The organism is Staphylococcus sp. FSL W8-0305, assembly GCF_037966415.1.
GTDB classification, from domain to species: domain Bacteria; phylum Bacillota; class Bacilli; order Staphylococcales; family Staphylococcaceae; genus Staphylococcus; species Staphylococcus aureus.
In genome coordinates, this window is record NZ_CP150198.1 from 230,686 (window position 1) to 288,356 (window position 57,671).

Annotated in this window: 45 protein-coding genes and 2 pseudogenes (2 of these 47 only partly in view); 33 read left to right on the plus strand and 14 right to left on the minus strand. The window is 32.8% G+C overall.

Annotation, left to right across the window (positions count from 1 at the left end):
* Nucleotides 1-6,092, plus strand: the 3' portion of a protein-coding gene (gene sasC / locus NST10_RS01370) for an LPXTG-anchored aggregation protein SasC (protein WP_339210719.1). Its footprint begins 457 nt before the window's first position; only the last 6,092 of its 6,549 coding nucleotides appear in the window; its start codon lies beyond the left edge, outside the window; it ends in the stop codon at nucleotides 6,090-6,092.
* A gap of 116 nt (nucleotides 6,093-6,208) precedes the next feature.
* Here the strand turns inward: sasC and NST10_RS01375 are convergent, their stop codons facing one another.
* Nucleotides 6,209-7,477: an NAD(P)/FAD-dependent oxidoreductase gene (locus NST10_RS01375; RefSeq protein WP_000284993.1), complete on the minus strand. Its 1,269-nt coding sequence runs from the start codon at nucleotides 7,475-7,477 to the stop codon at nucleotides 6,209-6,211.
* Between the two features lie 403 nt (nucleotides 7,478-7,880).
* On the opposite strand from NST10_RS01375, the gene NST10_RS01380 reads away from it, so the two are divergent.
* From NST10_RS01380 to NST10_RS01415, 8 genes are all read left to right on the plus strand, one after another.
* Entirely contained in the window at nucleotides 7,881-9,542 is a 1,662-nt protein-coding gene (locus NST10_RS01380; protein WP_000004340.1) for a polysaccharide biosynthesis protein, read from the plus strand.
* Nucleotides 9,539-10,234, plus strand: coding sequence for a pseudouridine synthase (locus NST10_RS01385; protein WP_001217118.1), 696 nt, complete (start codon nucleotides 9,539-9,541; stop codon nucleotides 10,232-10,234). The genes NST10_RS01380 and NST10_RS01385 overlap by 4 nt, the downstream gene beginning before the upstream one ends.
* Nucleotides 10,235-10,250: 16 nt before the next feature.
* Nucleotides 10,251-10,673, plus strand: coding sequence for a YtxH domain-containing protein (locus NST10_RS01390; RefSeq protein WP_001051856.1), 423 nt, complete (start codon nucleotides 10,251-10,253; stop codon nucleotides 10,671-10,673).
* Between the two features lie 205 nt (nucleotides 10,674-10,878).
* The gene (gene sapep / locus NST10_RS01395) at nucleotides 10,879-12,288 is read left to right on the plus strand and encodes an Mn(2+)-dependent dipeptidase Sapep (RefSeq protein ID WP_339210726.1); all 1,410 of its coding nucleotides are present in this window, start codon (nucleotides 10,879-10,881) and stop codon (nucleotides 12,286-12,288) included.
* A gap of 3 nt (nucleotides 12,289-12,291) precedes the next feature.
* Nucleotides 12,292-13,140 (plus strand): D-amino-acid transaminase, encoded by an 849-nt coding sequence (gene dat, locus NST10_RS01400; RefSeq protein ID WP_000411087.1) that lies wholly within the window; start codon nucleotides 12,292-12,294, stop codon nucleotides 13,138-13,140.
* 550 nt (nucleotides 13,141-13,690) lie between these two features.
* Nucleotides 13,691-14,482, plus strand: a complete 792-nt coding sequence (locus NST10_RS01405; protein WP_000434765.1) for a phosphotransferase family protein — start codon at nucleotides 13,691-13,693, stop codon at nucleotides 14,480-14,482.
* Between the two features lie 14 nt (nucleotides 14,483-14,496).
* Nucleotides 14,497-15,141: a tRNA (guanosine(46)-N7)-methyltransferase TrmB gene (gene trmB, locus NST10_RS01410; RefSeq protein WP_001266152.1), complete on the plus strand. Its 645-nt coding sequence runs from the start codon at nucleotides 14,497-14,499 to the stop codon at nucleotides 15,139-15,141.
* A gap of 526 nt (nucleotides 15,142-15,667) precedes the next feature.
* Complete coding sequence (locus NST10_RS01415; protein WP_339212022.1) at nucleotides 15,668-16,510, plus strand: MBL fold metallo-hydrolase; 843 nt, start codon at nucleotides 15,668-15,670, stop codon at nucleotides 16,508-16,510.
* Between the two features lie 123 nt (nucleotides 16,511-16,633).
* Here NST10_RS01415 and NST10_RS01420 read toward each other — a convergent pair whose 3' ends face one another.
* A complete protein-coding gene (locus NST10_RS01420) occupies nucleotides 16,634-16,945 on the minus strand; it encodes a PepSY domain-containing protein (protein ID WP_000163826.1) in 312 nt (103 codons plus the stop codon).
* A gap of 86 nt (nucleotides 16,946-17,031) precedes the next feature.
* Between NST10_RS01420 and NST10_RS01425 the strand changes: the two genes are divergently transcribed.
* The 12 genes from NST10_RS01425 to ccpA all read left to right on the plus strand — a co-directional run bounded on the left by NST10_RS01425 (nucleotide 17,032) and on the right by ccpA (nucleotide 30,433).
* The gene (locus tag NST10_RS01425) at nucleotides 17,032-18,108 is read left to right on the plus strand and encodes a M42 family metallopeptidase (protein ID WP_339210735.1); all 1,077 of its coding nucleotides are present in this window, start codon (nucleotides 17,032-17,034) and stop codon (nucleotides 18,106-18,108) included.
* Nucleotides 18,109-18,172: 64 nt separating this feature from the next.
* Nucleotides 18,173-18,484 carry a thioredoxin family protein gene (locus NST10_RS01430; protein ID WP_000811163.1) on the plus strand — a complete coding sequence of 104 codons (312 nt, stop codon included), beginning with the start codon at nucleotides 18,173-18,175 and terminating at the stop codon, nucleotides 18,482-18,484.
* Between the two features lie 99 nt (nucleotides 18,485-18,583).
* Nucleotides 18,584-19,441, plus strand: coding sequence for a DUF1444 domain-containing protein (locus tag NST10_RS01435; RefSeq protein ID WP_001091387.1), 858 nt, complete (start codon nucleotides 18,584-18,586; stop codon nucleotides 19,439-19,441).
* A gap of 28 nt (nucleotides 19,442-19,469) precedes the next feature.
* Nucleotides 19,470-20,108: a YtpR family tRNA-binding protein gene (ytpR, locus tag NST10_RS01440; RefSeq protein WP_001048374.1), complete on the plus strand. Its 639-nt coding sequence runs from the start codon at nucleotides 19,470-19,472 to the stop codon at nucleotides 20,106-20,108.
* Between the two features lie 20 nt (nucleotides 20,109-20,128).
* Entirely contained in the window at nucleotides 20,129-23,953 is a 3,825-nt protein-coding gene (locus NST10_RS01445; RefSeq protein WP_303661257.1) for a DNA translocase FtsK, read from the plus strand.
* A 23-nt stretch (nucleotides 23,954-23,976) separates the two neighbouring features.
* Nucleotides 23,977-25,290, plus strand: a complete 1,314-nt coding sequence (gene murC / locus NST10_RS01450; protein WP_000150173.1) for a UDP-N-acetylmuramate--L-alanine ligase — start codon at nucleotides 23,977-23,979, stop codon at nucleotides 25,288-25,290.
* A gap of 73 nt (nucleotides 25,291-25,363) precedes the next feature.
* Nucleotides 25,364-25,855: a DUF948 domain-containing protein gene (locus NST10_RS01455; RefSeq protein ID WP_000383814.1), complete on the plus strand. Its 492-nt coding sequence runs from the start codon at nucleotides 25,364-25,366 to the stop codon at nucleotides 25,853-25,855.
* Between the two features lie 73 nt (nucleotides 25,856-25,928).
* Nucleotides 25,929-27,119, plus strand: a complete 1,191-nt coding sequence (locus tag NST10_RS01460) for a hypothetical protein (protein ID WP_000193955.1) — start codon at nucleotides 25,929-25,931, stop codon at nucleotides 27,117-27,119.
* Between the two features lie 155 nt (nucleotides 27,120-27,274).
* Nucleotides 27,275-27,358, plus strand: a complete 84-nt coding sequence (locus tag NST10_RS01465; protein ID WP_016186897.1) for a hypothetical protein — start codon at nucleotides 27,275-27,277, stop codon at nucleotides 27,356-27,358.
* Between the two features lie 454 nt (nucleotides 27,359-27,812).
* Nucleotides 27,813-28,904: a bifunctional 3-deoxy-7-phosphoheptulonate synthase/chorismate mutase gene (locus tag NST10_RS01470; protein ID WP_000066379.1), complete on the plus strand. Its 1,092-nt coding sequence runs from the start codon at nucleotides 27,813-27,815 to the stop codon at nucleotides 28,902-28,904.
* A 353-nt stretch (nucleotides 28,905-29,257) separates the two neighbouring features.
* Entirely contained in the window at nucleotides 29,258-29,371 is a 114-nt protein-coding gene (locus tag NST10_RS01475; protein ID WP_001791226.1) for a hypothetical protein, read from the plus strand.
* Between the two features lie 72 nt (nucleotides 29,372-29,443).
* The gene (gene ccpA / locus NST10_RS01480; RefSeq protein WP_000219068.1) at nucleotides 29,444-30,433 is read left to right on the plus strand and encodes a catabolite control protein A; all 990 of its coding nucleotides are present in this window, start codon (nucleotides 29,444-29,446) and stop codon (nucleotides 30,431-30,433) included.
* A 97-nt stretch (nucleotides 30,434-30,530) separates the two neighbouring features.
* Here ccpA and NST10_RS01485 read toward each other — a convergent pair whose 3' ends face one another.
* Together NST10_RS01485 and NST10_RS01490 are read right to left on the minus strand one after the other, a co-directional pair.
* Complete coding sequence (locus tag NST10_RS01485) at nucleotides 30,531-31,700, minus strand: acetoin utilization protein AcuC (protein WP_001183986.1); 1,170 nt, start codon at nucleotides 31,698-31,700, stop codon at nucleotides 30,531-30,533.
* 24 nt (nucleotides 31,701-31,724) lie between these two features.
* Entirely contained in the window at nucleotides 31,725-32,357 is a 633-nt protein-coding gene (locus NST10_RS01490; protein WP_001015997.1) for a hypothetical protein, read from the minus strand.
* Nucleotides 32,358-32,525: 168 nt separating this feature from the next.
* On the opposite strand from NST10_RS01490, the gene acsA reads away from it, so the two are divergent.
* Together acsA and NST10_RS01500 are read left to right on the plus strand one after the other, a co-directional pair.
* A complete protein-coding gene (acsA, locus tag NST10_RS01495) occupies nucleotides 32,526-34,232 on the plus strand; it encodes an acetate--CoA ligase (RefSeq protein WP_000862084.1) in 1,707 nt (568 codons plus the stop codon).
* 439 nt (nucleotides 34,233-34,671) lie between these two features.
* Nucleotides 34,672-36,339: a formate--tetrahydrofolate ligase gene (locus tag NST10_RS01500; protein ID WP_000149412.1), complete on the plus strand. Its 1,668-nt coding sequence runs from the start codon at nucleotides 34,672-34,674 to the stop codon at nucleotides 36,337-36,339.
* Between the two features lie 245 nt (nucleotides 36,340-36,584).
* Here the strand turns inward: NST10_RS01500 and NST10_RS01505 are convergent, their stop codons facing one another.
* Nucleotides 36,585-36,674 carry a hypothetical protein gene (locus tag NST10_RS01505; RefSeq protein WP_217788790.1) on the minus strand — a complete coding sequence of 30 codons (90 nt, stop codon included), beginning with the start codon at nucleotides 36,672-36,674 and terminating at the stop codon, nucleotides 36,585-36,587.
* Between NST10_RS01505 and harA the strand changes: the two are divergent.
* Nucleotides 36,673-39,345: pseudogene (gene harA, locus NST10_RS01510) on the plus strand (haptoglobin-binding heme uptake protein HarA). The gene NST10_RS01505 and the pseudogene harA overlap by 2 nt on opposite strands.
* Nucleotides 39,346-39,550: 205 nt before the next feature.
* Here harA and NST10_RS01515 read toward each other — a convergent pair.
* Nucleotides 39,551-40,456, minus strand: coding sequence for a transglycosylase domain-containing protein (locus tag NST10_RS01515; protein ID WP_000184377.1), 906 nt, complete (start codon nucleotides 40,454-40,456; stop codon nucleotides 39,551-39,553).
* A gap of 380 nt (nucleotides 40,457-40,836) precedes the next feature.
* On the opposite strand from NST10_RS01515, the gene tyrS reads away from it, so the two are divergent.
* Nucleotides 40,837-42,099, plus strand: a complete 1,263-nt coding sequence (tyrS, locus tag NST10_RS01520; RefSeq protein ID WP_000186029.1) for a tyrosine--tRNA ligase — start codon at nucleotides 40,837-40,839, stop codon at nucleotides 42,097-42,099.
* A gap of 93 nt (nucleotides 42,100-42,192) precedes the next feature.
* Here the strand turns inward: tyrS and NST10_RS01525 are convergent, their stop codons facing one another.
* On the minus strand, nucleotides 42,193-43,467 hold the full coding sequence (locus tag NST10_RS01525; RefSeq protein WP_001279341.1) for a trypsin-like peptidase domain-containing protein: 1,275 nt from the start codon (nucleotides 43,465-43,467) through the stop codon (nucleotides 42,193-42,195).
* 171 nt (nucleotides 43,468-43,638) lie between these two features.
* On the opposite strand from NST10_RS01525, the gene NST10_RS01530 reads away from it, so the two are divergent.
* From NST10_RS01530 to NST10_RS01540, 3 genes are all read left to right on the plus strand, one after another.
* Nucleotides 43,639-44,256, plus strand: a complete 618-nt coding sequence (locus NST10_RS01530; RefSeq protein WP_000287585.1) for a 1-acyl-sn-glycerol-3-phosphate acyltransferase — start codon at nucleotides 43,639-43,641, stop codon at nucleotides 44,254-44,256.
* A 127-nt stretch (nucleotides 44,257-44,383) separates the two neighbouring features.
* Complete coding sequence (gene nagE, locus NST10_RS01535) at nucleotides 44,384-45,850, plus strand: N-acetylglucosamine-specific PTS transporter subunit IIBC (RefSeq protein ID WP_339210762.1); 1,467 nt, start codon at nucleotides 44,384-44,386, stop codon at nucleotides 45,848-45,850.
* 105 nt (nucleotides 45,851-45,955) lie between these two features.
* Nucleotides 45,956-47,086: an HAD family hydrolase gene (locus NST10_RS01540; protein WP_000721720.1), complete on the plus strand. Its 1,131-nt coding sequence runs from the start codon at nucleotides 45,956-45,958 to the stop codon at nucleotides 47,084-47,086.
* On the opposite strand, the gene NST10_RS01545 is transcribed toward NST10_RS01540, so the two are convergent.
* The 4 genes from NST10_RS01545 to NST10_RS01560 form a co-directional block, all read right to left on the minus strand.
* The gene (locus tag NST10_RS01545) at nucleotides 47,047-47,142 is read right to left on the minus strand and encodes a hypothetical protein (protein ID WP_031761395.1); all 96 of its coding nucleotides are present in this window, start codon (nucleotides 47,140-47,142) and stop codon (nucleotides 47,047-47,049) included. The genes NST10_RS01540 and NST10_RS01545 overlap by 40 nt on opposite strands.
* A 93-nt stretch (nucleotides 47,143-47,235) precedes the next feature.
* Complete coding sequence (gene serA / locus NST10_RS01550; RefSeq protein ID WP_000808837.1) at nucleotides 47,236-48,840, minus strand: phosphoglycerate dehydrogenase; 1,605 nt, start codon at nucleotides 48,838-48,840, stop codon at nucleotides 47,236-47,238.
* Nucleotides 48,827-49,987 (minus strand): alanine--glyoxylate aminotransferase family protein, encoded by a 1,161-nt coding sequence (locus NST10_RS01555; RefSeq protein WP_000291426.1) that lies wholly within the window; start codon nucleotides 49,985-49,987, stop codon nucleotides 48,827-48,829. The genes serA and NST10_RS01555 overlap by 14 nt, the downstream gene beginning before the upstream one ends.
* Before the next feature lie 114 nt (nucleotides 49,988-50,101).
* The gene (locus tag NST10_RS01560; protein ID WP_000553919.1) at nucleotides 50,102-50,548 is read right to left on the minus strand and encodes an OsmC family protein; all 447 of its coding nucleotides are present in this window, start codon (nucleotides 50,546-50,548) and stop codon (nucleotides 50,102-50,104) included.
* A 79-nt stretch (nucleotides 50,549-50,627) separates the two neighbouring features.
* Here NST10_RS01560 and NST10_RS01565 point away from each other — a divergent pair, with 79 nt between their 5' ends.
* Entirely contained in the window at nucleotides 50,628-51,371 is a 744-nt protein-coding gene (locus NST10_RS01565) for a glycerophosphodiester phosphodiesterase family protein (RefSeq protein ID WP_339210767.1), read from the plus strand.
* A gap of 215 nt (nucleotides 51,372-51,586) precedes the next feature.
* Here the strand turns inward: NST10_RS01565 and rpsD are convergent, their stop codons facing one another.
* Nucleotides 51,587-52,189 (minus strand): 30S ribosomal protein S4, encoded by a 603-nt coding sequence (rpsD, locus tag NST10_RS01570; protein ID WP_000090514.1) that lies wholly within the window; start codon nucleotides 52,187-52,189, stop codon nucleotides 51,587-51,589.
* 243 nt (nucleotides 52,190-52,432) lie between these two features.
* Nucleotides 52,433-52,897 (minus strand): GAF domain-containing protein, encoded by a 465-nt coding sequence (locus NST10_RS01575; protein WP_000207849.1) that lies wholly within the window; start codon nucleotides 52,895-52,897, stop codon nucleotides 52,433-52,435.
* Between the two features lie 136 nt (nucleotides 52,898-53,033).
* Between NST10_RS01575 and ezrA the strand changes: the two genes are divergently transcribed.
* Nucleotides 53,034-54,728: a septation ring formation regulator EzrA gene (gene ezrA, locus NST10_RS01580; protein ID WP_303661258.1), complete on the plus strand. Its 1,695-nt coding sequence runs from the start codon at nucleotides 53,034-53,036 to the stop codon at nucleotides 54,726-54,728.
* A gap of 73 nt (nucleotides 54,729-54,801) precedes the next feature.
* Here ezrA and NST10_RS01585 read toward each other — a convergent pair.
* Nucleotides 54,802-54,937, minus strand: a pseudogene (locus NST10_RS01585) (hypothetical protein).
* Nucleotides 54,938-55,086: 149 nt separating this feature from the next.
* Here NST10_RS01585 and NST10_RS01590 point away from each other — a divergent pair.
* The 3 genes in view from NST10_RS01590 to NST10_RS01600 are tightly spaced (at most 43 nt apart) and all read left to right on the plus strand, a layout consistent with a single transcriptional unit that may run on beyond the window.
* Nucleotides 55,087-56,235, plus strand: coding sequence for a cysteine desulfurase family protein (locus NST10_RS01590; RefSeq protein WP_001801470.1), 1,149 nt, complete (start codon nucleotides 55,087-55,089; stop codon nucleotides 56,233-56,235).
* Complete coding sequence (thiI, locus tag NST10_RS01595) at nucleotides 56,235-57,458, plus strand: tRNA uracil 4-sulfurtransferase ThiI (protein ID WP_000872645.1); 1,224 nt, start codon at nucleotides 56,235-56,237, stop codon at nucleotides 57,456-57,458. Before NST10_RS01590 ends, thiI begins: the two co-directional genes overlap by 1 nt.
* Nucleotides 57,459-57,501: 43 nt before the next feature.
* Nucleotides 57,502-57,671: the beginning of a TSUP family transporter gene (locus NST10_RS01600; RefSeq protein WP_000365308.1), read on the plus strand. The gene runs 601 nt beyond the window's last position; the window shows 170 of its 771 coding nt (coding positions 1-170); its start codon is at nucleotides 57,502-57,504; its stop codon lies off the right edge, out of view.

A 57,671-nucleotide genomic window follows, 5' to 3' on the forward strand; every position in this document is an offset into this window, starting at 1 on the left:
ATTCAGCGCGTCATCTGACTTTAAAAGAAATTCAAGAAGATGTTCGTCATTCGTCTGATAAGCCAGAGTTAGTTGCGATTGCTGAAGAAGCATCTAATAGACCGAAAAAGAGAAGCAGACGTGCTGCGCCAACAGATCCTAATGCAACACCAGCAGATCCAACGGCAGGAAACGGTAGTGCACCAGTTGCAATTACAGCGCCATACACGCCAACAACTGATCCCAATGCCAATAATATAGGACAAAATGCACCTAACGAAGTGCTTTCATTTGATGATAACAACATTAGACCAAGTACGAACCGTTCTGTGCCTACAGTAACTGTTGTTGATAATTTACCAGGCTACACACTGATTAATGGTGGTAAAGTAGGGGTGTTTAGTCATGCAATGGTAAGAACGAGCATGTTTGATTCAGGAGATGCCAAGAACTATCAAGCGCAAGGCAATGTAATTGCATTGGGTCGTATTAGAGGAAATGATACAAATGATCATGGCGATTTTAATGGTATCGAGAAAACATTAACAGTAAATCCGAATTCTGAATTAATCTTTGAATTTAATACTATGACTACTAAAAACTATCAAGGTATGACAAATTTAATCATTAAAAATGCTGATAACGATACTGTTATTGGTGAAAAAGTAGTTGCTTATGGTCCGATTTGGCGCTTATTAAAAGTACCTGAAAATGTTAGTCATCTAAAAATTCAATTTGTACCTAAAAATGACGCAATAACAGATGCACGTGGTATTTATCAATTACGAGATGGATATAAATACTATGACTTTGTAGACTCAATCGGTCTTCATTCTGGGTCACATGTCTATGTTGAAAGACGTACAATGGAGCCAACAGCAACAAATAATAAAGAATTTACAGTTACAACGTCATTAAAGAATAATGGTAACTTTGGCGCTTCATTCAATACAGATGATTTTGTATATAAAATTCAATTACCTGAAGGTGTTGAATATGTAAATAATTCATTGACTAAAGATTTTCCTAGCGGTAATTCAGGTGTTGATATTAATGATATGAATGTGACGTATGACGCAGCAAATCGAATTATTACAATTAAAAGTACTGGTGGAGGTACAGGGAATTCGCCGGCACGACTAATGCCTGATAAAATATTGGATTTGAAGTATAAGCTACGTGTGAACAATGTGCCAACACCAAGAACAGTAACATTTAACGATACATTAACGTATAAAACATATTCACAAGATTTTATTAATTCACCTGCTGAAAGTCATACTGTAAGTACAAATCCATATACAATTGATATCATCATGAATAAAGACGCATTGCAAGCCGAAGTCGATAGACGAATTCAACAAGCGGATTATACATTTGCATCATTAGATATTTTTAATGATCTTAAAAGACGCGCACAAACAATTTTAGATGAAAACCGTAACAATGTACCTTTAAACAAAAGAGTTTCTCAAGCAGATATCGATTCATTAGCAAATCAGATGCAACATACGTTAATTCGCAGTGTTGACGCTGAAAATGCCGTTAATAGAAAAGTTGATGACATGGAAGATTTAGTTAACCAAAATGATGAACTGACAGATGAAGAAAAACAAGCAGCGATTCAAGTCATCGAGGAACATAAAAATGAAATTATTGGGAATATTGGTGACCAAACGACTGATGATGGCGTTACTAGAATTAAAGATCAAGGTATACAGACTTTAAGTGGAGACACTGCAACACCAGTTGTTAAACCAAATGCTAAACAAGCTATACGTGATAAAGCAGCGAAACAAAGAGAAATTATCAATCACACGCCAGATGCTACTCAAGATGAAATTCAAGATGCATTAAATCAATTAACAACGGATGAAACAGATGCTATTGATAATGTTACGAATGCTACTACCAATGCTGATGTTGAAACAGCTAAAAATAATGGTATTAATACAATTGGTGCAGTTGCGCCACAAGTGACACACAAACAAGCTGCAAGAGATGCAATTAATCAAGCGACAGCAACGAAACGACAACAAATAAATAGCAATAGAGAAGCAACACAAGAAGAGAAAAATGCAGCATTGAATGAATTAACGCAAGCCACGAACCACGCATTAGAACAAATCAATCAAGCGACAACCAATGATGATGTAGATACTGCCAAAGGTGATGGTCTGAATGCCATTAATCCTATTGCGCCTGTAACTGTTGTCAAGCAAGCAGCAAGAGATGCCGTATCACATGATGCACAACAGCATATCGCAGAGATCAATGCAAATCCTGATGCGACTCAAGAAGAAAGACAAGCAGCAATAGAGAAAGTAAATGCTGCTGTAGCTGTTGCGAATACTAATATATTAAATGCTAATACCAATGCTGATGTTGAGCAAGTAAAGACAAATGCAATTCAAGGTATACAAGCCATTGAACCAGCTACAAAGGTTAAAACAGATGCTAAAAACGCTATTGATCAAAGTGCGGAAACGCAACATAATGCGATATTTAATAATAATGATGCGACCTTAGAAGAGCAACAAGCAGCACAACAATTGCTTGATCAAGCTGTAGCCACAGCGAAGCAAAATATTAATGCAGCAGATACGAATCAAGAAGTTGCACAAGCAAAAGATCAGGGCACACAAAATATAGTTGTGATTCAACCGGCAACACAAGTTAAAACGGATGCACGCAATGCTGTAAATGAAAAAGCGCGAGAGGCGATAACAAATATCAATGCTACACCTGGCGCGACTCGAGAAGAGAAACAAGAAGCGATAAATCGTGTCAATACACTTAAAAATAGAGCATTAAATGATATTGGTGTGACGTCTACTACTGCGATGGTCAATAGTATTAGAGACGATGCAGTCAATCAAATCGGTGCAGTTCAACCGCATGTAACGAAGAAACAAACTGCTACAGGTGTATTAACGGACTTAGCAACTGCAAAAAAACAAGAAATTAATCAAAATACAAATGCAACCACTGAAGAAAAGCAAGTAGCATTAAATCAAGTAGACCAAGATTTAGCAACGGCAATTAATAATATAAATCAAGCTGATACTAATGCAGAAGTAGATCAAGCACAACAATTAGGTACAAAAGCAATTAATGCGATTCAGCCAAATATTGTAAAAAAACCTGCAGCATTAGCACAAACCAATCAGCATTATAGTGCTAAATTAGTTGAAATCAATGCTACACCAGATGCAACAGATGATGAGAAAAATGCTGCGATCAATACTTTAAATCAAGACAGACAACAAGCTATTGAAAGTATTAAACAAGCAAATACAAATGCGGAAGTAGACCAAGCTGCGACAGTGGCAGAGAATAATATCGATGCTGTTCAAGTTGACGTTGTAAAAAAACAAGCAGCGCGAGATAAAATCACTGCTGAAGTAGCGAAGCGTATTGAAGCGGTTAAACAAACACCTAATGCAACTGACGAAGAAAAGCAGGCTGCAGTTAATCAAATCAATCAACTTAAAGATCAAGCGTTTAATCAAATTAATCAAAACCAAACAAATGATCAGGTAGACGCAACTACAAATCAAGCGATTAATGCTATAGATAATGTTGAAGCTGAAGTAGTAATTAAACCAAAGGCAATTGCAGATATTGAAAAAGCTGTTAAAGAAAAGCAACAGCAAATTGATAATAGTCTTGATTCAACAGATAATGAGAAAGAAGTTGCTTTACAAGCATTAGCTAAAGAAAAAGAAAAAGCACTTGCAGCTATTGACCAAGCTCAAACGAATAGTCAGGTGAATCAAGCGGCAACAAATGGTGTATCAGCGATTAAAATTATTCAACCTGAAACAAAAATTAAACCAGCAGCACGTGAAAAAATCAATCAAAAAGCGAATGAATTACGTGCGCAAATTAATCAAGATAAAGAAGCGACAGCAGAAGAAAGACAAGCGGCGTTAGATAAAATCAATGATTTAGTTGCTAAAGCTATGACAAATATCACGAATGATAGAACAAATCAGCAAGTTAATGACTCAACAAATCAAGCGCTTGACGACATTGCATTAGTGACGCCTGACCATATTGTTAGAGCAGCTGCTAGAGATGCAGTTAAGCAACAATATGAAGCTAAAAAGCACGAAATTGAGCAAGCGGAACATGCGACTGATGAAGAAAAACAAGTTGCTTTAAATCAATTAGCGAATAATGAAAAACGTGCATTACAAAACATTAATCAAGCAATAGCGAATAATGATGTGAAACGTGTTGAATCAAATGGTATTGCTACGTTAAAAGGCGTAGAACCGCACATTGTGGTTAAACCTGAAGCTCAAGAAGCCATAAAAGCGAGCGCAGATAACCAAGTAGAATCTATAAAAGATACACCACATGCTACGACAGATGAATTAGATGAAGCAAACCAACAAATAAACGACACACTTAAACAAGGTCAACAAGATATAGACAATACGACACAAGATGCAGCTGTCAATGATGTTAGAAACCAAACGATTAAGGCAATCGAACAAATTAAACCGAAAGTTAGACGCAAACGTGCAGCGTTGGATAACATTGATGAAAGTAATAATAATCAACTCGATGCAATACGAAATACGCTAGATACAACGCAAGATGAACGAAATGTTGCTATTGCTGCGTTAAATAAAATTGTTAATGCAATTAAAAATGATATTGCACAAAACAAAACGAATGCAGAAGTGGATCAAACTGAGGCTGATGGTAACAACAACATCAAAGTGATTTTACCTAAAGTTCAAGTTAAACCAGCAGCGCGTCAATCTGTCAGCGCAAAAGCTGAAGCTCAAAATGCACTTATTGATCAAAGTGATTTATCTACCGAAGAAGAAAGATTAGCTGCTAAACATTTAGTAGAACAAGCACTTAATCAAGCTATTGATCAGATCAATCACGCAGATAAGACTGCGCAAGTTAATCAAAATAGTATCGATGCTCAAAATATTATTTCAAAAATTAAACCAGCGACAACAGTTAAAGCAACAGCATTACAACAAATTCAAAATATCGCTACAAATAAAATTAATTTAATTAAAGCAAATAACGAAGCGACAGATGAAGAACAAAATGCTGCAATAGTACAAGTTGAAAAAGAGTTAATTAAAGCTAAACAACAAATTGCTGGTGCAGTGACTAATGCTGATGTGGCATATTTATTGCATGATGGGAAAAACGAAATTCGTGAAATCGAACCTGTTATTAATAAAAAAGCAACTGCGCGAGAACAATTAACAACATTATTCAACGATAAGAAACAAGCAATTGAAGCGAATGTTCAAGCAACAGTAGAAGAAAGAAATAGTATTTTAGCACAGTTACAAAACATTTATGACACTGCTATTGGACAAATTGATCAAGATCGTAGCAATGCACAAGTTGATAAAACAGCAACATTAAATCTACAAACAATACATGATTTAGACGTACATCCTATTAAAAAGCCAGATGCTGAAAAAACGATTAATGATGATCTTGCACGTGTTACACATTTAGTGCAAAATTATCGAAAAGTAAGTGATCGTAATAAGGCTGATGCATTAAAAGCTATAACTGCATTAAAATTACAAATGGATGAAGAATTAAAAACAGCACGCACTAATGCTGATGTTGATGCAGTTTTAAAACGATTTAATGTTGCATTAGGCGATATAGAAGCAGTAATTACTGAAAAAGAAAATAGCTTACTGCGCATTGATAACATTGCTCAACAAACATATGCGAAATTCAAAGCGATCGCAACACCAGAACAATTAGCTAAAGTAAAAGCATTAATTGATCAATATGTTGCAGATGGCAATAGAATGGTTGATGAAGATGCGACATTAAATGACATCAAAAAACATACGCAACTCATTATTGATGAAATTTTAGCAATTAAATTACCTGCTGAAGTGATAAAAGCGTCACCAAAAGTGGGGCAACCTGCTCCAAAAGTTTGTACGCCTATTAAAAAAGAAGATAAACAAGAAGTGCGAAAAGTTGTAAAAGAACTTCCAAATACTGGTTCTGAAGAAATGGATTTACCATTAAAAGAATTAGCACTAATTACAGGCGCAGCATTATTAGCTAGAAGACGTTCTAAAAAAGAAAAAGAATCATAATAAACAAAAAGACCTTAATATAACGACACTTTTTAGTGACTCAGTTATATTAAGGTCATTTTTAATTGAATGAAAAGGTTGATCTACTAGAGAGAATCGAACCCAATTTTATACTATTATTCCATTGATGCATGTGAGTAATGACCGGCATATAATCCAGCGACATGTCCTGTTACGAGTGCACTTGTAATATTATAACCACCAGTATAACCATGTATGTCTAATACTTCACCACATAAAAATAATCCAGGAACTAATTTAGACATCATGGTTTTAGGTTGAATTTCTTTTAGTGACACACCACCACCTGTGACAAATGCCTTATCTATAGGTAATGTCCCGTTTACCTTAAATACAAACCCTTTAAACATATTTACTAAGTCGTTCAATTGTTGATTTGATAAGTGATGTGATGTGGTATTTTCATCGATTTCAGCTTGTTCCAGCATGAACAATAAGTAGCGCTCTTCAATTAGTCCATGCAAGCTGTTTTTAATGATTTTATCTGGTGTGTCCGATAATAATGATGTGATGTGTTGTTTTAATTGTTCATGGTTTAATTCAGGAAATGTATCGATTGCCATTGAAATATGCTGTGTCTTTTGATTTTTTTGTTCTTTATAAACAAACTGACTACATCTTAATGCAGCTGGACCACTGATACCAAAATGAGTAAATAACATATCCATTTGATGACTGATGCGTTTTTTACCATTTTTCTTAAGTACTGACAATTCAACATCTTTTAAACTTAAGCCTTTTAGACGATTGGATTTAATGAAAGGTTCAGCTGATGTAATTGGAACTTCGGTCGGGAATAACTCCGTAATGGTATGACCTAAATCTTGTGCAAACTTATAACCATCACCTGTTGAACCAGTTTGAGGGACACTTGTACCACCTGTAGCAATTACTAGCGAATGGCTTTCATAACTATTATTTTGAGTATGTACAGTGAAAGTTTGGTCTGTATTAACTTCGATTCTACTAACAGCTTCTTCTTCTTTAATCGTTACATGTTGATTTTCTATAGTTGTCACTAAAGTATCAACGACGTCTTGTGCCTTATTGGAAACTGGAAACATACGACCGTGATCTTCTTCTTTTAATTTAACACCCCTAGACTCAAAAAAATCTATGATGGATTCATTATCAATAATTGAAAAGGGACTATATAAAAATTTCCCATTTCCAGGAATGTTCTTAATAATTTCAGCATAGGGTAATCGATTAGTTACGTTACATCTACCGCCACCAGATATTTTGAGTTTACGACCTAGACCTTTCTTTTTTTCGATGAGTAGAACGTTGTCATTTTGTTCGCTTGCAGCTACTGCCGCCATTAAGCCGCTAGGTCCGCCTCCGATAATAATTGTTTGATACATATACGCTTCCTCCAAATTTGTTACTGGACATTCAATTGCTATTTTATAGTACTTTTTTAAACTTTGCTATATCTCTTGTGTTATGAAATGACACTCGCGCTGAATATATTTATAATGTGTGTTTCATAAAAGGATAAGCATTTATTCGAACGCTATTATTATTTTAAGAGTTGTCCGCCATTTATTGGCGTTAGTAGTATAATGACAATATGAAAATTTATGAATTTCAAAGCAACTTTGAGTATTCAGTGACAACACGTTATTATTTTTGTTATGATATTTCATTGAATATACGACAATGAAATAAAGTTTTGTGATATATTCATAATAATGAAAATGATTTTACAGAGAAATAGCTTTTTATTTACAAAACATTAATAAACATGAGATAGGGAGATACGTAATGAGTGAAAGTAAAGAAATGGTGCGTGGGACCTTTTTAATTACAATTAGTATTTTGATTACAAAGGTGTTAGGCGTACTTTTTATCATTCCATTCAACTATTTAATTGGTGGACAAGAAAATATGGCGCCGTTCACATACGCTTATGCACCATATAATATTGCAATTGCAGTTGCGACAGCAGGTGTACCATTAGCTGCTTCTAAATATGTAGCGAAGTATAATGCGATTGGTGCATATAAAGTCAGTCAGAAATTTTATAAATCTAGTTTTATTGTCATGAGTATTACCGGTGTTTTAGGTTTCTTAGTACTTTATTTCCTAGCACCATATATTTCTGAATTAACTTTAGCTAGAAATGTTCACGATAAAAATGGTTGGTCAGTTGATGACATTACATGGATTATTAGAATCATTAGTATGGTAGTCATCTTCATTCCTGTATTAGCAACATGGAGAGGTATATTCCAAGGTTATAAATCTATGGGACCTACTGCGGTATCGGAAGTAACTGAGCAAATTGCACGCGTGATTTTCATATTAATCGGAAGTTATTTAGTACTAAATGTCTTTGATGGTTCTATCTTATTAGCCAATGGTATTGCTACTTTTGCAGCAGCAGTTGGTGCGATTATTGGTATATTCACACTCTGGTATTATTGGAGAAAGCGTAAGCATAATATTGATCGTATGGTCGAATCTGATTACACAGATATAGATGTGTCATATGGCAAGATGTATAAAGAAATTATTGCTTATAGTATTCCGTTCGTTATTGTAAGTTTGAATTATCCATTATTTAACTTAGTAGATCAATTTACACATAACGGTGCTTTATCTTTAGTTGGTATACCTTCACAGTTACAAGATATATTCTTTAATATGCTAAATATGTCAACTAATAAAATTGTAATGATTCCGACATCATTAAGTGCTGGCTTTGCAGTAAGTTTAATTCCTTATATTACAAAAACATTTGCAGAAGGTCGCTTACATGAAATGCATCATCAAATTAGAACATCTATTGGTGTATTAATGTTTATAACTGTTCCAGCTAGTATTGGAATTATGGCCTTGGCACAACCGTTATTCACAGTATTCTATGGTTACGATCCAATTGTTTTAGGTCATGACCCTAACCATGATGGTAGTCGTTTGCTATTCTATTATGCGCCTGTAGCAATATTAATTTCACTATTAAGTGTAACGGCGTCAATGTTACAAGGTATCGATAAGCAGAAGTTAACGGTTTATGTTATTTTAGCTTCTGTTGCAATTAAATTAGCATTAAACTACCCATTAATTATGCTATTCCATACGCCGGGGGCTGTTTTAAGCACAAGTATCGCATTATTATTCGCAATTGGTTGTAACTTCTATATTCTTAAAAAATACGCGAAATTTAAATTTAGCTATAGCTGGATTCATTTCGCAAAAATATTCTTATACTCATTTATTATGATGTTAGGTGTAGAAGCAGTATTCTTCATTGCGAACCTATTCTTAGAGCCAACAAAACTTGGATATTTAATTATTATCATTTTAGGTGTAACAGTTGGTATTCTAATTTACGGTACAATCACAATTAAAACGCGTCTTGCGGACGAATTCTTAGGTGAAATTCCTGAAAAATTAAGACGTAGAGTTAGGTTTTTACGATGAGAATAGATAAATTTTTAGCAAATATGGGCGTCGGAACACGTAATGAGGTCAAACAGTTACTTAAAAAAGGCCTTGTAAATGTCAACGAACAAGTAATTAAATCACCAAAAACACATATAGAACCAGAAAACGATAAGATATCAGTTCGTGGAGAATTAATAGAATACGTTGAAAATGTCTATATTATGTTAAATAAGCCAAAAGGTTATATATCGGCAACTGAAGATCATCATTCAAAAACCGTTATTGATTTAATACCTGAATACCAACATTTAAATATTTTTCCGGTTGGTCGTCTTGATAAAGATACAGAAGGGCTTTTATTGATAACGAATGATGGTGATTTTAATCATGAATTAATGAGTCCAAACAAACATGTTTCTAAAAAATATGAAGTTATTTCAGCAAATCCTATCACTGAAGAAGACATTCAAGCTTTTAAAGAGGGTATAACACTGTCTGATGGCAAGGTTAAGCCTGCAATATTAACTTATATTGATAATCAAACGTCACACGTAACAATTTATGAAGGAAAATATCATCAAGTTAAACGAATGTTTCATAGCATTCAAAATGAGGTATTACATTTAAGACGTATCAAAATTGCTGATTTAGAATTGGATAGCAATTTAGATTCAGGAGAATATCGTTTATTAACTGAAAATGATTTTGACAAATTAAATTATAAATAAAAGGGAGACGATTGATATGGCAAAAGGTAATTTATTTAAAGCGATTTTAGGTATAGGTGGCGCTGTAGCAGCTGTACTTGTTACACGTAAAGATAGTCGTGACAAGCTGAAAGCAGAATATAATAAATACAAACAAGATCCTCAAAGCTATAAAGATAATGCTAAGGATAAAGCGACGCAATTAGGAACAATTGCAAATGAAACAATTAAAGAAGTAAAAACAAATCCGAAAGAATATGCTAATAGATTAAAAAATAATCCAAAAGCATTTTTCGAAGAAGAAAAATCAAAATTTACCGAATATGACAATAAGACTGACGAAAGTATTGAAAAAGGTAAATTTGATGATGAAGGTGGCGCAGCACCAAATAATAATTTACGTATCGTCACTGAAGAAGATTTAAAAAAGAATAAAAATGCATTGTCTGATAAAGAATAAGGCATACAATTAATAAGTTGGTATTGAACTGGCATATTAAATTAAATTAATACAGAAAAGGAACAAAGCAGTTATCATTAATTTTATGTTAAATCGATAGCGTTGTTTTGTTCCTTTTTATTATTTTCTGACATCTTATTGTAGTTTTTATATCATTTCATGTAAAATAGGATTTAACTTATAGAAAAAAGGAAGTCGATTTCGAATGTGGAAAGAAAAAGTTCAACAATACGAAGATCAAATCATTAATGACTTAAAAGGATTATTAGCAATTGAAAGTGTGAGAGATGATGCAAAAGCATCAGAAGACGCACCAGTTGGTCCAGGTCCTCGTAAGGCATTAGACTACATGTATGAAATTGCACATAGAGATGGATTTACAACACATGATGTGGATCATATTGCAGGAAGAATTGAGGCAGGTAAAGGAAATGACGTATTAGGTATCTTATGTCATGTTGACGTTGTTCCTGCTGGTGATGGATGGGATAGTAATCCGTTTGAGCCGGTTGTAACAGAAGATGCTATCATAGCTAGAGGTACACTTGATGACAAAGGTCCAACAATTGCTGCTTATTATGCAATTAAGATATTAGAAGATATGAATGTGGATTGGAAGAAACGTATTCATATGATTATTGGTACGGATGAAGAATCTGATTGGAAATGTACGGATCGCTATTTTAAAACAGAAGAAATGCCAACATTAGGTTTTGCACCAGATGCAGAATTTCCGTGTATTCATGGTGAAAAAGGCATTACAACATTTGACTTAGTTCAAAATAAGCTTGCTGAAGATCAAGATGAACCTGATTATGAATTAATAACTTTTAAATCTGGTGAACGTTACAACATGGTACCTGATCATGCAGAAGCAAGAGTGCTTGTTAAAGAAAATATGACAGATGTTATTCAAGACTTTGAGTATTTTTTAGAACAAAATCATTTACAAGGTGATAGTACTGTTGATAGTGGCATTCTAGTTTTAACAGTTGAAGGTAAAGCGGTTCATGGTATGGACCCATCTATCGGTGTGAATGCGGGTCTTTACTTACTAAAATTCTTAGCATCATTAAATCTTGATAATAATGCAAAAGCGTTTGTAGCATTTAGTAATCACTACTTATTTAATTCAGATTTTGGTGAAAAGATGGGAATGAAATTCCATACAGATGTCATGGGTGATGTGACAACTAACATTGGTGTTATTACATATGATAATGAAAATGCGGGTCTTTTCGGTATCAACTTGCGCTACCCAGAAGGATTTGAATTTGAAAAAGCTATGGATCGTTTTGCAAATGAGATTCAACAATATGGCTTTGAAGTGAAATTAGGTAAAGTCCAACCACCACATTATGTTGATAAAAATGATCCTTTTGTACAAAAGTTAGTTACTGCATATAGAAATCAAACAAATGATATGACTGAACCTTATACTATAGGTGGCGGTACTTATGCGAGAAACTTAGACAAGGGTGTAGCATTTGGCGCAATGTTTAGTGATTCTGAAGATTTAATGCATCAGAAAAATGAATATATCACTAAAAAACAGTTATTTAACGCAACTAGTATTTACTTAGAAGCAATTTATTCATTATGCGTGGAGGAATAATATATGGAAAAAATTTTTTTAAATGGTGAGTTTGTAAGTCCAAGTGAAGCAAAGGTTTCATACAACGACAGAGGATACGTATTTGGCGATGGTATTTATGAATACATTCGAGTATACAATGGTAAGTTATTTACAGTAACAGAACATTATGAAAGATTTTTACGTAGTGCCAATGAGATTGGTTTAGATTTAAATTATTCTGTAGAAGAATTAATTGAACTATCTCGTAAATTAGTTGATATGAATCAAATTGAAACTGGGGCAATTTATATTCAAGCAACGCGAGGTGTAGCTGAAAGAAATCATAGCTTCCCGACACCTGAAGTAGAACCAGCAATTGTTGCTTATACTAAGAGTTATGATCGTCCTTATGATCATTTAGAAAATGGTGTGAATGGTGTTACCGTTGAAGATATCCGATGGTTACGTTGCGACATTAAAAGCTTGAACCTATTAGGAAATGTATTAGCAAAAGAATATGCTGTGAAATATAATGCAGTTGAAGCAATCCAACATCGAGGCGAAACTGTCACTGAAGGATCTTCAAGTAATGCTTATGCAATTAAAGACGGTGTGATTTATACACATCCGATTAACAACTATATTCTTAATGGTATTACCCGAATTGTAATTAAAAAAATTGCCGAAGACTATAACATCCCATTTAAAGAAGAAACGTTTACTGTAGATTTCTTGAGAAACGCAGATGAAGTTATTGTTTCAAGTACTTCAGCTGAGGTTACACCTGTTATTAAATTAGATGGTGAACCAGTTAATGATGGTAAAGTTGGCCCAATTACACGTCAATTACAAGAAGGATTTGAAAAGTATATAGAGTCACACAGTATTTAAAATTCTATCATCATATTTTTAGATTAAATTACTTAAATTTATCAACTTTCGTAAGTGAATTATGTTATAATTTAAAACGAAGCTTAAAAGTGTTGTTTAGAAAACACATATTAGTAAAAAGTGCCATTTTGTTTCTCATTTTCAGTTGAAATATAATGATAAAAATTATAAAATTTTCTATGAGTTACAAATATGATGTGCATCATATTTTACTAAGTACGTAAATGTTACAGTTCATAAATTTATGTTAACCATGAAAATGGGATAGCAATTATTTTGAAAACTAGAGTTTATCGCCTACAAAAGTTACAAAAACATGTAGTTTTAGACACGGTAACATTTTATGTCAAGTAAGTGACTATAGAATGTATGGTGTCAATGACAGACATTACGATTTAAATTTAGTCGTGTAATGTAGGCATTGGTTGAGGATTTAAAATAATTATCTGGACATAAAATTTGTACCAGTATGGTGTTATAAATTAGAATATATGGCTCTTGAAAAACCTATTTCTAGAGCCATTTTCTAATTGAAAGTGAGGTGGACGAGTTGGAGCAGTTTTATCAATTAGGGTGGACACTTGATTCTGCAGGTGGTGCATCTGGTGAAGCATATATGGCTGAACAAGATGGACAAAAGTTGTTTTTAAAACGAAATTCAAATCCATTTATTGCGGCATTATCAGCAGAAGGTATTGTGCCCAAATTAGTATGGACGAAACGCATAGAAACAGGCGAGGTTGTTACAGCGCAACATTGGAAAAATGGCCGTGAACTATCTTCAAATGAAATGAAGCAAACAAGAGTTGCACATTTATTAAAGAAGATACACAATTCTAGACCTTTATTGAGTATGTTAAAGCGTATGGAAATGGAACCTATTACTCCTGAGATTATGCTTAATAAAATTAATGCCTCTTTATCAAGAGAAGTTTTAACACATCATATTGTGAGAAAATCATTAACCTATTTAGAAGAGCATATACCGAGTTTAGATTCGCGTTTTTTCACTGTTGTACATGGTGATGTGAATCATAATAATTGGTTATTATCCGATCGAGATGAACTATTTTTAGTCGATTGGGAAGGTGCAATGATTGCAGACCCGGCAATTGATATCGGAATGCTGCTTTACAACTATGTTCCACAACAACAATGGTCTGAATGGCTTGAAACATATGGAGTTCAAGAGAGCTTGAATTTAAATAAACGTATGAAATGGTATACGGTAATTCAATCTATAGGTCTTGTTCAATGGTATGAAGAGCAAAAAAGATATAAGGATATGAACACTTGGCTTAAATTCCTAAATGAAGTTATGAATAGTAACATGTTTATTTAAGAGGAGAATAAAATATGAGAGTTCGATACAAACCATGGGCTGAAGATTATTTAAAAGATCATCCTGAATTGGTTGACATGGACGGTCAACATGCAGGGGAAATGACTGAATGGTTTGATAAAACGCAACCGATACACATTGAAATTGGTTCGGGTATGGGGCAGTTTATTACAACATTAGCTGCTCAAAATCCTCATATTAACTATATTTCAATGGAACGTGAGAAAAGTATCGTTTATAAAGTATTGGATAAAGTTAAAGAGATGGGTTTAACAAATTTAAAGATTATTTGTAATGATGCCATTGAATTAAATGAATATTTTAAAAACGGCGAAGTTTCGCGTATTTATTTGAACTTTTCAGATCCATGGCCAAAAAATCGTCATGCAAAACGACGTTTAACGTATCATACGTTTTTAGCGTTGTATCAACAAATCTTAAATGATGAAGGAGATTTACACTTTAAAACTGATAACAGAGGACTATTTGCCTACAGTTTAGAAAGTATGTCTCAATTTGGAATGTATTTTACAAAAATAAATCTAAATTTACATCAAGAAGACGATGGCAGTAATATTTTAACAGAATATGAAAAGAAATTTTCGGATAAAGGGTCACGTATTTATCGTATGGAAGCGAAATTCCATTCACAAAAATAGAGCACTTATGAGGGTATGTACACATACAATCATAAGTGTTTTTTCGTACTATAATGGTTCTTTAGATAAAGCATATTGGTTCTGTAATAAACCCGACAGATGGAATTTTTTCACTTTTCATATGTCCGCTTTTTTGATTTTGAATATAAAAAGGTTCTTCACCTTTTATGGTGGAAAGGTGGAACTTTTTGTTTTTTAATACAAAAAAGCGCTATTGCCTCTATAATTTAAAGTGACCAAACCCAAACTAAAGGAGACAATGCGCCTATGAACAATGTTATACTAAATACCTTTGATTTGAAAGAATAAAGCTTGCATTTTACTTGGAAATTTTAATTATTAATTTAAAATTACAGTCCGATGGTTATGATGCATTTACATATAATATGATTGCATTAATTTTTATAAGTAGTTGGAAGTGTATTAGTGTGGGGCGTTTCATTTTTGTTCGCATTTATGAATAGTGATATGATGTAATAAACACATGCTAATTGTAATAACGAATATAGAAAGAATAGGTGATGTTATGAAAATCGGGGATATATCTATTCATTATCTAAATGGTGGCAATACAAAAATGGATGGCGGTGCAATGTTTGGTGTTGTTCCGAAGCCGTTGTGGTCAAAGCAATACAATGCAAATGAACGAAATCAAATCAATTTACCGACACATCCAATTTTGATTCAAACGGCTCAATATAATTTGATTATAGATGCGGGTATTGGTAATGGTAAATTATCTGAAAAGCAATTACGTAATTTTGGTGTAGATGAAGAAAGTCATATAACTGCTGATTTGGCAAATTATAATTTAACGCCAAAGGATATTGATTATGTACTAATGACACATATGCATTTTGATCATGCTGCCGGTTTGACTGATCAAGCGGGACATGCAATTTTTGAAAATGCGATTCATGTTGTGCAACAAGATGAGTGGCATGAGTTTATTGCACCTAATATAAGAAGTAAATCAACTTACTGGGATAAGAATAAATGCGATTATAGTAACAAGTTGATTTTATTCGAAAAACATTTTGAACCGGTTCCGGGTATCAAGATGCAACATAGTGGAGGTCATAGCTTTGGCCACACAATCATTACGATTGAAAGTCAAGGAGATAAAGCAGTTCATATGGGTGATATATTCCCGACTACTGCACATAAAAATCCTCTATGGGTAACAGCATATGATGATTATCCTATGCAATCAATTCGTGAAAAGGAACGCATGATACCATATTTTATCCAGCAACAATATTGGTTCTTGTTTTATCATGATGAAAACTACTTTGCTGTAAAATACAGCGATGATGGCGAAAGTATAGATGCATATATTTTACGTGAAACATTAGTTGATAATAACTAAAAAAAGATGTATTACTAAACAAATTTTCAAGAATAAAAAATTGAGCCACATCCTATCTTACTAATTAGGGTGTGGCTCATTTTTAAGTTTTACGATCCAAATCAAATATGGATAAAATTCGTATTAACGCTCTACAATGTTAATGACTTCACCAGTATATGCATCTGCATAAAAATCATAATGAATATTTTGACCATTTTTAATAGTTGTAATTCCACCTTGATAAACTAAACGGTATTTATCAGTTTCAGGATGAACGAATGGTTCATAAACGATATATGAGCCTTTGACATTCATAAAATATGATTTTACTTCATTAAGTACTTTAACGGGATTATAGCGTTTACGATTAATAAATTGGATGATTGAAATGGTAGAAATAATTACAATGGCTACTGCAATTATTGTTGGAATTATATATTTCAGTTTAGTCATCATTTATGCTCCCTTGATTTCAAATTCATATCATTAGTTTACCATATTGAAGATGATATAATAACTTATAAGGAGTGAGAACTTTTATGAACATAAATAAAAAAGTAACATTACAACGAATTCAAACTTTAACTGAGCTTCATGGGGCACCAGGTTTTGAAGAAGAAGTAAAAAATTATATGACTCAGCAAATGGCGCCGTACGTAGATGAATTTATTGAAAATCGTATGGGTGGTTTTTTTGGTGTTAAAAAATCTAAAAATCCAAATGCAAAACGTGTAATGATTGCAGCACATATGGATGAAATTGGATTCATGATTACAAACATCACTAAAAATGGAATGATTCAATTCACAAATTTAGGTGGTGTTGCAAATGATATTTGGCAAGGACAACGCTTAGTAATTAAAAATAGAAATGGCGATAAAATTATCGGTGTTGTTTCTAATATACCTAAACATTTTCGTACTGGTAGTGAAGGTGCACCGGAAATTAAAGATTTAACATTAGATATAGGTGCTCAAAATGAAGATGAAGTGCGTGAGCGCGGAATAGATATAGGAGATACAATTGTACCTCACACGCCATTCACACAGTTATCTGAACATCGATATAGTGCTAAAGCATGGGATAATCGTTATGGTTGTGTCTTGGCAATTGAAATACTAGAATTATTAAAAGATATAGAATTAGATGTAGACTTGTATGTTGGCGCAAATGTTCAAGAAGAGGTTGGATTACGAGGTGCGAAAGCATCTGCAGAGATGATAGACCCAGACGTTGCATTTGTTGTCGATTGTTCACCTGCCAATGACGTTAAAGGTAATCAACCATTATCCGGTGAACTTGGTAAAGGTACGTTAATTCGCATAAAAGACGGTACAATGATTTTAAAGCCTGCATTTAGAGACTATTTATTAAAGTTAGTAGAAGCACATGACATTGAACATCAATACTATATGTCACCTGGTGGAACAGATGGTGGAGAAATTCATAAAGCTAATATTGGTATTCCAACTGCAGTTATTGGTGTATGTGCACGATATATTCATAGTACAGACTCAGTATTTGATATAAGAGACTATTTTGCTGCTAGATCTATACTTTCAGAAGCCATTTGTAATTTAGATAACAATCAAATAGAAACATTACAATATAAATAATCGGGTAATAACAACTATTATTTCTAAATAGTTATATATAATCATTAATTAAGGAGACATAAAAATGAAACAACTTGAATCAGAACAACAATTTGAATCTTTAAAACAAGGTGCTACAGTATTTGAATTCACTGCAGGCTGGTGTCCAGATTGTAGAGTGATAGAACCAGATTTACCGGAATTAGAAGCGAGATATCCTATGTTTGACTTCGTATCAGTAGACCGTGATAAATTTATGGATATTTGTATTGAAAATGGTATTATGGGGATTCCAAGTTTTCTAGTATATAAAAATGGAGAACTGCTTGGAAGTTATATTGGAAAAGAACGAAAATCAATTGAACAGATAGATGCATTTTTAGCTCAATACGTGTAATTTAGACTAGAGAAAAACGGGGTAATACTCGTTTTTCTCTGTTACTATGTGTTGATTTATTGTAAACTATTATAAGGTGCGAAATTAGGAGTGTTACATATGAATACCTTTCAAATGAGAGATAAATTAAAGGAACGTTTAAGCCATTTAGACGTTGATTTTAAATTTAATCGTGAAGAAGAAACTTTGCGTATTTATCGAACAGATAATAACAAAGGTATCACGATTAAACTTAACGCTATAGTCGCAAAATATGAAGATAAAAAAGAAAAAATTGTAGATGAAATTGTTTATTACGTTGATGAAGCTATTGCACAAATGGCAGATAAAACCCTTGAGAGTATATCATCTAGTCAAATTATGCCTGTCATTAGAGCGACTAGCTTTGATAAAAAAACTAAACAAGGTGTTCCTTTTATCTATGATGAGCATACTGCAGAAACAGCAGTTTATTATGCAGTCGATTTAGGAAAATCATATCGTCTAATTGATGAAAGCATGTTAGAGGATTTGAAGTTAACTGAACAACAAATAAGAGAAATGTCTCTGTTTAATGTTAGAAAATTATCAAATTCATATACGACTGATGAAGTAAAAGGTAATATTTTTTACTTTATTAACTCAAATGACGGGTATGATGCAAGTAGGATTCTAAATACTGCATTTTTAAATGAAATTGAGGCACAATGTCAAGGTGAAATGCTCGTAGCAGTGCCACACCAAGATGTGTTAATTATTGCAGATATACGCAATAAAACAGGATATGATGTGATGGCACATTTAACAATGGAATTTTTCACTAAAGGTCTAGTTCCAATTACATCATTATCCTTTGGATATAAACAGGGTCATCTTGAACCGATATTTATTTTAGGTAAAAATAATAAACAAAAAAGAGATCCAAACGTGATTCAGCGTTTAGAAGCAAATCGTCGTAAATTTAATAAAGATAAATAGAAATAATTGGATAAGGAGTTTTGTCATAATGAATTTATTTTACAATCCTAAATATGTAGGAGATGTCGCATTTTTACAAATTGAACCAGTTGAAGGTGAATTAAACTACAATAAAAAAGGTAACGTTGTTGAAATTACTAATGAAGGTAATGTTGTAGGTTATAATATTTTTGAAATTACTAATGAAGGTAATGTTGTAGGTTATAATATTTTTGAAATTTCAAAAGATATAACAATTGAAGAAACAGGTCATATTAAATTAACTGATGAACTTGTAAATGTATTCCAAAAGCGTATTTCAGAAGCTGGTTTTGATTATAAATTAAATGCTGATCTATCACCGAAATTTGTAGTTGGCTACGTTGAAACTAAAGACAAACATCCTGATGCAGATAAATTAAGTGTACTAAATGTAAATGTTGGAAATGACACATTACAAATTGTATGTGGCGCGCCTAACGTTGAAGCTGGACAGAAAGTTGTTGTTGCTAAAGTAGGTGCAGTGATGCCTAGCGGTATGGTAATTAAAGATGCTGAATTACGTGGTGTTGCCTCAAGCGGTATGATTTGTTCAATGAAAGAATTGAATTTACCTAATGCACCTGAAGAAAAAGGTATTATGGTATTAAATGACAGCTATGAAATTGGACAAGCATTTTTTGAATAATTAAGGAAGGTAGTGAAAATATGAGCTGGTTTGATAAATTATTCGGCGAAGATAATGATTCAAATGATGACTTGATTCATAGAAAGAAAAAAAGACGTCAAGAATCACAAAATATAGATAACGATCATGACTCATTACTGCCTCAAAATAATGATATTTATAGTCGTCCGAGGGGAAAATTCCGTTTTCCTATGAGCGTAGCTTATGAAAATGAAAATGTTGAACAATCTGCAGATACTATTTCAGATGAAAAAGAACAATACCATCGAGACTATCGCAAACAAAGCCACGATTCTCGTTCACAAAAACGACATCGCCGTAGAAGAAATCAAACAACTGAAGAACAAAATTATAGTGAACAACGTGGGAATTCTAAAATATCACAGCAAAGTATAAAATATAAAGATCATTCACATTACCATACGAATAAGCCAGGTACATATGTTTCTGCAATTAATGGTATTGAGAAGGAAACGCACAAGTCAAAAACACACAATATATATTCTAATAATACAAATCATCGTGCTAAAGATTCAACTACAGATTATCACAAAGAAAGTTTCAAGACTTCAGAGGTACCGTCAGCTATTTTTGGCACAATGAAACCTAAAAAGTTAGAAAATGGTCGTATCCCTGTAAGTAAATCTTCAGAAAAAGTTGAGTCAGATAAACAAAAATATGATAAATATGTAGCTAAGACGCAAACGTCTCAAAATAAACATTTAGAACAAGAGAAACAAAAAGATAGTGTTGTCAAGCAAGGAACTGCATCTAAATCATCTGATGAAAATGTATCATCAACAACAAAATCAACACCTAATTATTCAAAAGTTGATAATACTATCAAAATTGAAAACATTTATGCTTCACAAATTGTTGAAGAAATTAGACGTGAACGAGAACGTAAAGTGCTTCAAAAGCGTCGATTTAAAAAAGCGTTGCAACAAAAGCGTGAAGAACATAAAAACGAAGAGCAAGATGCAATACAACGTGCAATTGATGAAATGTATGCTAAACAAGCGGAACGCTATGTTGGTGATAGTTCATTAAATGATGATAGTGACTTAACAGATAATAGTACAGAGGCTAGTCAGCTTCATACAAATGAAATAGAGGATGAAGCTGTATCAAATGATGAAAATAAAAAAGCGTCAATACAAAATGAAGACACTGATGACACTCATGTAGATGAAAGTCCATACAATTATGAGGAAGTTAGTTTGAATCAAGTATCGACAACAAAACAATTGTCAGATGATGAAGTTACGGTTTCGGATGTAACGTCTCAACGTCAATCAGCACTGCAACATAACGTTGAAGTAAATAATCAAGATGAACTAAAAAATCAATCCAGATTAATTGCTGATTCAGAAGAAGATGGAGCAACGAATGAAGAAGAATATTCAGGAAGTCAAATCGATGATGCAGAATTTTATGAATTAAATGATACAGAAGTAGATGAGGATACTACTTCAAATAGCGAAGATAATACCAATAGAGACGCGTCTGAAATGCATGTAGACGCTCCTAAAACGCAAGAGCACGCAGTAACTGAATCTCAAGTTAATAATATCGATAAAACGGTTGATAATGAAATTGAATTAGCGCCACGTCATAAAAAAGATGACCAAACAAACTTAAGTGTCAACTCATTGAAAACGAATGATGTGAATGATGGTCATGTTGTGGAAGATTCAAGCATGAATGAAATAGAAAAGCAAAACGCAGAAATTACAGAAAATGTGCAAAACGAAGCAGCTGAAAGTAAACAAAATGTCGAAGAGAAAACTATTGAAAACGTAAATCCAAAGAAACAGACTGAAAAGGTTTCAACTTTAAGTAAAAGACCATTTAATGTTGTCATGACGCCATCTGATAAAAAGCGTATGATGGATCGTAAAAAGCATTCAAAAGTCAATGTGCCTGAATTAAAGCCTGTACAAAGTAAACAAGCTGCGAGTGAAAGCAAGACTGCGACTCAAAACACACCATCATCAAGTACTGATTCACAAGAGTCAAACACGAATGCATATAAAACAAATAATATGACATCAAACAATGTTGAGAACAATCAACTTATTGGTCGTGCAGCAACAGAAAATGATTATCAAAATGCACAACAATATTCAGAGCAGAAACCTTCTGCTGATTCAACTCAAACGGAAATATTTGAAGAAAGCCAAGATGATAATCAATTGGAAAATGAGCAAGTTGATCAATCAACTTCGTCTTCAGTTTCAGAAGTAAGCGACATAACTGAAGAAAGCGAAGAAACAACACATCAAAACAATACTAGTGGACAACAAGATAATGATGATCAACAAAAAGATTTACAGCTTTCATTTTCAAATCAAAATGAAGATACAGCTAATGAAAATAGACCTCGGACGAATCAACCAGATGTTGCAACAAATCAAGCTGTACAAACTTCTAAGCCGATGATTCGTAAAGGCCCAAATATTAAATTGCCAAGTGTTTCATTACTAGAAGAACCACAAGTTATTGAGCCGGACGAGGACTGGATTACAGATAAAAAGAAAGAACTTAATGACGCATTATTTTACTTTAATGTACCTGCAGAAGTACAAGATGTAACTGAAGGTCCAAGTGTTACAAGATTTGAATTATCAGTTGAAAAAGGTGTTAAAGTTTCAAGAATTACGGCATTACAAGATGACATTAAAATGGCATTGGCAGCGAAAGATATTCGTATAGAAGCGCCAATTCCAGGAACTAGTCGTGTTGGTATTGAAGTTCCGAACCAAAATCCAACGACGGTCAACTTACGTTCTATTATTGAATCTCCAAGTTTTAAAAATGCTGAATCTAAATTAACAGTTGCGATGGGGTATAGAATTAATAATGAACCATTACTTATGGATATTGCTAAAACGCCACACGCACTAATTGCAGGTGCAACTGGATCAGGGAAATCAGTTTGTATCAATAGTATTTTGATGTCTTTACTATATAAAAATCATCCTGAGGAATTAAGATTATTACTTATTGATCCAAAAATGGTTGAATTAGCTCCTTATAATGGTTTGCCACATTTAGTTGCACCGGTAATTACAGATGTCAAAGCAGCTACACAGAGTTTAAAATGGGCCGTAGAAGAAATGGAAAGACGTTATAAGTTATTTGCACATTACCATGTACGTAATATAACAGCATTTAACAAAAAAGCACCATATGATGAAAGAATGCCAAAAATTGTCATAGTAATTGATGAGTTGGCTGATTTAATGATGATGGCTCCGCAAGAAGTTGAGCAGTCTATTGCTAGAATTGCTCAAAAAGCGAGAGCATGTGGTATTCATATGTTGGTAGCTACGCAAAGACCATCTGTCAATGTAATTACAGGTTTAATTAAAGCCAACATACCAACAAGAATTGCATTTATGGTATCATCAAGTGTAGATTCAAGAACGATATTAGACAGTGGTGGAGCAGAACGCTTGTTAGGATATGGCGATATGTTATATCTTGGTAGCGGTATGAATAAACCGATTAGAGTTCAAGGTACATTTGTTTCTGATGACGAAATTGATGATGTTGTTGATTTTATCAAACAACAAAGAGAACCGGACTACCTATTTGAAGAAAAAGAATTGTTGAAAAAAACACAAACACAATCACAAGATGAATTATTTGATGATGTTTGTGCATTTATGGTTAATGAAGGACATATTTCAACATCATTAATCCAAAGACATTTCCAAATTGGCTATAATAGAGCAGCAAGAATTATCGATCAATTAGAGCAACTCGGTTATGTTTCGAGTGCTAATGGTTCAAAACCAAGGGATGTTTATGTTACGGAAGCAGATTTAAATAAAGAATAATTATGAGTAAGGAGTTTTATATAATGACACACTATCATTTTGTCGGAATTAAAGGTTCTGGCATGAGTTCATTAGCACAAATCATGCATGATTTAGGACATGAAGTTCAAGGATCGGATATTGAGAACTACGTATTTACAGAAGTTGCTCTTAGAAATAAGGGGATAAAAATATTACCATTTGATGCTAATAACATAAAAGAAGATATGGTAGTTATACAAGGTAATGCATTCGCGAGTAGCCATGAAGAAATAGTACGTGCACATCAATTGAAATTAGATGTTGTAAGTTATAATGATTTTTTAGGACAGATTATTGATCAATATACTTCAGTAGCTGTAACTGGTGCACATGGTAAAACTTCTACAACAGGTTTATTATCACATGTTATGAATGGTGATAAAAAGACTTCATTTTTAATTGGTGATGGCACAGGTATGGGATTGCCTGAAAGTGATTATTTCGCTTTTGAGGCATGTGAATATAGACGTCACTTTTTAAGTTATAAACCTGATTACGCAATTATGACAAATATTGATTTCGATCATCCTGATTATTTTAAAGATATTAATGATGTTTTTGATGCATTCCAAGAAATGGCACATAATGTTAAAAAAGGTATTATTGCTTGGGGTGATGATGAACATCTACGTAAAATTGAAGCAGATGTTCCAATTTATTACTATGGATTTAAAGAGTCGGATGACATTTATGCTCAAAATATTCAAATTACGGATAAAGGTACTGCTTTTGATGTGTATGTGGATGGTGAGTTTTATGATCACTTCCTATCTCCACAATATGGTGACCATACAGTTTTAAATGCATTAGCTGTAATTGCGATTAGTTATTTAGAGAAGCTAGATGTTACAAATATTAAAGAAGCATTAGAAACGTTTGGTGGTGTTAAACGTCGTTTCAATGAAACTACAATTGCAAATCAAGTTATTGTAGATGATTATGCACACCATCCAAGAGAGATTAGTGCTACAATTGAAACAGCACGAAAGAAATATCCACATAAAGAAGTTGTTGCAGTATTTCAACCACACACTTTCTCTAGAACACAAGCATTTTTAAATGAATTTGCAGAAAGTTTAAGTAAAGCAGATCGTGTATTCTTATGTGAAATTTTTGGATCAATTAGAGAAAATACTGGCGCATTAACGATACAAGATTTAATTGATAAAATTGAAGGTGCATCGTTAATTAATGAAGATTCTATTAATGTATTAGAACAATTTGATAATGCTGTTATTTTATTTATGGGTGCAGGTGATATTCAAAAATTACAAAATGCATATTTAGATAAATTAGGCATGAAAAATGCGTTTTAATATGTTTATAATAGAGTAGTATGGGTATTTATTATTAATGACATTATTACATGTTAATTAGGAGGCGTTTTTAATGGATTGGATTTTACCAATTGCTGGAATTATCGCTGCGATTGCATTCTTAATTTTATGTATCGGTATCGTAGCTGTATTAAATTCTGTTAAGAAAAACTTAGATTATGTTGCAAAAACACTTGACGGTGTAGAAGGTCAAGTTCAAGGTATTACTCGTGAAACAACAGATTTACTTCATAAAGTAAACCGTTTAACTGAGGATATCCAAGGTAAAGTAGATCGTTTAAACTCAGTAGTAGATGCTGTTAAAGGTATCGGTGACTCAGTACAAACGTTAAACAGCTCTGTAGATCGTGTAACAAATTCAATTACACATAATATTTCTCAAAATGAAGATAAAATCTCACAAGTTGTTCAATGGTCAAATGTTGCAATGGAAATTGCAGACAAATGGCAAAATAGACACTACCGTCGTGGAAGTGCAAATTACAAAGCTAATAATGTAGCAACTGATGCAAATCATAGCTATACTTCTCGAGTAGATAAATAATTAATAATTAAACAAATGCACTTAAATGAGGTTGTTACTTATTTAAGTGCATTTGTTATAGGAGGATATACAAATGACGCAACAACAAAATAATAAAAGAACATTAAAAAATAAACACACTTATCAAAATGAACCATTACCAAACCGTAAAGATTTTGTTGTTAGTTTTATAACTGGCGCGCTTGTTGGTTCAGCTTTAGGCTTATATTTTAAAAATAAAGTTTATCAAAAAGCAGATGATTTAAAAGTCAAAGAACAAGAACTGTCGCAAAAGTTTGAAGAAAGAAAAACGCAACTTGAAGAAACGGTTGCCTTTACAAAAGAACGTGTTGAAGGATTTTTAAACAAATCTAAAAATGAACAAGCGGCATTGAAGGCACAACAAGCAGCAATAAAAGAAGAAGCAAGTGCAAATAATTTAAGCGATACATCACAAGAGGCACAAGAGATTCAAGAAGCTAAAAGAGAAGCACAAACAGAAACGGATAAAAGTGCGGCTGTATCAAATGAAGAGTCAAAGGCATCGGCATTGAAGGCACAACAAGCAGCGATAAAAGAAGAAGCAAGTGCAAATAATTTAAGTGATACATCACAAGAAGCACAAGCGATTCAAGAAGCGAAGAAAGAAGCGCAAGCAGAAACAGATAAAAGTGCAGATGTATCAAATGAAGAATCAAAAGCATCGACATTAAACGTATCGAAAGAAGAGTCACAAGCTGAAAGATTAGCAAACGCTGCAAAACAGAAGCAAGCTAAATTAACACCAGGCTCAAAAGAGAGTCAATTAACTGAAGCGTTATTTGCAGAAAAACCAGTTGCTAAAAATGACTTGAAAGAAATTCCTCTATTAGTTACTAAAAAGAATGATGTATCAGAAACAGTTAATACAGATAATAAAGACACTGTTAAACAAAAAGAAGCTAAATTTGAAAATGGTGTTATTACACGTAAAGCTGATGAAAAAACACCTAATAATACAGCTGTTGACAAGAAATCAGGTAAACAATCTAAAAAAACAACACCTTCAAATAAACGAAATGCATCAAAAGCATCGACAAATAAAACTTCAGGTCAGAAAAAGCAACATAATAAGAAAGCATCACAAGGTGCAAAGAAACAAAGTAGTTCAAGTAACTCAACGACAAAGACTAATCAAAAAAATTCAAAAGCAACAAATGCTAAATCATCCAATGCATCAAAAAAATCAAATGCTAAAGTTGAAAAAGCTAAAAGTAAAATAGAGAAACGTACATTTAATGACTAAGCATACTAAAATCGTTTAATAATCAATCATAGCAGTCATCTATGTATTATATTTTTAAAAATTGAATTTCAAAATAAAAGGTAGGCATTCAGGTGCTTACCTTTTTTGATATCATCAGTTTATTTTGAAAGGCAACGCGATCATTTCATGTATTTATGTTGTTTGAAACATCTTTAGATAACAATAGTGATATTGCACATTTTAAGCTGATGATGGAAAAATATTTGATAATCAAATAAATAATGAATCTAAGTAGGTACAATGACGTTCACTAATTCAAATATGGCTGAATATGTTGGTGAGTGATGTTCACTATAGATTTATATTAATATACAAAGGTTGTTAATTTTTATTAAGCGTTAGGTTGAATGTATGAGAATTTTAGATTTATAATAGAAGATAGAAACCAAAATTTTTCTTAAAAGCTGTAATGTTGACTCAAAATAAGCTATAATCATGACACTTATTTAATTGATTAACATGTGCTAATAAATATCAATATAGAATATAACTTTCCAACAATGACTGAGAAAATCGAAATGTCAGTCAAGCATCATATAGTTAGAAAATTAATTATTTTCTGTCAATTTAGGGTTGAACTATACATATGATATTGTTAGAATATTTTTTAACATTATATTTTATTGCTTTAAAGTGGAATATACTTGAAATAATTCGTAGAGGTGAGTAAGGATGAGTAATAAATTAGAATCATACAGAAGTGAGATTGTCTCACTGAATCATCAAATTTTAGACTTATTATCTAAACGTGGTGAACTAGCACAAAAAATTGGGGAAGAAAAATTAAAACAAGGTACACGTATCTATGATCCACAACGCGAAAAAGAAATGCTTAACGACTTAATCGATAGTAACAAAGGACCATTCAACGATAATACTATTAAGCAATTATTTAAAGAAATTTTCAAAGCCTCTACAGATTTACAAAAATCTGAAAATGAAAAACATTTATATGTATCACGTAAGTTGAAACCTGAAGATACGATTGTAACATTTGATAATGGGGGCATTATTGGAGACGGCAATAAATCATTTGTATTTGGGCCATGTTCAGTTGAATCATTTGAACAAGTTGAAGCTGTTGCTAAAAACTTACATGCTAAAGGTGAAAAATTTATTCGTGGCGGTGCATTTAAGCCACGTACATCACCATATGACTTCCAAGGTTTAGGTGTCGAAGGTCTTAAAATACTTAAACAAATTAAAGATAAATATGATTTAAATGTTGTCAGCGAAATCGTAAATCCAAATGATTTTGAAGTGGCTGATGAGTATTTAGACGTATTCCAAATTGGTGCACGTAATATGCAAAACTTCGAGTTATTAAAAGAAGCTGGCCGTACGAAAAAGCCTATTCTATTAAAACGTGGTTTATCTGCTACAATCGAAGAGTTTGTTTATGCAGCTGAATACATTGCTTCACAAGGTAATCAAAACATTATTTTATGTGAACGTGGAATCCGAACTTATGAAAAGGCGACACGTAACACTTTAGATATTTCAGCAGTACCAATTTTAAAACAAGGTACACACTTACCAGTCATGGTAGATGTTACGCATAGTACAGGTCGTAAAGATATCATGTTACCAACTGCGAAAGCAGCATTAGCAGTAGGTGCTGATGGCGTTATGGCTGAGGTGCATCCAGATCCATCTGTTGCACTTAGTGATGCGGGTCAACAAATGGATTTAGATGAATTCCAAGCATTTTATGATGAATTAAAGCCTTTGTCTGATTTATATAACGCTAAAAAGTTAAAATAATATTCCAAGGAAACTATTGACTACTTAACTAATAAGTCATGTTGAAGTAGAATATTATCTTTGAATCGACAATTTTAAACTTGTAGCCATTCTAAGAGTATATTACTTTTAGAGTGGCTATTATTTTTTGTATAGAAATAAAGGTATACTGCACTTAACGATTGTTATAATACTTCGACACTTGTTCAATTTCACAATTATTAAAGATTATGACTGATAGTAGTAATTAAAATTATAACTATGAATTATCTGTAAAATATAATAGATTCACATATTTGTTACTGAAATGTGAACATTTTTCAACAAATGCAATTGATATTTGAAAAGGCTTTCTCAAAATATTACAATTAAAAATGAAAAAAGTTTATATAAAATTAAAATATATCGTTCGTTATCATTTAGCGTTTGTTTTTATTTCAGGCTTTTCGCTAAATTTTTCCAAACAAAAATATGTTACTGTAAATTAAAATATGGTAAACTATGAAAATGAAATGAAAACATGTTATTATAATGAATAAAACGTTTACAAGGAGGAAATTATGACAGTTACTATATATGATGTAGCAAGAGAAGCGCGTGTCTCTATGGCCACAGTGTCGCGTGTTGTTAATGGGAACCAAAATGTTAAAGCAGAAACTAAAAATAAAGTTAACGAAGTCATTAAGCGTTTGAATTATCGTCCAAATGCTGTTGCTAGAGGTTTAGCTAGTAAAAAGACAACAACAGTAGGTGTGATCATTCCAGATATATCTAATATCTATTATTCACAACTTGCTCGTGGACTTGAAGATATTGCAACAATGTATAAATATCACTCAATTATTTCAAATTCAGATAACGATCCTGAAAAAGAAAAAGAAATTTTTAATAACTTATTAAGTAAACAAGTTGATGGTATTATTTTCCTTGGTGGTACAATTACTGAAGAAATGAAAGAATTGATAAATCAATCATCTGTACCTGTAGTAGTATCAGGAACAAATGGTAAGGATGCACATATAGCATCTGTTAATATTGATTTTACTGAAGCTGCGAAAGAAATTACGGGAAAATTAATTGAAAAAGGCGCTAAATCATTTGCTTTAGTAGGTGGAGAACATTCTAAAAAAGCTCAAGAAGATGTATTAGCAGGTTTAACTGAAGTGTTAAATAAAAATAGTCTTCAATTAGGTGATACATTGAATTGTTCTGGTGCTGAAAGTTATAAAGAAGGCGTAAAAGCTTTTGCTAAAATGAAAGGTAACCTTCCAGATGCTATATTATGTATCAGTGACGAAGAAGCTATTGGTATCATGCATAGTGCAATGGATGCTGGTATTAAAGTTCCAGAGGAATTACAAATTATTAGTTTCAATAATACACGCTTAGTTGAGATGGTTAGACCACAACTTTCTAGTGTTATTCAGCCATTATATGATATCGGTGCAGTAGGGATGCGCTTATTAACAAAATATATGAACGATGAAAAGATAGAAGAACCCAATGTAGTTTTACCACACAGAATTGAATACCGAGGAACTACAAAATAAATTCACAAAATTAGGCATTCATCTAACGACTCGACTTATACGGGTGTTGGAAGAATGCCTTTTATTCATCATTTAAAATCGTTGCAGATTAGGTGACTTATTGACGAGTAGATTCGTACCAACTCGCTATATGCAAAGCTAATTTTTTATTTTTCTCACTAATTTCTTTTGTGCGGGGGACATAGGTATAATCATTTAAACGATCTTCCCATCTTTTAGGTAATAATTCAGATGAATAATGTTTCCATTTATTAATCCATTCTAACGGTAAATAACCACTTTGAATTGGTTGATCAATTAAACTTAAGAATACATGACTCCATGCACGTGGTACAACTCTCCAAATATTGTAGCCTCCGCCACCAAACATAATTATCTTTCCATTCGTATAAGTATCAGCTAAATATTTTACAAAATATGGAATTTCATATAATGAATGTAACGTACAATTTAGATGAGTTAGTGGATCACGATAATGTATATCGACACCATTTACGCTTAGAATAATATCAGGTTTAAAACTCTTTACGACTGGCTCAACTGTTAATTTAAAACACTCCAAAAATGATGAATCTTCGGTATACGGTTCAAGTGGGACATTTACAGTGTGTCCATAGCCGATATCTTCACCGCGCTCAGTATAGTGACCAGAGCCTGGGAAAAGAAACTTTCCGGTTTCATGGATAGAATAAGTAGTAACATGGTTATCAGCATAGAAACTCCATTGTGTACCATCCCCATGATGTGCATCGGTATCTATGATTAAAACGCGTTGATTGTATTCTTTAGCTAAGTATTGTGCAGTAATTGCAATATCATTGTATATACAAAAACCACTTGCTCGACCAGGTTGAGCGTGATGCAAACCACCACCTAAGTGACAACCATTTAATGCTTTGCCTGACATAATAAGATCTGCTAAAGTTAAAGCGCCTCCAACAATTGTGGCACTATGGCGGTGCATATGCTTAAATTGACCATTCTCTTCATCATTTAATCCATATTTCATAGCCTCATCTTCACTGATAATGCCATGTGAAGCATGCTTAATAGCTTCGACGTAATCATATTTATGAATTAACATTAATTCGTCATCTGTTGCAATTCTAGGTTGTACTATTTGTTCTGGAGACAATAAATTTGCATTCAAAAGTAGCTCTGTTGTTAATTTTAAACGCATTTGATTGAAGGGATGTTGGTCATGAAATCGATATTGTAATAACTTATCTGAATATACATATGCAGTTTTTGATAAATGTTGTTGCATATAATCCCTCCGATATTCCAAAAATTAAAAGAAAAACCGATTCATATAACGAATATCATCAAACGCTTGTTGCTGTTCTAATGTAATATTTTTGCCAATTCTTGCCATTAAACAATTAGCTGGATTACTTGTTATTTCTGGATCATCTGTAGCGAATATTTCAAGTCCACCAGTTGCCATTAACCGCTGCATTAATTTTTTATAGTCAAATACATCTAACTTTGAATTTTTTAAATCCCAATGCCAGTAATATTCTGTAGTTATAACGATATAATCCTCGAATTCTGGTGTAGAAAGGCTAAGTTGTATTAATTTTTCTGCAAGTTGTAATTGCCTAAAATTGATGCTGACTTCAATTGCCCCCAATTCGATTAAATATGGAAGGTTACCTGTAGACCAGCGCTCAATTTCATCAGGATAGTGGAAAGTGACATAACCCACAATGAGTTTATCTTGGCGAGCAACATAAATTCTACCTTCTGGTAATGTTGTAATTTCTAACAAAGCTTCAAACTGATCTTCAGCATCTCTAAATGCGGTTAAATACGCATCGAAAGTAAGCGCTTTCAAATCTTCGTGTGTTAAAGGACCTTCAATAACAAATTGCTTGTCATGTATGTAATAATCTTCGGATTGATACGTCTTTAAATGATTCATATTTTCAACTCCTCAATCGACGTCGTGATTGTATTAAATTCATTATATAGAAAATTTACAATAATTAATACTAGAAAAAGGATAAAAGTAAAAATTTTGAATAATTAGAAATGTTATGTATAATATTGAGAAAGAAAGCGTTTTCACATAACAAAGGGGGAGTTTCAAATGAAAGTCGAAGTTTATAAAGGAGCGCAAGGCAAACATAACCTTAAAGATTATGAAGAAACATATAATACTTTTGATTGGAAAGACGTAGAACAAGCATTTTCTTGGAGTGAAACTGGAAAAATGAACATGGCATATGAATGTATAGATCGCCATGTAGATCAAGGATTAGGGGATAAAATAGCATTAAATTACAAAGATGAACACAGAAAAGAATCGTATACTTATAAAGATATGCAACGGTTATCTAATAAAGCGGCGAATGTTTTGTCTGAACATGCAGAAGTTGACAAAGGTGACAGAGTATTTATATTTATGTCGCGTACACCTGAACTATATTTTGCGTTGTTAGGTGTTTTAAAAATTGGTGCAATTGTTGGGCCGTTATTTGAAGCATTTATGGAAAAGGCGGTTGCGGATAGATTAGAGAACAGTGAAGCTAAAGTGTTAATTACTAATAAGGCATTGTTACCTCGAGTACCTGTAGATAAATTACCGAACTTGAAAAAAATTGTTGTCGTAGATGAGGATGTAGAAGACAATTACATAGACTTCATTAGTTTGATGGAAACTGCTAGCGATGAATTTGACATTGAATGGTTAAAGTCGGATGATGGTTTGATTTTACATTATACATCAGGTTCTACTGGGCAACCTAAAGGTGTATTGCATGTTCAACAAGCGATGTTAGTGCACTATATTTCTGGAAAATATGTATTAGATTTACAAGAAGATGATGTTTATTGGTGTACAGCAGATCCAGGTTGGGTTACAGGAACATCTTATGGTATTTTTGCACCATGGTTAAATGGCGCTACAAATTGTATAGCTGGTGGTCGCTTTTCACCAGAACAATGGTATAGTATGATTGAAGATTTTAAAGTGACGATTTGGTATACGGCACCAACAGCTTTAAGAATGTTAATGAGTGCTGGTGACGATATTGTTGAGAAATATGACTTGTCATCGTTACGTTCGATTCTATCAGTAGGTGAGCCTTTAAATCCTGAAGTTATAAAATGGGCGAAAAAAGTATACGGTTTAACGGTGTTAGATACTTGGTGGATGACAGAAACAGGTGGACATATGATTGTTAACTATCCAACGATGGACGTCAAGCTTGGCTCAATGGGCAAACCATTACCTGGTATTCAAGCTGCAATTATCGATGATGCAGGTAATGAATTACCACCAAATCGAATGGGCAACCTTGCTATAAAAAAAGGCTGGCCATCAATGATGTATCGTATCTGGAAGAATCCAGAAAAATATAAGTCATATTTTATTGGAGACTGGTATGTATCTGGTGATTCGGCATATAAAGATGAAGATGGTTACTTTTGGTTCCAAGGACGTGTTGATGATGTAATTATGACAGCTGGCGAACGAGTTGGGCCATTTGAGGTTGAGTCTAAATTGGTTGAACACGAAGCAGTTGCCGAAGCAGGAATTATTGGTAAACCTGATCCGGTTCGCGGTGAAATAATTAAGGCGTTTGTTGCACTGAGAAAAGGATATGAACCAACAGACGAATTAAAAGAAGAAATTCGTTTATTTGTTAAAGAAGGTTTGTCGGCGCATGCAGCACCACGTGAAATCGAATTTAAAGATAAATTACCTAAAACACGCTCAGGTAAAATTATGAGACGTGTATTAAAAGCTTGGGAATTAAATTTAGATGCAGGGGATTTAAGTACAATGGAATAATGACATGAATGTTATAGAAGATTTCTTTCGAAGAATAAAGGGTGACAACATATTTCATGTTAATGTTTAAATAATCGTTTACTTTACGATAAGCAATATAAAGAGCTGTTAACTTGTGTCATATCATTTCGTAGAAAACATTTGAAAATGATGACATAACAATAATGGCATATCTTTATATTGCTTTTTATTTTTAATATGACCTTTGGAAGATGACTATTTTAAATAATAGAAAAATATAGTTATCAATAGTATCAAGCGCTAAAAGTTGTATAATACAAAACTTTAATAAGTGAATTTATTGCAAAAATGAAAGCGCTAACCCGATTTAGTCGACAAGTTTTTAACAGTTCGTTATTATATGAATGTAAGTAAAAATTTCTTAGCTACAACTTACATATTATAAATGCATAAATTAAACAAAAAGGGGCGAAAAAAGTTGACTCATTTATCAGATTTAGATATTGCGAATCAATCAACACTACAACCAATTAAGGATATTGCTGCATCAGTAGGTATTTCAGAGGATGCATTAGAACCTTATGGTCATTACAAAGCTAAAATCGACATTAATAAAATTACGCCAAGAGAAAACAAAGGGAAAGTTGTTTTAGTAACTGCGATGAGCCCAACACCAGCTGGTGAAGGTAAATCAACGGTTACAGTTGGTTTAGCTGATGCATTCCATGAGTTAAATAAAAACGTTATGGTTGCATTAAGAGAGCCTGCTTTAGGACCAACATTTGGTATTAAAGGTGGTGCAACTGGTGGTGGTTATGCGCAAGTCTTACCTATGGAAGATATCAACTTACATTTCAACGGAGATTTCCATGCGATTACAACTGCTAATAATGCATTGTCTGCGTTTATCGATAATCATATTCACCAAGGTAATGAATTAGGAATCGATCAAAGACGTATTGAATGGAAACGTGTATTAGATATGAATGATCGTGCACTTAGACATGTAAACGTTGGGTTAGGTGGACCTACAAATGGTGTACCACGTGAAGATGGCTTTAATATTACAGTAGCGTCTGAAATTATGGCGATTTTATGCTTAAGTAGAAGTATTAAAGACTTAAAAGATAAAATTAGTCGTATTACTATTGGTTACACTAGAGATCGCAAGCCAGTTACAGTTGCAGATTTAAAAGTGCAAGGTGCACTTGCAATGATTTTAAAAGATGCAATTAAACCAAACTTAGTACAATCAATTGAAGGGACACCAGCATTAGTTCATGGTGGACCATTTGCGAATATCGCACACGGTTGTAACTCAATTTTAGCAACTGAAACAGCACGTGATTTAGCTGATATCGTTGTAACGGAAGCTGGATTTGGTTCAGACTTAGGCGCTGAAAAATTCATGGACATTAAGGCGCGTGAAGCTGGATTCGACCCAGCAGCAGTTGTAGTTGTAGCAACGATTCGTGCATTAAAAATGCATGGTGGTGTAGCAAAAGATAATTTAAAAGAAGAAAATGTAGAAGCAGTAAAAGCAGGAATTGTTAATTTAGAGCGTCATGTTAATAATATTAAAAAATTCGGTGTAGAACCGGTTGTTGCAATTAATGCATTTATACATGATACCGATGCAGAAGTAGAATATGTAAAATCTTGGGCTAAAGAAAATAACGTACGAATTGCCTTAACTGAAGTTTGGGAAAAAGGTGGTAAAGGTGGCGTTGACTTAGCAAATGAAGTATTAGAAGTCATTGATCAACCTAATTCATTTAAACCTTTATATGAATTAGAATTACCATTAGAGCAAAAGATTGAAAAGATTGTGACTGAAATCTATGGCGGTTCAAAAGTAACGTTTAGTAGTAAAGCGCAAAAACAATTAAAACAATTTAAAGAAAATGGTTGGGATAATTACCCAGTATGTATGGCGAAAACACAATATTCATTCTCAGATGATCAAACGTTGTTAGGTGCACCATCAGGATTTGAAATTACAATTCGTGAATTAGAAGCGAAAACAGGTGCAGGATTTATCGTAGCGTTGACAGGTGCAATCATGACTATGCCTGGTTTACCTAAAAAACCAGCAGCATTAAACATGGATGTTACTGATGATGGTCATGCAATTGGGTTATTCTAATACATCATGTCAATTGTTTAATAAAGATAAGTAAATAGTTTAATAGACCGGACTGTTGGAGATGCATTATTTCAGCAGTTCGGTTTTTTTGCTGTGCTAAAAATAGATTCAATTTGGCGAATCTAACGGCAATGTTTGAAGATGGTTAATTAATGTATTCCAAGATAAAAAGTGGGCTTGAAGAATAGGAAAGCGATGCAATGAACATTCATATTAAAAATTTTTAATAAAATAGGTTGCAATATTTAATTGGGATGCGCTACAATTAACACTAATAATTGATGTTGATAATTATTATCAATTAAATACCATCTTATAGGAGTTGTTAACAACATGAACAAACATCACCCAAAATTAAGGTCTTTCTATTCTATTAGAAAATCAACTCTAGGCGTTGCATCGGTCATTGTCAGTACACTATTTTTAATTACTTCTCAACATCAAGCGCAAGCAGCAGAAAATACAAATACTTCAGATAAAATCTCGGAAAATCAAAATAATAATGCAACTACAACTCAGCCACCAAAGGATACAAATCAAACACAACCTGCTACGCAACCAACAAACACTGCGAAAACCTATCCTGCAGCGGATGAATCACTTAAAGATGCAATTAAAAATCCTGCAGTAGAAAATAAAGAACATGATATAGGTCCAAGAGAACAAGTTAATTTTCAATTATTAGATAAAAACAATGAAACGCAGTACTATCACTTTTTCAGCATCAAAGATCCAGCAGATGTATATTACACTAAAAAGAAAGCTGAGGTTGAATTAGACATCAATACTGCTTCAACATGGAAGAAGTTTGAAGTTTATGAAAACAATCAAAAATTGCCAGTGAGACTTGTATCGTATAGTCCTGTTCCAGAAGACCATGCCTATATTCGATTCCCTGTTTCAGATGGTACACAAGAGCTGAAAATTGTCTCTTCAACTCAAATTGATGATGGAGCTGAAACAAATTATGATTATACTAAATTAGTATTTGCTAAACCTATTTATAACGATCCTTCACTTGTAAAATCAGATACAAATGATGCAGTAGCAACGAATGATCAATCAAGTTCAGACGCAAGTAATCAAACAAACACGAATACATCTAATCAAAATACATCAACGACCAACAATACTAATGATCAACCGCAGGCAACGAACAATATGAGTTAACCTGCACAACCAAAAGCGTCAGCGAATTCAGATCAAGCATCAAGCCAACCAGCTCATGAAACAAATTCTAATGACAATACTAACGATGCAACGAATGCATCAAGTAATCAGTCAAATGGGAACCAACAGTATCCACCAGCAGATGAATCACTACAAGATGCCATTAAAAACCCGGCTATCATCGATAAAGAACATACAGCTGATCATTGGCGACCAATTGATTTTCAAATGAAAAATGATAAAGGTGAGAGACAGTTTTATCATTATGCTAGTACTGTTGAACCAGCAACTGTTATTTTTACAAAAACAGGACCAATAATTGAATTAGGTTTAAAGACAGCTTCAACATGGAAGAAATTTGAAGTTTATGAAGGTGACAAAAAGTTACCAGTCGAATTAGTATCATATGATTCTGATAAAGATTATGCCTATATTCGTTTTCCAGTTTCTAATGGGGCGAGAGAAGTTAAAATTGTGTCATCTATTGAATATGGTGAGAACTTCCATGAAGATTATGATTATACATTAATGGTCTTTGCACAGCCTATTACTAATAACCCAGACGACTATGTGGATGAGGAAACATACAATTTACAAAAATTATTAGCTCCGTATCACAAAGCTAAAACATTAGAAAGACAAGTTTATGAATTAGAAAAATTACAAGATAAATTGCCGGAAAAATATAAAGCAGAATATAAAAAGAAATTAGATCAAACTAGAGTAGAGTTAGCCGATCAAGTTAAGTCTGCAGTGACAGAATTTGAAAATGTTACACCTACAAATGATCAATTAACAGATGTACAAGAGGCTCATTTTGTTGTTTTTGAAAGTGAAGAAAATAGTGAGTCAGTCATGGATGGATTTGTTGAACATCCATTCTATACAGCAACTTTAAATGGTCAAAAATATGTAGTGATGAAAACAAAGGATGACAGTTACTGGAAAGATTTAATTGTAGAAGGTAAACGTGTCACTACTGTTTCTAAAGATCCTAAAAATAATTCTAGAACGCTGATTTTCCCATATGTACCTGACAAAGCAATTTATAATGCGATTGTTAAAGTCGTTGTGGCAAACATTGGTTATGAAGGTCAATATCATGTCAGAATTGTAAATCAGGATATCAAGACAAAAGATGATGACACATCACAAAATAACACGATTGAACCTCTAAATGTACAAACAGGACAAGAAGATAAGGTTACTGCAACGGATACAGCTGAAAATAGCAGCACTGCAACAAATCCAAAAGATGCGTCTGATAAAGCAGATGTGATAGAATCAGAGTCTGACGTGGTTAAAGATGCTGATAGTAGTGTTGACAAAGATGTGCAAAATGATGTTGATCATTTATCCGATATGTCGGATAACACTCACCTCGATAAGTATGATTTCAAAGAAATGGATACTCAAATTGCTAAAGACACTGATAAGGGTGTTGATAATAGCCTTGGAATGACATCTAATGTCGATACTGACAAAGACTCTAATAAAAATGAAGGCAAAGTTATACAACTAGCACATAATACCGATAAAAATCATACTGGAAAAGCAGCAAAGCTTGATGGCGTGAGACAAAATTATAATAATACAGACAAAGTTACTGATAAAAAAACAACTGAACATCTGCCGAGTGATATTCATAAAACTGTAGACAAAACAGTGAAAACAAAAGAAAAGGCCGGCACACCATCGAAAGAAAACAAACTTAGTCAATCTAAAATGCTACCAAAAACTGGAGAAACAACTTCAAGCCAATCATGGTGGGGTTTATATGCGTTATTAGGTATGTTAGCTTTATTCATTCCTAAATTCAGAAAAGAATCTAAGTAATTAACTGGATATAGCATATGTATGATTAGCTTTGTAGACAATGTGAAAGCAATTAAATTATAAACTATTGATTTGTTTAATAGCTTTCCTTTAGAGTATTTAAAATAAAGAACAGCAGTGAGAAATTTTCTAATTGAAAATAATCTTACTGCTGTTTTTAATATTTGGATGGATTATTGTGGTTACTTAAAAGAGTGAGCATCAATTAACGCTTTTTTCGATTTAACAAATGTGATTTAATATCATATTTTAATGCGTCGTTGTATTCTTTTTTAGTGATTTGATCTTCGATTAACATACGCTTTAATACATAATGTTGTCTTTGAATACTATATTTCAAATCTTTATCCGATTTTAATGTTCCATCTTTTTCGTAGGGTGTATAGCCATATGGGCTTTGCAACAAACCGATAAGGTATGCAGATTGTGCAATTGATAAATCTTTTGGTGGAACACCAAATAAACTATATGAAGCGGATGCAATTCCAGAAATATTAGCGCCATTATAATCTCTACCGAAGGGAACTATATTTAAATACGTATATATAATTTCATCTTTTGAGAGTAGGTGTTCTAATCTAATTGCTAGGCGAAGTTCATTTGCTTTTCTACTATATGTTTTTTCGTTGGTAAGAACTTGATTTTTAACAAGTTGTTGTGTAATTGTGCTACCACCTGAACTTTGATTAGTATTAAAAATATCTTGTATCATTGCTCTTAAAATCGCCTTTGGTAAGATGCCATCATGTTTATAAAATAAAGTGTCTTCAGATGACGTTAATGCTTTAATGACATTTGGACTTGATGTTTTAGGTCCTATAATGAGTGAGTTTTGAGAATGGTTATACTCATATAACAAATTTTTGTTATTATGATCTAATAATTCATCGCCAGGTATTTGTCGAACTTTTTTTATTAAAGCATCATCTGATAATGAGTCGGACGTTTTAGTTAAATGATGAAAATATAAAGACATCGCAATCACAGCGATAGCAACGATGGCAATGAAAATCATAAATATAAAAACAATGACATGTTTGATAGCTTTATATATCTTTTCAAATTGATATATACGATGATTCAATTGATGATTGTTGTCTTGATTCGTCATCCTTAACCTCCTAAATTACGTATAGTATACCATATTTAAGCAATTTGACTTTTATTTTAACGTTAATTATAATTAGGGAAAATGCATAAAGAATAGGATAAAAGGACAAGTAATATTATTTGAAATCATCAGAGAGCTAGTGGTCGCTGTGAACTAGTGTTTTTAATAATATGAATACACCTTTATAACTAACATGTCCTACGTTTATTAATGAACGTATCATTAATAGAGTGAACATTATCTTATGATTATGTTTAAGTTTGGTGGTAACGTGCAATCGCGCCCTTACATATTTGTTGTAAGGGTTTTTTTACGTTCAAAAAGCTTTAAAGTATTTTAACAAGTATTCACTAAATAATTATAAATAGGAGGAAATAATAATGACGAATGTATTAATTGAAGATTTAAAATGGAGAGGTCTTATTTATCAACAAACTGATGAACAAGGTATTGAAGATTTATTAAATAAAGAACAAGTGACGTTATACTGCGGTGCTGATCCAACGGCAGATAGCTTACACATTGGTCACTTACTACCATTTTTAACATTAAGAAGATTTCAAGAACATGGACATCGTCCTATCGTTTTAATTGGCGGTGGTACAGGTATGATTGGTGATCCATCAGGTAAATCAGAAGAACGTGTGCTACAAACAGAAGAACAAGTAGATAAAAATATCGAAGGTATTAGTAAGCAAATGCATAATATTTTTGAATTTGGAACAGACCATGGTGCAGTGCTTGTTAATAATAGAGACTGGTTAGGACAAATTTCATTAATTAGCTTTTTACGTGACTATGGTAAACACGTCGGCGTTAATTACATGTTAGGTAAAGATTCAATCCAAAGTCGTTTAGAACATGGTATTTCATATACAGAATTCACATACACGATTTTACAAGCTATTGATTTCGGTCATTTGAATAGAGAATTGAATTGTAAGATTCAAGTAGGTGGATCAGATCAATGGGGTAATATCACAAGTGGTATTGAATTAATGCGTCGTATGTATGGTCAAACAGACGCATACGGTTTAACTATTCCGCTTGTAACTAAATCAGATGGTAAGAAATTTGGTAAATCTGAGTCAGGTGCTGTTTGGTTAGATGCTGAAAAGACGAGTCCTTATGAATTTTATCAATTCTGGATTAATCAATCAGACGAAGATGTAATTAAATTCTTAAAATACTTTACTTTCTTAGGAAAAGAAGAAATTGATCGCTTAGAACAATCTAAAAATGAAGCACCACATTTACGTGAAGCTCAAAAAACATTAGCTGAAGAAGTAACTAAATTTATTCATGGTGAAGATGCATTAAATGATGCAATCCGTATTTCACAAGCATTATTTAGTGGTGATTTAAAATCATTATCAGCGAAAGAATTAAAAGATGGATTTAAAGATGTGCCTCAAGTGACATTATCAAATGACACAACAAATATCGTTGAAGTCCTTATTGAAACAGGCATTTCTCCTTCTAAACGACAAGCGCGTGAAGATGTTAACAATGGTGCGATTTATATTAATGGTGAGAGACAACAAGATGTTAATTATGCTTTAGCACCAGAAGATAAAATTGATGGCGAATTTACGATTATTCGTCGCGGTAAGAAAAAATACTTCATGGTTAACTATCAATAAATATAATTGCATAGCTAAATAAATTAGAGCCTACTCATTACATTCTTAGGAATGAATATGAGTAGGCTCTTAATGTACTTTTCTGTCTATAAATTATCTAAAGAAATCTCTATCGCCTTGGCCAGGTGATTGACGTTCTGATCGGCTTTGACGTTTTGGTTGTTCTTTTTGTTGTTTTAATTTCACTTTAACTTCTTTAGTTTTACCATCACGGATAACGGTAACAGTGACTGATTCACCAGGCTTTTTATTTTCATATAAATAGCTTCTTAAATCAACATCATCTTTAATTTTCTTGCCATCAATTTCTGTAATAATATCACCTTTTTTAAGATCAATATCACTATCAGCTTTTGCGACATAAATACCGTCTTCGCTATCAGTATGAAGTTGCTCGCGCTCTTCTTCAGGTATATCTTTCAAATTAATTAAACCAATACCAATCGAAGGGCGGTCTATTTTACCATGTTTTACAAGTTGTTCAATTGTTACTTTAACTTCATTACTTGGAATAGCAAACCCAATACCTTCAACTTGTGTCGCAGCAATTTTCATTGAGTTAATACCAACTAAATTACCATTAATATCTACTAATGCGCCACCTGAGTTACCTGGGTTAATAGCAGCATCTGTTTGAAGAACGCTGACTTTTGTATTACCACCAGTTGTCTCTGCGTCAATAGTACGTTCACTTGCTGAAATGATACCAGATGTTACAGAGTTAGCAAATTGTAATCCTAATGGGTTACCCATTGCGAATACGCTATCGCCAGTTTGTACTTTTGAAGAGTTGGCGAATTGAATCGCTTTAATACCTTTTGTATTTTCAATTTTAAGTACAGCAATATCAGTTACTGCATCTTTACCAACTAATTTCGCTTTAACTTGTTTTTTATTATGTAATTGGACTCTAATTTCATTTGCGCCATCAATAACATGATTGTTTGTAACGATATAAGCTGAATTGTTGTTTATTTGATAGATGACACCTGAGCCTACACCGGCTTCAGATGGTTTAGATGATTTGCCTTTTAATAAGTCGTCTACACTTGATGCTTTTTGCATATTAATAACTCCAACAATTGTAGGGGAGACAGATTTTATCATTTCATGAACGGTACCGAATTTCTTGCTTTGACCGTCTAATTGATTGCCACCTTTATTATTTGTTGTCTGGACAGTTGAACCATCTTTATTTAAAATTGTACTATTTAATACTTTGCCTATACCAAGTACTAGAAGTGCACCAATGATTCCAGCAATCAATGCAACGATGACTGTTTTAAACCATGGAAATTTAGGTCTTCTGTATCTAGGTGTTTGGCTATGGTTTGTTGTTGAATGATCTGTATGATTAAAATCTGACATACTTAACCTCCATTATATGATTTATATATGCTTTAATTATGTCTTTTTTTTATAATTATTGCTAGTAATACACTATACAACTTTAGATGTATTTTCAGACTATCTTGTTCTAGTAAAAATATAGTGATAAAATCTAGTTGTTATAAACAAATAAGTTAAGTAGGTGGCACAATGTATTCAGTGATTAGTAAGATTTTGAATTTCATTTTAGTTAAAATGTCAAAATCATTATACGTAATCGGTAAAGATAATATTCCTAAGGATAGTAAATATGTCGTAACTTGTACGCATGAAAGTTATAACGAAGTCATTATGCTAGGTATGGCATTATATCCTAATCAAATTCATTATATGGCTAAAAAAGAATTATTCAAAAATAAATGGATTGGTAAATTTTTAACGTCTTTAAATGCATTTCCTGTAGATCGTGAAAATCCAGGACCTAGTACTTTAAAACGCCCAATCAATTTGTTGAAAGATAATAAGACAGTTGGTATCTTCCCAACAGGTTCTCGCACATCGCAAGAAGGTGCACCTTTGAAACGTGGTGCTTCAACAATTGCAATGTTAAGTAAGTCACCAATATTACCTGTTGCTTATGTTGGTCCTACTAAGATTCATGGTCTTATAACTGGACAAGCATACATAAATATTGGTAAACCAATCGATATTAACGATTTACCTAAAGATTTAAAACGAAACGAGCGTATCGATTACATTACAAAAGAGATTGAAACACGAACAGCAAAGTTACAACAAGAATTGCATGAAATTGTAAAAAGTTTATAAAATAACTTGAGGTAGAAATATAGCTGGTTAGTAAGCCTAGGTGACTATAACGGAGTATCGAAGTAGTTATTCTAGTTACATTAGTAATCTTTATATTTCTACCTTATTTTAAGAAGGATGACATTCAATGTATAAATTTTTCCAAAATTTAGGGCGTTCGTTAATGTTACCAGTTGCCATTTTACCGGCTGCAGCAATTATTGCCGGAATTGGTAATACGTTAAATGCACTTCATGCGGCGCCGAAAATCGCAATGTTCTTTACTACGGTAGGTACTACGATTTTAGAGCAATTAGGTATTTTATTTGCAATTGGTGTAGCTATAGGAATGGCAAAGAAAAATGATGGTGCAATTGCGCTTGCAGCTGCGTTAGGATATTTTTTAGTTACAGTTGTATTATCACCAATGAAATTAGCGCCTTTATTAGGAATGAAAGCTTCTGAAATAAATTCAGCTTTTGAAAAGATGAATAATGGCAATGTCTTTGTTGGTATTGTAATAGGTTTAATAGCAGCTTATGCATACAATAAGTTTAGTGAAACAGAATTACCATTAGCATTATCATTTTTTAGTGGTAAACGTTTAGTTCCAATTATGACTGCATTTTACTGTACATTTTTAGTTGTCATATTGTTATTCTTATGGCCACTACTTTATTCATGGATTGTAAAATTTGGTGAATCTATAGTTGGTTTAGGATCATTTGGGGCTTTCGTATATGGTGTTGCCAACAGATTATTAATTCCTACAGGATTACATCATGCACTGAATAGTGTGTTCTGGTTTGATACGATTGGTATTAATGATATTGGTAAATTCCAAAGTGGCAAAGATGCTATAAAAGGTATTACAGGACGCTATCAAGCAGGATTCTTCCCAATCATGATGTTCGGTATTCCAGCGGCTGCGTTAGCAATGTATCATACAGCTAAAACTACTCAGAAAAAACAAGTTTACGGTTGGTTCCTAGCGAGTTCAGTTGCAGCATTTTTCGTTGGTGTTACAGAGCCGATTGAGTTTGCATTTATGTTTGTTGCGCCAATCTTATATGTTGTTCATGCGTTATTAACAGGATTATCTTTATTTATCGTAGCTACATTCCATTGGACAGCTGGATTTTCATTTAGTGCAGGTTTGATAGATTATGTGTTATCACTAATTAATCCGGTATCAAATCATCCATTGATGTTGCTTGTTCAAGGTGTTGTATTTTTCATCTTATACTATGTGATTTTCCGTGTAGTAATCCAAGTATTTAACTTGAATACGATTGGTAGAGGTGAAAATGAATTAGTTGATCCAACAGTTGTAAAAGATAATATTGCTCCTGGTGAAAATGATATTAAACAAAGTAAATATCATAATCATGCTATACAAATATTAGAAGGTTTAGGTGGTCAAGAGAATATTGTTAATTTAACCAATTGTGCAACAAGGTTACGTCTAGAGTTAAAAGACACATCTATTATTGATCAACAGAAGATTAAAAACGCCGGTGCAGTTGGTGTTACTGTTAATGGCAAACATTCAACTCAAGTTATTGTTGGTACACACGTTCAGCAGGTTGCTGATGAAATTGAAAAACATTTATAAAATTTAGACAGCTAAAGCGCAAATCCAACTCAATAGGGTTTGCGCTTTTTTTAGTCAAATAGTAGAATGATTTATATCTGAATTTTCAGAAATGGAGTGGGGATTGTGAAGAAAATTTTATTTGATGTTGATGGCGTTTTTTTAAGTGAAGAACGTTGTTTCGATGTCTCTGCATTAACGGTATATGAATTATTAATGGATAAGTGTTATTTAGGTCTTCATTCACATATAGATTGGGAAACTTTGACTGATAACGATATACAAGACATTAGGAATCGAATTTTTCAAAAAGATAAGATTTTAAACAAATTAAAATCGCTAGGGCTGAATTCAAATTGGGATATGTTATTTATCGTTTTTAGTATTCATTTAATTGATATTTTGAAAAAGTTATCACATGATGAAATTGAGGCATTCATGTATCGAGATGAGCCTGTCGAATTGAAGTTGCAAAATATAAGCACAAACATAGCAGACCGTTTTAATTTAAATGAACAACTACCTTTACAATTTTTGGATAATGTAAAAGTTGGTAAAAATAATATTTATGCTGCTTTGGAAGAGTTTGCAACAACAGAGTTACATGTTTCGGATGCTAATTTATTTAGTTTGAAGGGTGCATTATGGACGTTAGCGCAAGAAGTTTATCAAGAATGGTATTTAGGATCGAAGTTGTATGAAGAGGTTGAAAAGAAAATAGCACGAACTACTTTTAAGACAGGTTATATTTATCAAGAAATTATTTTGAGACCGGTAGATGAAGTTAAGGTACTTCTGAATGATTTAAAAGGTGCTGGTTTCGAATTAGGTATAGCAACAGGTCGTCCTTATACTGAGACTGTTGTGCCATTTGAAAATTTAGGATTGTTACCGTATTTTGAAGCTGATTTTATTGCAACAGCAAGTGATGTTTTAGAAGCAGAGAATATGTATCCGCAAGCACGACCATTAGGAAAGCCGAATCCTTTTAGTTATATCGCAGCTTTAAATGGTAATAAACGCGATAAATATGAATCTTATATCAATAAGCAAGATAACATTGTAAATAAAGATGACGTATTTATAGTAGGCGATTCGTTAGCTGACTTATTAAGTGCTCAAAAAATAGGTGCAACGTTTATTGGAACATTATCAGGTTTAAAAGGAAAGGATGCTGCAGGTGAGTTAGAAGCGCATCATGCCGACTATGTTATTAATCATTTAGGTGAACTTAGAGGTGTACTAGATAATTTGTAATTTGATTGTTGTTTGACAGCATAACTTGAAGTGAATGATTGAACCAAAGGTTTCATATTGAGTTACAATGAAATTAATATTAAAAAAATGCCAAGAAGCAATGGAAGTAATCCAATGTCTTCTTGGCATTTTGAATTTATATAAATTGTTTATGACTGTACCGTCAATTCAGTTGTGAAAATTTGATTGTATTCACCAACTTGTTTAAGTTCATCAATTATATTGTTTGAAACAGGTTGATCAACGGATAAAATCATTAGCGCATCTCCGCCCGCTTCAGTTCTACCTAAAGTCATAGATGCAATGTTGATATTGTATTTACCTAACAATGCGCCAGTTTTACCTACCATGCCTGGTGTATCATTATGATATGACACAATTTGATATTGATTTGGCTTTAAGTCTACAGAAAAATTATTAATTCTAACAATTCTTGGACCGAAACCTGTAAAGACAGAAGCACCAACTTTAACGGAATCGCTATCGTTTGATAATTCTACCTCTAAGTAGTTACTAAAACCTGTCTCTGCTTTATTATTTTCAATATTTAATGTCACTTGTTGTTGATTTAACAACATTAGAGCATTGATAATATTGACTTCAGGACCAAGATCATCTTTTAAAATATGAGTAATAATTGTACGTGTTAATAAACTACTATCAATAGAGGCTAAGTCGCCACCGTAGGTAATTTTAATAGAGCTTGGTGCATTGTACATTAATTGAATAGCTAATTCACCAACTGTTTGGCTTAAATTGATGAATGATTTTACAGTATCATCAATATTGCTTAAGTCCATTTTAGGTGCATTCACTGCATGCGTTACAGTACCATCAATTAAAATTTCGATGATTTCATTTGAAACAGAAATTGCCACTTTTTCTTGAGCTTCGACTGTTGAAGCACCCAAATGAGGTGTAACAATAATTTTATCATGTGCAACAAGAGGCGAATCAGTTGCAGGTTCATGTTCAAACACATCGATAGCTGCTCGACTAATTTGTCCTTCGTCTAATGCTTTTATTAGTGCCTTTTCATCAATAATACCACCACGTGCCACATTGATTATTTGCAAACTAGGTTTTGCTTTGGCAAAAAAGTCAGCATTAATTAAGCCTTTTGTTTTAGGTGTTAGTGGTGTATGCAATGTAACGAAATCAGAATGTTGGGCAATCTCATCAACTGTTGCCTTCGTAATGCTTAAAGATTTTGCTTTTTCATCCGTTAAGTAAGGGTCAAAAGCTAGTATTTTCATACCGAAGCTTTGTGCACGTTTAGCAACACCTAAACCAATTCTACCAGCACCAATGACACCTAATGTTTTATGATAAAGCTCAGTACCTTTAAATGCATTTCGATTCCATTCTTTATTTGTAAGTGATTGGTGTGCTTGCGGAATATTTCGAGCCATTGATAATAACATTGCTAGTGAATGTTCAGTAGCTGAAATCGTATTACCATCTGGGGCATTAATAACTAAAATACCTTTTAATGTTGCAGCATCAATATTAATATTATCTACACCAACACCGGCGCGTGCGATTACTTTTAAAGAATCAGCAGCATTTATGATATTTTCAGTAACTGTAGTTTGACTACGAACGATTAAAGCATGGTATGAAGGTATAATTTTGATTAATGCTTCTTCGGACAAACCAGTTTGAATATCTACATTGAATTGTTCGTGATCTAATAATGCTTTGATACCATCTTTTGATATGGGATCTGCAACGAGTACATTAAATTGCTTCATGAATAACCTCCATATATTTTGATATGCCTTTACCGATATAGTTAACTTTACGGTGTTCAGTTAAAATAATTTCTAAAGCAGATACTACCGATAAAATATCGAAAGGACTAATTTTCCCCATATGACCAATTCTTAAAATTTGACCTTTAAGATGGCCTTGACCACCAGCAATTGTTATTTTAAAGCGATTTTTAAGTTCATCTTTGATTATTTTCACTTCATCATTTGTGTTAGGTTTGAATGCCGTAACCGTTGGAGATGCATCTTTATCATTGACTAATAAAGTTAAATCTAATGCCTTTAAGGCGCTTCTTAATGCATTTCTAATTGCATAGTGTCGTGCTATTACGTGATTGAAACCTTCTGCTTTTACGGTTTCAACGTATGCATTTACACCTCTAAATAAAGACACATTTGGTGTGAACGGTGTAGAATTGTCAGCTTGTGACGAAATGTATTTATTTAAGTCTAGATAAAATTTTGGTGTAGTTACTTCTTTGAAACGTTCTTTTGCACGGTGGCTATAAGCTACAAAAGCTAATCCTGGAGGTAACATAATTGCTTTTTGACTACCAGAAACAAGTACATCAATTTTATCTTTGTTAATGTCAACATCAACAGCACCAATGCAACTTACGCCGTCAACTACAAAATAAATATTACTATTAAATTGATTGATGGCATTTCCTAACTCGTGAATAGGGTGTAGCACTGTCGTAGATGTTTCGCAATATTGACTAAATACTGCTTTAACTTCAACATTTAAAGTTGAAAGGTAATTGATGAAATCTTTGACATCTACAGCTTCTCCCCATGTTACGTCATAAATATGTACATTTTTGTAATAAGTTTGTGCAATTTGTTTAAATCGGTTACCAAAGGCACCTGAAACAATGACAACGAAGTGATCTTCAGGGTTTACAATGTTCAACATACTAGCTTCTAAGACGCTTGTACCGCTAGATGTTAATATAAGTACATCATTTTGACTCCCAAATATTGGCTTTAGACCTTGAAATGCTTGTTGAGCGATGTCTTCAAAATCTTTAGAACGATGACCAACCATAGGTGCTTGAATTTCTCTCATAATGGCATCAGGAACAGGGGTTGGGCCAGGTGTTAATAACAACGGTTGATGATAATACATTTATATGCCTCCTATAAATAAGATTTCACTATTTTAGCAAATTTTCTGAAAATTTAAAAGCCTAAAAAAAGTGATAACGCTATATTGTCGAACAAATGTTATCACTTAACGATTTTATTTGGCCTGAATGATGGGATAGATTTTTATGTCCACATTATTTCTTACAGCATTTGAAATCATGCAATTATTATCTGCAATTGTTATCAATTTTGGTAATCGCTTTTCTAATTGTGCTATTTGATCACTTGGAATTTGAATGTGAGGATGGTGCACAATTTTTGACATACTGAATTTTCCATTATTTAAACAAGCTGTTCCAATCGATTGTTGTTCAATTGAAATATCTGTGAACTTTGCACGTTCAAGAGTAGCTGCTAATGAGATGATATAACATGATGACGCGGCTGATACTAACATTTCATCGGGATTTGTTCCTATACCAACACCACCTAAAGAAGCAGGTATTGAAATATTCTCTGAAAGTATGTCGCCTTGAACGTTTCCGACATTGTTACGACCACCTTGCCAAGAAGTTTTGACTTTAAAGTCATGTTGATGCAATTGCTTTAACCTCCAATATAATTGTGATAGTTTAATTTTAGAATAGTTTATCAAAGTTTAACAGAAAGGTGACTTATTAATGACTCTGAATAAACTGAAAGATGAATTACAAATTGTTTCGCATCGTGGATTGCCGAGTGATTTTCCTGAAAATACAATGGTCGGTTATCGAGAGGTAATGGGGCTCAATGTTGCTATGTTAGAAATAGATGTTCATTTGACCAAAGACCAACATTTTGTTGTGATACATGATGAAACAATTGATAGAACATCGGATGGTAAGGGGCGTATTGCTGATTACACATTATCGCAATTAAAATCATTTGATTTGGGTAGTTATAAAGATGTTGCTTTTAAGGGAGAACGAATACCCACGTTAGATGAAGTACTTTCATTATGCTTAAAGTTTGATAAAAAGCTATTGATTGAATTGAAAAGTCCGAATTTATATCCAGGAATAGAATGTAAATTGCTGGCATTTTTGGAAGAAAAGAAAGTCGATGCGACACAAGTAGTTATACAATCTTTTGATATCGAATGCATCGAAAAGTTAAACACATTAGGCAGTATATATGAATTAGGTGTGCTTTGTAGTAAACGTAAGTATTGGTATAAAAAGCCAAACTTTTCAAGAATTGCTCAAATTGCTAGTTATGTTAATCCTAATTATGCATTAGTGACCAGAAAATTTGTTGATGAAGCACATCATCATCAATTACAGGTTATGCCATACACAGTTAATAAATTGAAAACTGGAGAAAAATTAAGACAAATAGGTGTAGATGGATTAATTACAGATGATCCGAAATTATTTATTAAGTAAGACGATGAATGGTTATTTGATAGAGGGATAAGGATTCGTATATCGCAATTGATATTTTTAAAAAGAAATGATGAAATTTGTAGATAATTCAACAAATAAGACTTGTAAATTCTAAGTTAATTGTAAAATAGGGTAGCTCGATATAATCTTGAATCTATCATTTTTAAATTAATAAAAAAAACACCCACAATTGTGGGTGTTTGTATTGAACGGTATTATCTTGAGTAGTACTCAACGATTAATTGTTCGTTAATTTCAGCAGGTAATTCGCTACGTTCTGGTAAACGTACGAAAGTACCAGTTAAGCTGTCAGCATCAAAGTTTAAGTACTCAGGTACGAAATTGTTGATTTCAACTGATTCAACGATGACGTTTAATTTTTGAGATTTTTCACGAACTGAAATTGTTTGACTAGGTTTAACAGAATAAGATGGAATATCAACACGTTTACCATCTACTAAGATATGACCGTGGTTAACTAATTGACGTGCTTGACGACGAGTACGAGCTAAACCTAATGAATAAACAACAGCGTCTAAACGACTTGCTAATAAGATCATGAAGTTTTCACCGTGTACACCGAATTTTTTACCAGCGATGTCAAATGTGTTACGGAATTGTCTTTCAGTCATTCCATATAAGTAACGTAATTTTTGTTTTTCACGTAATTGTAAACCATATTCTGATAATTTTTTACGTTGGTTTGGACCATGTTGTCCTGGTGCGTAAGGACGTTTTTCTAATTCTTTACCAGTACCGCTTAAAGAGATACCTAAACGACGAGATTTTTTCCAGTTTGAACCTCTGAATCGAGCCATAATAAGACTCCTCCTTTAATTCTTTTTTGTTGTTATGAATAAACAAAAAAGAGTGTTGCATGCTTACTAAGATATATTGTTTTATGTGTCTTCACCTTATAGCGACAGTTACGTGACACGTCCGCATTGGGAACAACATAGCGCTCAATAATATACAACTGCTACTTTCGTTAATTCACACAAAGTTTATTGTAACATTTTCCTGCTAACTGTCAACACTTTATTGAAAATGCTGATGTCCTTTTATGCGAGTTGCTTTTCAATAATTTTAACAATTGCTTCAAGATGTTCCTTGTCATTGTCATCAAATCGATCCGTTATAGGGGCATCGATATCTAAGACACCGATAATTTTATCATCTTTAAAAATTGGAACGACAATTTCAGACTTACTATTAGCATCACAAGCGATATGTCCTTTGAATTGATGAACATCAGCTACAACTTGTGTACGACGTTCTGAAACGGCTGTACCACATACACCTTTTCCAATTGGAATGTGGACACAAGCGGGGTGTCCTTGGAAAGGTCCAAGTATAAGTTCATTTTGTTCCAATAAGTAAAAGCCGACCCAATTAATTTGATCTAGATTATCATTTAATAAGGCAGACATGTTACTTAAAATAGCAATCATGTGATGTTCATCTTCAATAAGGCTTGCTGCTTGTTTCTTTAATAATGTGTAGTTTGTTGGGTTAATTGTTGTCATATTTAAAACCTCTTATTTTCATAGATTTTATAATAGTATAGAATTTCGAAAATATTATGGCAATAAATTCATTTTATAATTTATCCTTAAGCAAAATTACGTTATAATAGTAATGATAAATTAGGAGGAGAAGCATATGGTGTTATATATCATTTTGGCAATAATTGTGATTATATTGATTGCTGTAGGTGTATTATTCTATTTACGTTCAAATAAAAGACAAATAATAGAAAAAGCAATCGAACGTAAAAATGAAATTGAAACGTTACCTTTTGATCAAAACCTTGCACAATTATCTAAGTTGAATTTAAAAGGTGAAACAAAAACGAAATACGATGCAATGAAAAAGGACAACGTAGAAAGTACAAATAAGTATCTAGCTCCTGTGGAAGAAAAAATCCATAATGCTGAGGCTTTATTAGATAAATTTAGTTTCAACGCATCTCAATGTGAAATTGATGATGCAAATGAGTTGATGGATAGTTACGAACAAAGCTATCAGCAACAATTAGAAGATGTAAATGAAATTATTGCGTTATACAAAGATAATGATGAATTATATGACAAATGTAAGGTTGATTATCGTGAAATGAAACGTGATGTTTTAGCAAATCGTCATCAATTTGGTGAGGCAGCAAGTCTTCTTGAAACTGAAATTGAAAAATTCGAGCCAAGGTTAGAGCAATATGAAGTACTAAAAGCTGATGGTAATTATGTACAAGCGCACAACCATATAGCTGCCTTGAATGAACAAATGAAACAGCTAAGATCTTATATGGAAGAAATACCAGAATTAATTAGAGAAACTCAAAAAGAATTACCTGGTCAATTCCAAGATTTAAAATATGGTTGCCGTGATCTTAAAGTTGAAGGGTATGATCTGGATCACGTAAAAGTAGACAGTACATTACAAAGCTTAAAAACAGAGCTTAGTTTCGTTGAACCATTAATTAGTCGCTTAGAATTAGAAGAAGCTAATGATAAACTAGCTAATATCAATGATAAGTTAGATGACATGTATGATTTAATTGAACATGAAGTTAAAGCTAAAAATGATGTCGAAGAAACAAAAGATATCATTACGGATAACTTATTCAAAGCAAAAGACATGAATTATACATTGCAAACAGAAATTGAATATGTACGTGAAAACTACTATATAAATGAATCTGATGCTCAGAGTGTTCGTCAATTTGAAAATGAAATTCAAAGTTTAATTTCTGTATATGATGATATTTTAAAAGAAATGTCTAAATCTGCTGTACGATATAGCGAGGTTCAGGATAATTTACAATATTTAGAAGATCATGTCACAATTATTAATGACAAACAAGAAAAGCTACAAAATCATCTGATTCAATTGCGTGAAGATGAAGCAGAAGCAGAAGACAATCTGTTACGAGTACAATCGAAGAAAGAAGAAGTGTATCGTCGATTACTTGCTTCTAACTTAACAAGCGTTCCTGAAAGGTTTATCATCATGAAAAATGAAATTGATCATGAAGTTCGTGATGTTAACGAACAATTTAGTGAACGTCCAATACACGTTAAACAGTTAAAAGATAAAGTGTCTAAAATTGTGATTCAAATGAATACATTTGAAGATGAAGCAAATGATGTTCTTGTTAATGCTGTTTATGCAGAGAAATTAATTCAATATGGAAATAGATATCGTAAGGACTATAGCAATGTTGATAAGAGCTTAAATGAAGCTGAACGATTATTTAAAAATAATCGCTATAAGCGTGCGATTGAAATTGCAGAGCAAGCTCTTGAAAGTGTTGAGCCAGGTGTCACTAAACATATTGAAGAAGAAGTTATTAAGCAATAGAAAATAGTATGTAGTTATACTTAAATAATATGAGCTCTCTGTCAAATTGGACTGATGAGTTTAATAATTGAAGTTAGCCAACGATACGTTGTCTAGCTTCTTTTTTTATATGGATATATGAAAGGGACAATAAATATAAATAGCAATTGTTTAAAGATAAACGTAATCAAATGTGAAGTTTAAATTAATATAAGTAGTGAAAAAAGCATCGTGCTATGCATTGAGTGAAATAGTTCAATTCTTATTAAAATGGGTGGAAAAATGATTAATTTTTGTTATAGCCTTTATTTTTTATGTGATAATAGTATAATGCTTGAGTAAAAACAATTTTAAAAGATTGATGATTAATGAAAGAGAAGTGTTTATTTTGATATATCTAGATAATGCGGCAACGACGAAAGCATTTGAAGAAGTGTTAGATACTTATTTAAAAGTAAATCAATCAATGTATTATAATCCGAATAGTCCGCATAAAGCTGGTTTGCAAGCAGATCAATTATTACAGCAAGCAAAAGTTCAAATAAATGATATGGTCAATACTAATATGACATATGATGTTGTTTTCACTAGTGGTGCAACGGAATCTAACAATATCGCGCTTAAAGGTGTGGCTTATCGTAAATTTGATACAGCAAGAGAAATAATTACATCTGTTTTAGAACATCCGTCTGTTTTAGAAGTTGTCAGATATTTGGAAGAGCGCGAAGGCTTTAAAGTTAAATATGTTGATGTAACAAAAGATGGCACGATTGATTTGCAACATTTTAACGATTTAATGTCCGATAAAGTCGGTTTAGTAACATGTATGTATGTAAATAATGTAACAGGTCAAATTCAACCCATTCCACAAATGGCTGAAGTTATAAAAAATTATCCTAAGGCACATTTTCATGTAGATGCGGTTCAAGCATTCGGCAAAATTTCAATGGATTTCAATAACGTAGATAGTATTAGTTTAAGTGGCCACAAATTTAATGGGTTAAAAGGTCAAGGCGTCTTACTTGTTAATCATATTCAAAATATTGAGCCAATCATTCAAGGTGGCGGTCAAGAGTATGGTGTTAGAAGTGGTACAGTCAATTTACCCAATGATATTGCTATGGTTAAAGCGATGAAAATGGCTAATGAAAACCTTGAAGCATTGAATGCATTTGTTACTGAGTTAAATAATGACGTCCGTCAATTTTTAAGCCAATATCAAGGTGTTTATATTAATTCATCAACTTCAGGTTCACCATTCGTTTTAAATATTAGTTTTCCTGGCGTAAAAGGTGAAGTATTAGTTAATGCTTTTTCAAAATATGACATTATGATATCTACGACGAGTGCTTGTTCATCTAAACGTAATAAATTAAATGAAGTATTGGCTGCAATGGGATTATCAGACAAATCTATTGAAGGTAGTATAAGATTATCATTTGGAGCTACTACAACTAAAGAAGATATAGCGAGGTTTAAAGAAATATTTATCATCATTTATGAGGAAATTAAGGAGTTGCTAAAATAATGAAGTATGATCACTTGCTTGTTAGATACGGGGAGTTAACATTAAAGGGTTCAAATAGAAAAAAATTTGTAAATCAATTAAGAAATAATGTAAATAAGTCATTAAAAGGACTTGATGGATTTGTCGTTAAAGGCAAACGAGATCGTATGTATATTGAACTTGAAGACCATGCAGATATAAATGAAATAACAAATCGATTATCAAAAATTTTCGGTATTAAATCTATTAGTCCAGTATTAAAAGTAGAAAAATCAATAGAGGCAATGAGTGCAGCGACAATTAAATTTGCGCAGCAATTTGAAGAAAACAGCACTTTTAAAATTGATGTGAAGCGTGCCGATAAAAATTTCCCAATGGATACGTATGAATTACAACGTGAATTGGGTGGTACCGTATTGAAACAAATTGAAAATGTTTCTGTTAATGTCAAACGTCCAGATCATGAAATTCGAGTGGAAGTTAGATTAGATGCAATTTATATGTATGAAGAAGTTGTTCCGGGTTCAGGTGGATTACCAGTTGGTACTGGTGGTAAGACGTTACTAATGCTTTCAGGCGGTATAGACTCACCAGTTGCTGGGATGGAAGTGATGAGACGTGGCGTAACAATTGAAGCGATTCATTTCCATAGTCCACCATTTACAAGTGATCAAGCAAAAGAAAAAGTTATTGAATTGACACGTATTTTAGCTGAACGTGTTGGACCAATTAAATTGCATATTGTACCATTTACAGAATTGCAAAAACAGGTAAATAAAGTTGTACATCCAAGATATACAATGACTTCAACGAGACGTATGATGATGCGTGTTGCTGATAAATTAGTACATCAAATAGGCGCTTATGCCATCGTTAATGGTGAAAATCTAGGTCAAGTTGCCAGTCAAACACTTCATAGTATGTATGCAATTAATAATGTAACTTCTACCCCTGTATTACGTCCTTTATTAACTTACGATAAAGAAGAAATTATTATTAAATCGAAAGAAATTGGTACATTTGAAACATCTATTCAACCTTTTGAAGATTGTTGCACAATTTTCACCCCTAAAAATCCAGTAACCGAACCAAACTTTGATAAGGTAGTTCAATATGAAAGTGTCTTTGATTTTGAAGAGATGATTAATCGTGCTGTTGAAAATATTGAAACACTTGAAATAACTAGTGATTATAAAACTATTAAAGAACAGCAAACAAACCAATTAATAAACGACTTTTTATAAATAAAATCTTAGAGTGAATTTAAACATAAGGGGATGTTAAACTATGGATTTGAATTTAACGATGATTATAATCATAATTTTATTTGGTTTTATCGCGGCGTTTATAGATTCGGTTGTAGGGGGTGGTGGTTTAATTTCTACGCCAGCATTATTAGCAATCGGTCTACCACCATCTGTGGCTTTAGGTACAAATAAATTGGCAAGTTCATTTGG

What these genes read in the sequence shown, in the direction of transcription:
- NST10_RS01375 (WP_000284993.1), bottom strand. Translation starts at nt 7,477, where the DNA reads ATGTATCAAACAATTATTATCGGAGGCGGACCTAGCGGCTTAATGGCG.
- NST10_RS01380 (WP_000004340.1), top strand. Translation starts at nt 7,881, where the DNA reads ATGAGTGAAAGTAAAGAAATGGTGCGTGGGACCTTTTTAATTACAATT.
- NST10_RS01385 (WP_001217118.1), top strand. Translation starts at nt 9,539, where the DNA reads ATGAGAATAGATAAATTTTTAGCAAATATGGGCGTCGGAACACGTAAT.
- NST10_RS01390 (WP_001051856.1), top strand. Translation starts at nt 10,251, where the DNA reads ATGGCAAAAGGTAATTTATTTAAAGCGATTTTAGGTATAGGTGGCGCT.
- sapep (WP_339210726.1), top strand. Translation starts at nt 10,879, where the DNA reads ATGTGGAAAGAAAAAGTTCAACAATACGAAGATCAAATCATTAATGAC.
- dat (WP_000411087.1), top strand. Translation starts at nt 12,292, where the DNA reads ATGGAAAAAATTTTTTTAAATGGTGAGTTTGTAAGTCCAAGTGAAGCA.
- trmB (WP_001266152.1), top strand. Translation starts at nt 14,497, where the DNA reads ATGAGAGTTCGATACAAACCATGGGCTGAAGATTATTTAAAAGATCAT.
- NST10_RS01415 (WP_339212022.1), top strand. Translation starts at nt 15,668, where the DNA reads ATGAAAATCGGGGATATATCTATTCATTATCTAAATGGTGGCAATACA.
- NST10_RS01420 (WP_000163826.1), bottom strand. Translation starts at nt 16,945, where the DNA reads ATGACTAAACTGAAATATATAATTCCAACAATAATTGCAGTAGCCATT.
- NST10_RS01425 (WP_339210735.1), top strand. Translation starts at nt 17,032, where the DNA reads ATGAACATAAATAAAAAAGTAACATTACAACGAATTCAAACTTTAACT.
- NST10_RS01430 (WP_000811163.1), top strand. Translation starts at nt 18,173, where the DNA reads ATGAAACAACTTGAATCAGAACAACAATTTGAATCTTTAAAACAAGGT.
- NST10_RS01435 (WP_001091387.1), top strand. Translation starts at nt 18,584, where the DNA reads ATGAATACCTTTCAAATGAGAGATAAATTAAAGGAACGTTTAAGCCAT.
- ytpR (WP_001048374.1), top strand. Translation starts at nt 19,470, where the DNA reads ATGAATTTATTTTACAATCCTAAATATGTAGGAGATGTCGCATTTTTA.
- NST10_RS01445 (WP_303661257.1), top strand. Translation starts at nt 20,129, where the DNA reads ATGAGCTGGTTTGATAAATTATTCGGCGAAGATAATGATTCAAATGAT.
- murC (WP_000150173.1), top strand. Translation starts at nt 23,977, where the DNA reads ATGACACACTATCATTTTGTCGGAATTAAAGGTTCTGGCATGAGTTCA.
- NST10_RS01455 (WP_000383814.1), top strand. Translation starts at nt 25,364, where the DNA reads ATGGATTGGATTTTACCAATTGCTGGAATTATCGCTGCGATTGCATTC.
- NST10_RS01460 (WP_000193955.1), top strand. Translation starts at nt 25,929, where the DNA reads ATGACGCAACAACAAAATAATAAAAGAACATTAAAAAATAAACACACT.
- NST10_RS01465 (WP_016186897.1), top strand. Translation starts at nt 27,275, where the DNA reads ATGTTGTTTGAAACATCTTTAGATAACAATAGTGATATTGCACATTTT.
- NST10_RS01470 (WP_000066379.1), top strand. Translation starts at nt 27,813, where the DNA reads ATGAGTAATAAATTAGAATCATACAGAAGTGAGATTGTCTCACTGAAT.
- NST10_RS01475 (WP_001791226.1), top strand. Translation starts at nt 29,258, where the DNA reads ATGAAAAAAGTTTATATAAAATTAAAATATATCGTTCGTTATCATTTA.
- ccpA (WP_000219068.1), top strand. Translation starts at nt 29,444, where the DNA reads ATGACAGTTACTATATATGATGTAGCAAGAGAAGCGCGTGTCTCTATG.
- NST10_RS01485 (WP_001183986.1), bottom strand. Translation starts at nt 31,700, where the DNA reads ATGCAACAACATTTATCAAAAACTGCATATGTATATTCAGATAAGTTA.
- NST10_RS01490 (WP_001015997.1), bottom strand. Translation starts at nt 32,357, where the DNA reads ATGAATCATTTAAAGACGTATCAATCCGAAGATTATTACATACATGAC.
- acsA (WP_000862084.1), top strand. Translation starts at nt 32,526, where the DNA reads ATGAAAGTCGAAGTTTATAAAGGAGCGCAAGGCAAACATAACCTTAAA.
- NST10_RS01505 (WP_217788790.1), bottom strand. Translation starts at nt 36,674, where the DNA reads ATGTTGTTAACAACTCCTATAAGATGGTATTTAATTGATAATAATTAT.
- NST10_RS01515 (WP_000184377.1), bottom strand. Translation starts at nt 40,456, where the DNA reads ATGACGAATCAAGACAACAATCATCAATTGAATCATCGTATATATCAA.
- tyrS (WP_000186029.1), top strand. Translation starts at nt 40,837, where the DNA reads ATGACGAATGTATTAATTGAAGATTTAAAATGGAGAGGTCTTATTTAT.
- NST10_RS01525 (WP_001279341.1), bottom strand. Translation starts at nt 43,467, where the DNA reads ATGTCAGATTTTAATCATACAGATCATTCAACAACAAACCATAGCCAA.
- NST10_RS01530 (WP_000287585.1), top strand. Translation starts at nt 43,639, where the DNA reads ATGTATTCAGTGATTAGTAAGATTTTGAATTTCATTTTAGTTAAAATG.
- nagE (WP_339210762.1), top strand. Translation starts at nt 44,384, where the DNA reads ATGTATAAATTTTTCCAAAATTTAGGGCGTTCGTTAATGTTACCAGTT.
- NST10_RS01545 (WP_031761395.1), bottom strand. Translation starts at nt 47,142, where the DNA reads ATGAAACCTTTGGTTCAATCATTCACTTCAAGTTATGCTGTCAAACAA.
- serA (WP_000808837.1), bottom strand. Translation starts at nt 48,840, where the DNA reads ATGAAGCAATTTAATGTACTCGTTGCAGATCCCATATCAAAAGATGGT.
- NST10_RS01555 (WP_000291426.1), bottom strand. Translation starts at nt 49,987, where the DNA reads ATGTATTATCATCAACCGTTGTTATTAACACCTGGCCCAACCCCTGTT.
- NST10_RS01565 (WP_339210767.1), top strand. Translation starts at nt 50,628, where the DNA reads ATGACTCTGAATAAACTGAAAGATGAATTACAAATTGTTTCGCATCGT.
- rpsD (WP_000090514.1), bottom strand. Translation starts at nt 52,189, where the DNA reads ATGGCTCGATTCAGAGGTTCAAACTGGAAAAAATCTCGTCGTTTAGGT.
- NST10_RS01575 (WP_000207849.1), bottom strand. Translation starts at nt 52,897, where the DNA reads ATGACAACAATTAACCCAACAAACTACACATTATTAAAGAAACAAGCA.
- ezrA (WP_303661258.1), top strand. Translation starts at nt 53,034, where the DNA reads ATGGTGTTATATATCATTTTGGCAATAATTGTGATTATATTGATTGCT.
- thiI (WP_000872645.1), top strand. Translation starts at nt 56,235, where the DNA reads ATGAAGTATGATCACTTGCTTGTTAGATACGGGGAGTTAACATTAAAG.